This window comes from Acinetobacter sp. ANC_7682, from assembly GCF_056779795.1.
The window spans coordinates 1-57,671 of record NZ_JBWYIQ010000005.1; the positions used below are offsets into that span (position 1 = coordinate 1).

Sequence of the window (57,671 nt, forward strand, 5' to 3'; positions counted from 1 at the left end):
ACTAAAACGTTTAGCCATTTCTTGAATCTCCAAAGATTAAAGTTACGTTATCTTTAGAGGGACGTGCTGTCCATTATTTTGGCTAGGATCAGTTTGACTTCATCTAATGTTCTTCGAGCGATATCATCAATTAATTTTTCATCACGTTGATTTTCAAAAAAATCTGTTAATGATTTTAATAGCAATAAAGATACAGACAAAATTATTAAAGTTGGGATTAATGCATTTGATACATCTTTTCCTAATGAGTAAAAAGTCTTAGACCATGAAAAAGGATCAGAACTCAGAAGATATGAGAAAAATAAATAAAGACAAATTAGAACTATTGCCGAAATAAAACTAATAATCCCTAAAAATTTTTGAACTGTTTTTATAAATTCTGAATTCATACGCCTCTTTGTTAGATTAAATTTTTAGAGAGGTTATTTTATAGGCTTTAATATGTAATGCAATCGATATTAAAAATAAAGGGCTGAATAATCAGCCCTTTATACTAAAATTAAGTTAAATATTCATCTAATTAAAGCGCCGCAATCTGCTCCATATTCGCTTTAATCTTCGCTAATTGGTCAGCAAACTCAGCAAGTTTCGCTTTCTCACCGTCAACCACGGCCGCAGGTGCTTTCGCCACAAAACCTTCATTTGCAAGTTTAGTTGCGATTTGGTCATGCTGTTTTTGAACTTTGTCTAAGTCTTTTTGTAGACGACTCAATTCCGCTTTCGGGTCAATTAAGCCCTTCATTGGAACGAATACAGAGACATGACCCACTACACTTGATGAAGACAATGGTGGTTGTTCGCCATCAGCTAGGAAAGTAATGCTTTCAACTTTAGCCAATGCTTTAAACAATGGTTCAATACGTGCGATTTGTGCTTTTTCCGCCTCAGTTGTGTTTTGAAGTAGAACAGGCAATAAGCGAGCATTACCTAGACCCATCTCACCACGGATGTTACGTACAGCACCAATCAAACCTTGAAGCCATTGCATATCTGCTTCAGCTTGGTCGTTAATTAATGCTTGGTCAGCAACAGGGTACTGTGCAAGCATAATTGTTTCGCCAACAATGTTCAGTTTCGGCGCAAGTGTTTGCCAGATTTCTTCTGTAAGGTATGGCATCAATGGATGCGCTAAACGTAAAGATGCTTCCATCACAGAAAGAAGAACACGACGTACTTCAGCTTTACGCTCAACCGATACGTTTTCATCATTCAGAACAGGCTTAGTCAGCTCTACATACCAGTCACAGTATTCATTCCAAATGAACTCGTAAATCGCTTGTGCAGCCAAGTCTAAACGGTACGTTGCAAATGCTGTTTGCACTGCTTGTTCCGCTTTTTGTAGACGGCTTACGATCCATTGTTCAGGCAATTCCCAAAGGTCTTGACGAGCATCGATACCAATCACTTGCTCTTCGCAGTTCATCATCACGAAACGAGTAGCGTTCCAGATTTTGTTCGCAAAGTTACGGTAGCCTTCAACACGTTTCATGTCGAACTTGATGTCACGACCAGTGTTTGCAAGCGCACAGAATGTGAAACGAACCGCGTCTGTACCGTAAGATTGAATACCTTCAGGGAATTCTTTACGAGTTGATTTTTCAATTTTCGCCGCTTGTTTCGGGTTCATCAAACCTGTTGTACGTTTTTGTACTAAAGTTTCAAGATCTACACCGTCAATCAAATCTAATGGGTCAAGCACGTTACCCTTAGATTTAGACATTTTCTGACCTTCGCCATCACGTACCAAACCGTGTACATACACAATTTTGAACGGAACTTGCGGTGTGCCATCTTCATTTTTCATGAAGTGCATCGTAAGCATAATCATACGTGCAACCCAGAAGAAGATGATGTCAAAACCTGTCACCAACACATCAGTCGGGTGGAAAGTATTTAAGAAATAGTTTTCTTTATCTTTCTCTGCATCGCCTGTCCAACCTAAAGTTGAGAATGTCCACAGACCAGATGAGAACCATGTATCTAATACGTCTTCATCTTGATCGAGTTGAACATCAGCAGGAATGTTGTTTTTCGCACGAACTTCTTCTTCGTTACGACCTACGTAAACATTGCCTTCCGCATCGTACCAAGCAGGGATACGGTGACCCCACCACAATTGACGCGAGATACACCAGTCTTGAATGTTGTTCATCCAAGCCATGTACATGTTGCTGTACTGCTCAGGTACAAACTTGATACGACCATCTTGAACCGCTTCAATCGCAGGTTGTGCAAGTGGCGCAATTTTCACATACCATTGGTCTGTCAATAATGGCTCAACGATTACACCTGAACGGTCACCACGAGGTGGTTTAAGTGTGTAAGGTTGAATTTGGTCTAACCAGCCTTCAGCTTCTGCTTGTTCAACCAATTTTTTGCGTGCTTCAAAACGTTCTAAACCAATGTAGTCCGCAGGGGCAGGAATGGTTTTAGAAATTTGTTCACCCGCTTTCGAGATATATTCAAACTCAGCCAACACTTCAGCATTTTTGTTGAAGATGTTGATGATTGGCAATTCGCAGCGTTTACCTACTTCATAGTCATTAAAATCGTGCGCAGGGGTGATTTTTACACAGCCTGTACCGAATTCTTTGTCTACATATTCATCTTTAACGATTGGAACCGCACGACCTGTAATTGGTAGGATGATGTTTTGACCTACCAAGTGTGCATAGCGTTCATCATCAAGCGCAACCGCAACGGCTGTATCACCTAATAATGTTTCAGGACGAGTGGTTGCAACAACGATGTGATCTTTACCATCGTGGGTACGAAGTGATTTGTCTTCAAAGAAGTATTTGAAGTGCCACAATGAACCTTGTTCTTCTTTATCAGACTCAACTTCAAGGTCAGAAAGGGCAGTTTGTAATTTAGGATCCCAGTTAACAAGGCGTTTACCACGGTAGATCAAACCATCTTCGTGAAGTTTTACAAACACTTCTTTCACAGCATTTGATAAACCTTCATCCATGGTAAAGCGTTCACGTGACCAATCAACAGACGAACCTAAACGACGAATTTGACGGGTAATATTACCGCCAGATTGTTCTTTCCATTCCCATACTTTTTCGATGAATTTATCACGACCCAAGTCATGACGGCTTACGCCTTGCGCACCTAACTGACGCTCTACAACCATTTGCGTTGCGATACCCGCATGGTCAGTACCTGGTTGCCAAAGCGTGTTAAAACCTGACATACGCTTATGACGTGTCAAAGCATCCATGATGGCATTGTTAAAACCATGACCCATGTGCAAGCTACCAGTGACGTTTGGTGGCGGAATCATGATACAGAAAGACTCGCCTTTTTCAGACGGCTTAAAGTAACCGCGTTCTTCCCAAGTTTGGTACCATTTTTTCTCGATCTCGGTCGGATCGTAGGTTGTAGCAATATTTTGCGCTGAATCAGTCATAGTTCGAACAGATCAAAAGTAGATAAAAAATTGCATCTATTGTAGCAAAAAAAATGCATGGAGAGGCACGTTAAGCAAATGCATTCTCGTTTCAAATCCCACACAATCGAACAGTAATTGATTTTGAATAACACTAAAGCCAGCGTCAACTCGCGGAATCGGCCTGACAATAAAGGATAACAATCGCATGACCTATACTATTTCTTTGCGCTTACAACCTGAAACTTATCAGCAATATCAAACCATTCACCAAAAACTCAATGCAGGAGATCGTGAAGCGCAAGCTAAAATTCTTGGAGATAATCTGTCCAAAATTGCTTGTGAGATTATTGATCAAGCCTTTGGCACACTGGTCAAAGATTCTAATGCAAAGGATCAAGACTCAGCAAAAGTATTGAAACAAGTGCAAGATGCAATCTTGAAATACATGCCTTGGTCGGTATCATTTTTTGGTAATGATCGCTTAATGCCTATGGTGAATCATGTACAAAGTTTGATGTATGAACAAGATGGAAAATACTATATTTCATACCCAGTTGAAAAAGTTATTGTGAATGAGTTACTGGGCTGTGCAGAACGTATGCGTGAAGGTCAAAATCAATATGTTGCTCCTGGCTTTAAAGCCTTCACTAAAGTGGTTGATCAAGGCGTTACGAGCTTAATTCGTGAACCTAAAAAAATGCTGAAATTTAATATGGTGGTGGATAAAACCTTAAATGGTGTGATCAGTCTGACCACAGGATTAGGGTATAAGCGATTTGAAAATTTAAGCAAAATTCATGATGCACAAAGTATCGTGAAGTACTTTGACCATTTTCTGGTTTTTCTTGATAATGAAGGACAGCAAAAAGCAAAATTAAATGCTTAAACCATAAGGATAAAGGGAATGGCAAAGTTGGAACAGCTTGATCAGAAAGTGGTGTGGATTACAGGTGCATCATCGGGTCTTGGTAAAGCGTTGGCTGCTGAATGTGCCAGTTTAGGGGCACAGGTTATTTTGACGGCTCGTCGTTTTGAAGAGCTGGAAACGGTAAGGCAGTCTTTGGCACACCCAGAACGACATATTTCCATTAAAGCGGATATCACAGATGAATCACAAGTTCGTCATGCTTATGAACAAGTTCTCCAACAAAAAGGACGTATTGATTGGTTAATCAATAATGCAGGTCTATCACAACGTGCATTAATTAAAGACACGACCATGCAAACTGAACGTGCGATCATGGAAGTTGACTATTTCTCTCAAGTCTTTTTAACCAAAACGGTTTTGCCGACTTTTCAGCAACAAAAGTCAGGACGAATTGCCTTTATCTCAAGTGTCGCTGGTTTATTGGGCACACAATATCGTGCGACTTATTCGGCAGCCAAAGGTGCGATTCATATGTGGGCGAATAGCTTACGTGCTGAAGTTGCGCAAGATGGTGTGGGTGTCTCGGTAATTTTCCCAGGATTTGTGAAAACCAATGTATCCTTTAACGCTTTAAACGGTGAGGGAAAGCCCCAAGGTTATCAAGATGAGGCCATTGAAAATGGTTTAGAAGCAGAGGAATTTGCTAAACAAACCGTACAGGCATTATTGAAAGGGGATGAGTATATTGTCGTGGGTGGGGCAAAAGAAAAATTAGGCGTCTTTATTTCACGGTTATCACCAGCAATACTGTATCGAATGATCCGAAAAATGAAAGTAAAGTAATTTTTAATGATCGTGACCCGCGTATCGATGAGAAAAATTTTATCAACTATGTCTGGTTTTCTATCTCAATGATCATGCGAGCGATAAGGGGTTTGAAGACTCCTCAAGCAAAGTGTACGGCTTGAGTGACTACTACATACCTGTAAAGAAAAAGAGAGACTTTTAGTCTCTCTTTTGTATAGCAGTTCCGTAAGCGAATACTTCAACCATTCCACCTTGAAGACCTAAATCTGTGGTGCTGAGTCTTAACCCTAAGATTTCAGTTGCGCCCATTTTTTCTGCTTCAAGTTTAAGTCTAACAATAGCTTCACGTCTTGCACGTTCAACAATACTTTCATAACTGCGTAAGCGTCCACCAAAGAAATTTTGGATTTGCGCAAGTACAAACTTAAAATAATCATGCGAAATCACAACATTACTGCTGATCATTTGTCCATGGTTTTCAGAAGTTTTAAAACGCTGACTATCTAACTTGATATAAGCTAAGCGCGCTTCTTGTTCATCAAGTTGCTTAAGATGCTTTTGTTCATTATAGCGACCAAATCCAAATCCAATACAAAATAGGATGAGAAAGATGACCACCTGAAAAATGATACCATCCATAACGAATCCTTAAGAGGTGAATGGATCAGGAATTTTAGGTGCATTCGGTGTGACATACACAGCTGTGCCATAAACAAATAATTCGGAAGCACCTTGGGTAATATTGGAAGTTGAGAAACGAATTCCGACAATCGCATTCGCCCCTAAGCCACGTGCTTTATCAATCATACGATTCATTGCTTCTTGACGAGACTCTTCAAGTAATTCCGTGTATGCGGTGAGTTCTCCACCGACGATATTCTTAAGTCCTGCGAGTAAATCACGCCCGACGTGTTTACTTCTGACGGTACTGCCATATACCACGTCAAATTGTTGTTGAATTTGATGACCAGGTACAGATTCTAAATTACTTAACAGCATGTGATTGAAGTCGTTATAAAAAGGATAATTAATGACAAAATATCAGTATTTGGGACAATAAAAAAGCCCACCGAGGTGAGCTTTGTTTAAACAAAAAATTACTTCTTGTCGTATTTTAAATCTGAGCTTGAAGGCTGATAAATCACTTGATCCGTAGTATTGGTTTTTAAGCCACCACCGAGTGATTTATAGAGCTCGATTTGGTTGTTAAGGTTCGCTTGTTCAAGCAGCAATAAACCTTGCTCAGCACTATACGATGTACGTTGCGCATCTAATACAGTTAAGAAACTGTCAATACCAGCGCGGAAGCGGGCATTTGAGAGTGTGTAGGTTGTATTGGTCGCATCAACTAAACGGCGTTGTGCAGTTAAACGTTCACCGATATTTTGACGCACTGCCAAAGCATCATTCACTTCACGGAACGCAGATTGAATTGATTTTTCATAATCAGACAATGCGATCTGTTGCTGTGTTTCAGAGACTTTAATATTGGCACGACGTGTACCCCAGTCAAAGATTGGTATATCTAGACTAGGACCAACAGACCAAACAAAAGCGCCAGACTTGAATAAATCACTTAAGTCTGTTGATGCATAACCTGCTGAACCTGTGAGGCTAATGGTTGGGAATAAACGCGCTTTTGCAGCACCGATATTCGCACCAGCCGCACTTAGCTGATATTCAGCCGCTTTAACATCTGGACGGTTGTTGAGTAGATCACTTGGCAAACCAGCCGCAAAAGCAGTGGTTGATGTCACACGTGTGATTCTCTCTTTAGGCAATAAATTGTCAGGTAGTGGTTGACCTACAAGGAGGTTTAACGCATTAACCGCTTGTGCAATTTGAGTCTTGTATTCAGCAACATCGCCACGTGCCGTCTCAACAGAAACTTGAGCCTGACGAAGCGGAACTTCACTGTCGATTCCCACATCAAAACGTTTTTTGTTGAGATTGTAAGATTCAAGTTGAGCTTTCAGCGTCTGTTCAGCGAGCTTAAGATTCGCTTGCGCATATGAGTAAGCCAACCAAGCTTGAGCTGTTTGGCTAATCAAGGCTATTTGAGTGGCATCACGTGCGCTTGCAGTTGAAAGATAAGTGTCTAGGGCATTGTCTTTCAAGCTTCTAACACGACCCCAAAAATCAATTTCATAAGCCGTTAAACCTAAACCTACATTATAGGTTGTTACTGGGCTTGGCGAATTGACCGTGTCTTGTCGTAAAACACCACCACTTGCACCAATCGTAGGCAATTGATTGTTTTGGCTGATTTGAAATTGTTGACGTGCTAATTCGATATTTAGCGTCGCTTTACGAAGATCACGGTTATTTGCCAAGGCTAAATCCAAAACTTGGATTAAGCGTTGATCTACAAAAAAATCCTTATAACCTTGCTCAGCAATAGATGGACCAGAAGCATTGCCAAGATAACTTCCTGGAATATTGGCTTGAGTGACCGGTTCTGGACCACGCATGCTTTGACATGCTGTCAAAGCAAGCGCAATTGCAGATACCGCAATGCTACGACCTGTAATAGACCATACGTTTTGCATCACGAAATTTGCTCCTGTTTATTTTGTTTTGGTTTTGTTTTAAAGATACTTCGGATCCATACGTAGAACACTGGAATAAAGAAGATCCCTAAAAGTGTTGAGCTGATTACACCACCAAGTACACCATAACCCACGGAATGTTGACTTCCTGCACCTGCGCCAGAAGCGAGAGCTAGAGGAAGAACACCAAAACCGAAAGCCAATGTGGTCATAATGATTGGACGCAAACGCATTTTCGCGGCATGCAAGGTTGCTTCGAAGAGTTCTTCACCTTGATCTTGAAGCTCTTTCGCAAATTCTACAATCAAGATCGCATTCTTCGCGGACAAACCAATCACGGCAATAATCGCCACTTGGAAGTAGATGTTATTTGAAAGGTTTGGATCTTTCAAAATAATCATTCCCAAGAATGTTAAGGCAAGTGCACCAACAATACCCAATGGCACAACCATGAGTACAGAGAATGGGATAGACCAACTTTCATATAAGGCTGCCAAGCAAAGGAAGACAATCAATAACGAAAGAGCATAAAGGAATGGTGCTTGTGCGCCAGACTCACGTTCTTCGAGAGATAAACCTGTCCATTCGTAATCGAAGCCTTGTAAGCCCATTGAAGGAAGCTTCGCAATGATTTCTTCAACCGCGGCCATTGCATCACCCGAACTCACACCTGGAGCTGGAGTACCTGTGATGTTCATGGAAGAAACACCGTTATAACGCTCTAAACGTGGAGAACCATAAGTCCATTCGCCTGTTGCGAACGCTGAGAATGGAACCATCGTACCTTGGTTATTGCGTACATACCACTTGTCTACGTCTTCAGGCATCATACGAGAGCTCGCTTCACCTTGGACATACACTTTTTTCACACGACCACGATCGATGAAGTCATTGATGTATGTACCACCCCATGCCATACCCATCGTACTATTGATTTCAGCAATGCTGACTCCCATAGCACCTGCTTGAGCATGATCGACGATGACACGATATTGAGGCGTATCTTCTTGTCCGTTAGGACGAACACCTGTTAAGCGCTGATCTTGAGAAGCTAAACCCAGTACAGCATTACGTGCTGCTAATAATTGCTCGTGACTTTGACCTGCAGCTGCTTTTAACTGTAGGTTAAAGCCTGCACTCACGCCCAACTCTGGCATTGCTGGAAGTTGAAGAGGCATGATATAGCTGGCATCCTTCACAATCATATTCAGTGCCATACCACGTTGGATAATTGCACCGACCTGAGATTCAGGAGAGGTACGGTCTTTCCAGTCTTTCAACTTAATGAAGGCAAGACCCGCATTTTGACCAATACCCGTGAACGAGAAACCAGCAACACTAAATACAGATTCAACATGTTCTTTCTCGTTGTTGAGGAAGAAGCCTGTCATTTGATCAATTGTTTTACCCGTGCGTTCAAGCGTTGCATTTGGTGGTAGCTGAACGAGAGTCATCACCACACCTTGGTCTTCATCTGGTAAGAATGAAGAAGGAAGGTTGACAAATAACCAGCCCATCACAGCAATCACAACACCATAGACCAATCCTGCAAATAGCTTGGCATGTGTTAAACGGTTTACGCCGTTTTGATATTTCACCGAAATTTTGTCAAAACCATTGTTAAACCAACGGAAGAAACGGGCAAAAATGTTATTGCTTTGAGGTTTGTTGGCATCATGTTTTTTCAACATGGTCGCACACAATGCAGGGGTAAAGGTTAATGCAACAATCAATGAAAGAATCATTGCTGTAACGAGCGTGATAGAGAACTGACGATAAATTACACCTGTCGTACCCCCCATGAATGCCATAGGAACGAATACTGCAGTTAAGACAGAGGTAATACCAATCAATGCACCAGAGATCTGTCCCATCGACTTTTCAGTCGCTTCCACAGGCTCAAGATGCTCTTCTGCCATCACACGTTCAACGTTTTCTACGACGACAATCGCATCATCCACCAGAAGACCAATGGCGAGAACCATAGCGAACATGGTTAATGTGTTGATCGAGAATCCGAACATGTTGATCACGGCAAATGTACCCAATACAACCACTGGAACAGCCATTGTTGGAATAATAGTTGCACGCCAGTTTTGTAGGAACAAGAACATGACCAAGAATACGAGGATAATCGCTTCAATTAAGGTTTTCACAACACTTTTAATTGAGAGCTCAATAAATGGTGTTGTATCAAATGCAAGTTTGTCCACCATACCTGTTGGGTAGTTTGGACGTAATTCTTTTAAACGATCTTCAATCGCTTGGGCTGTATCTAATGCGTTTGCACCCGTTGCCAAACGAATCGCTACACCACCTGCAGGTTGACCATTAAATTTAGAGTCAAATGCATAGTTATCTGCACCTAATTCAATTTTTGCGACATCACCTAAACGAACTTGTGCACCATTTGGTGAGTTCTTAAGGAAAATATTTGAAAATTGTTCAGGTGTTTGTAAAAGACTTTGAGCAGTTACAGTCGCATTTAAAACTTGACCTTGTACAGAAGGTGCACCACCTAACTGACCAACCGCCACTTGCGCATTCTGAGTTCTTAATGCATTTGCAATATCACTTGGTGTAACTTGCAAGTTGGCCATTTTGGATGGGTCCATCCAAATTCGCATAGCATATGAACCACCAAATACTTGCACTTCCCCAACACCAGTCACACGGCTAAGTGGTTCAGAGATATTTGAGTTTACATAGTCTTTAATGTCATTTGCATCTAATGCATCTGACTCAGAATAAAACGCAATAACTTGTAAGAAGCTTGCGCCAGACTTGGTAACTTTTAAACCTTGACGTTGTACGTCTTCAGGCAAAAGTGCAGTCGCTGATTGAAGTTTATTTTGAACTTGTACCTGAGCAATATCAGGATCGATACCTTGTTCAAAGTTTAGTGTAATGGAAGCTTGTCCATTACCAGCACTGTTAGATGAGATGTAACGTAACCCATCCAAGCCATTCATTTGTTGTTCAATAATTTGCGTTACTGTGTTTTCAACAGTTTCAGCAGATGCACCCGGATATGTTGCAGAAATCGATACCGTTGGTGGTGCAATCGTTGGGTATTGCGCAATTGGCATCTTGGTGAGGGATAAAATACCCGCCAACATGATGACCAATGCAATCACCCAAGCGAAAATTGGGCGATGGATAAAAAAGTGAGCCATTCAGTCTACTCCTTATGCATTTGAAGTAGCTTTTTGTTCAGATTGAGCTGCTGGCTTTGCTTGTTGACCATCTTTGCCGGCTTGAGGTGCTGCAGCTTGAGGTTGGTAAGGTTTAGCTACAACTTGTTGTTCAGGTTTAACTTTCGCCACACCATCTACAATGACCTTGTCACCTGTATTTAGACCTTTGGTCACAATCCAATCTTTACCTTGAACACCTGCAGTCTCAATTGGACGTACTTCAACTGCACCTTTCGCATTCACGATCATCGCAGTCGCTTGACCTGTTGGTGTACGAGTCACAGCCGCTTGAGGCACTAAAATCGCATTAGGAATTACACCTTGCACAATTTGAGCATTAGTGAACATTCCTGGCAATAATAATTGGTTCGGATTTGAGAACACAGCACGTAGGGTAACTGTCCCTGTTTCTGGATTTACACTTGCATCAGAGAATGCAAGATTACCTTCAATAGGGTAAATGCTGCCATCTTCAAGTTTTAAACGAACTTTAGTATTGTTGCTGCGGTCGATGCTACCTTGACTCAACTGTTGACGTAAGCGAAGAAGCTCTGCACTTGATTGGTTGATATCAACATAGATTGGATCAAGCTGTTGGATTGTCACCAATGCTTCAGGTTGATTAGCCGTTACTAATGCACCTGCAGTCACACTAGAGCGGCCTGATTGCCCTGAAATGGGTGAACGAACAGTAGAATAACCTAAGTTAATCTGCGCGTTTTTCACCGCTGCTTCTGAAGCTGCAACATCTGCTTGTGCCAATTTTACTTGTGCTTGTAGATCATCAAATTCTTGCTTAGACACAGCATTGATACCGACAAGTTGGCGATAACGGTCAGCTTTAACTTGAAGAGCATTGAGATTGGCTTTTTGACGAACTAAGGCTGCTTTTGCACTGTCTAGGTTCGCACGGTTGGTATTTGCGTCAATTTCGTACAGAGGTTGTCCTTCACGCACAAAACTACCTTCAGCAAACAGACGCTTTAAAATCACACCGCTTGCTTGCGGACGTACTTCAGAAATTTGATAGGCTGAAGTTCGACCCGAAAGCTCGACAGTTTGTTCAACACTTTGTGGTTGAGCAACGATGACACCAACTTCAGTTGGCGGCATTTGCTGTTGTGCAGCGGCTTGCTCTGCATCTTTTGGATCTTTGCTACAACCCACAAGTGCAATACTTGTTGCAAGAGCACAAGCAGTGAGGGCAGGGGCCCAAAGCTTTGCCGACATCATTATTCCACCTCGTTAGATTTTTCTCTAAAAATAATTGTTTGCTTTGCTATCCGTTGTGATAGGACTAACCACAGTATAGTCAGCCATATCAACGCAATACTCCAACCTGCAACAACATCTGTCGGGTAATGAGCACCGAGATAAACCCGTGAAAAACCCATACCAACAAACCATATACAGGCAGCGACGAAAATGATTCTACTTTGATGATGGTTTCGAAAGATCATGATCATCAAACCAGCAATCACTGCTGCATAGAGACTATGTGCGCTTGGAAATGCGGCTCCATAAGTTTCAACGATTTGATAAATTGCATTTGGACGAGGTCGGTCGAAAGCATATTTGAGTAACCAGCCAAGACAGGCACCACCAACGAGACCAAGTGAGATAAATAGACAGTTAGCATATTGTTTTAATCGCCATTGCTGTAAGGTCCAAATCGCCACGCACATCAGCATGATCGGTAAACCGCCAACATGAGACAATAAAACCGCAATTCCATCTATGAGGGGATTGCGGTGTTGACTCATCCATGAAACAGCAGTGAGATCGAGCTGTTGTATCGTTGGAATATAGATTCCTATACTACTTATCGTTATTCCTAAACAACCTATTAAAATCAGTAAGTAAGGCATATAAAATAACCTGAGTTATATTATAGTCGCATACATTTATTGCATGAATGCGTCAAAGTGTACTCGCCAGTACACTTTTTTTCAAGTCAGTGTAAAAGCATAATTTATAGTAATTTCATTACAATGTGCATCTTATTTTTAGCACAAAAAATAACACAAATATCTAATGAGAAGATTTCTTTGGTGAAATTGGATCTTCGACCTCTAAAGGTTGTTTTGGGGGCCAGAAAAAGTCCATTGGTCGTGTAACAAAGTGAGTAAATACTAATTTTGCCAGAGGTTTCCATTGTTCAAAACGAACACGTCGTGCGCGTAATGCCACAATAATAGTGAGACTAAAGCTGACAAATAAGTTGGTCAAACCAATTAATAATACACCAAGGAATGAAACAATAATGAGCCCTATTTCAGGTGTGCCATTGATACTCAATAGGCCCTGTATAAAGTTTGCTGAAGCAAAGGCAATATGGCGAATATCTAAAGGCAGACCAAGAATAAAACCAATTGTCCCCATGCTGCCTAGCATGATTCCGAAAAGGAAATTCCCGGCTAGTGCGCCTAAATTACGTTCAATATAGTTTGCAAACTTTTCCAGTCTGTCAGCACCTAGCCAGTTTTTTAAGCGATGATGTGCTTTTAAGCGAGGTCCGACTTTACGATACACTGCCATGTTGTCGAAGTAACCTGCGATCAAACCAGATAAAAATAGACATACACCTGCAATAGCTGCATGTGGTACTGCGAGGGATGTAAAAGGATTTAAACTATGAAGTAAATATGTTGCTTTACTGTGATTGAGTAATTGTTCACCCAAAATCAACGGCCACATCATGGTGATCAATGCTGCAACCGGGATTGCAATGGAAATATTGCCGAGAATAGCGACAAACTGCGTACGGATAATATTGATAATCAGTGCAGCAAGTTCTGCGATTTGTGCAGTTCGAGACCCTTTCTTTTGTTGAACTGTCGCGGCTAGGGCAGCTGCAGTCATAGCAGGTTGTTTGGTTGCAACGGTAAAATGCAGTACATGGATTAACATGAAACCTAATGCATAGTTCATGCTATACGCGAAGGCTTGCATGATAGGTGCCATGGCGATGCGCGCAGTGAGAATCTTCAAGGTCGCCATGATAGCGATAATGATGCCTGCACCTGCGGCTGATTTGTACATACTGAAGAAACCAGCTTTATTGGTACTTACATAATGTTCGCCTGTTTTACTGGCATTTTCAGTGACTTGTAATGCGATTAATTCACTGTTTGTTTTTAAAAGCTCTCGAACACTTCGCTCCTCATAGTGAGCCGCAACTAAATCTTGACATAACTCAGCTAGTGCTAAGTATTGAACTTTTCCAGTTTCAGTCAATAAGTTCAATAATAGTTCAATACGATCTAAACATTGCTCAAGCAAAGACAATAAATAAGTGAGACTTAAACTTACCCCAATTCTTTTCGTAGCACGACGAATCTTCAAAACAACATCGCGACACTGCTCAATCATCACCAAAGCTTGGTTGGCGTCGGGTACGACCATAGCAGTAAGATCATCAGCTTCACTATAATGTTTTTTGTATAGCTCAATAAATTCAATGATTTCGCGATTCTGCACCAAAAAAGGTGACTCATATTCAGTCAGTTCTGGTTGTGCATTAATAAACTCAGGATAAAGTCCAATACCGCTGATACGGTAAGATAAAACTGTAATGGCTTTAATCATGTCGCGTTTGATGCCAAATTTTGCATCTAAGCTGCCATTACTTTGATTGACAATCTGAAAAAACTGAATCCATTGCTGATCTTCAATATTTTCTAGCCAATATTTATCGCTACGTAAATGAAAGACACGGAAGACTAAATCTTTTAGATCAGTTTCATCGGTCAAAAGGGGAAGAACATGCGCTCCCATTCGTTGACCCAACTGATTCCAAAAACCATCTAGAGAAAGAATCCCACTGTCCGCATAAATAGTGGTTTGTTTATAGCGATTGATCAGATGAACGATATAGGCTTGAAAAGTGGTGGCAGCAGTCGGCGTAATTAATAACGCTTGTATCAACGCCTGAAATTTTTGATTAATTTCTTCTAGGTTATAACTGTCTGATGGACGGATGCGATTAACGAGTTCAATGAGTATGTTTTCGTCTGGAGCAGCTTGATGATGGTCAAGTTGCTCCTGCATTTGTTTAAAAAGATCATTAAAGTTTATATGCATACGCAAATTTTTTTAGTTGAAGTTTATTGGATTCGATCTAATGCTAATTGCGCCAAATTATCAAGCGCTTGACGATAAATACTTTCAGGCAGTTGTAACAATGCCTCACGAGCTGCTGTAGTTTCTTCAACAGCACGTTCGCGACAGTAATCTAGTGCACCAGAGTTTTGAACAATCTGAATCACTTGATCCAAATGTTCAGTCCCACCTGTAGTGATGCTACGACGGATAATATCGTGCTCTGCACCAGAAGTTTTTTGTAGAGCAGCAATCAGTGGCAGTGTTGGCTTACCTTCCATTAAGTCATCGCCAATATTTTTACCAAGTGTTTCTGCGTCAGAGGTGTAATCGAGTATGTCATCTATGATTTGAAATGCATTCCCGAAATGACCTGCGTATTTTCTGAGTGCTTCACGATATTGATGTTGATTGGCAAGAATCGCAGCGCCTTCAGTCGCCAATTCAAACAAACGAGATGTTTTGCCGTGAATAATGTCTAAATACGTCGCTTCAGTGGTTTCAGGCTGATGTTGAGATTGCAGTTGAAGTACTTCTCCTTCAGCAATTTCACATGTTCCTGTTGAGAAGTCTTTTAATAACACCATATTGTTCAAATCTACGAGCAAATCGAACGCTCTAGAAATGAGAAAGTCTCCAACGAGGACAGCGGTTTGGTTATTCCATGTTGCATTCGCTGTAGGACGACCACGGCGTAACCCAGACTCATCTACGACATCATCATGTACCAGTGTAGCGGTATGCAGCATTTCAATAATTGCAGCTAACTTTTGGGCATGCTCTAGGTTGGTTTCACCGCAAGCGCGAGCAGCCAATAAACACATAATAGGACGCATGCGTTTACCACCTGCCTCAACCACATGTTTGCTGACTGACATCACCAAAGCAACTTTAGAGCTGATTCCTTCATTAATAAGTTGGTCCATCGCAGCAAAGTCTGTAGCAACAGGTGCGAGAATGTCTTGCTTAAAATCGATGGCCATAACAATGAAGTCCTTATACAAACAGTAGATGTTACTCAGCTAGTGTAACAATTTAAGTGAAAGTTTTGGTCGCTTTGCCACATGAATATGCATGATTTTCTTAATGTTGTTCAGTTTCTATTCATGTTTGTGATTTAATCTTCATAATACCAATAAAACTTGATACGTTATTTGATATTCGAAGTAGTTCATTTTGTGAATAAATATAGTTTAATCAATCAGCAAATTGTTATTTTCATGTAAGAAATAGATATTTCGGGATGAAAGTTAACTTTTAGACAAAAGACCTTGTTGTTTATTTCATTATCACTTAAAATCCTTGCCCTTGAATAACCCCCAGTGGCGTTCGTTTTAAGATCGATATATTCCTTTATCGGCACGACGACACGGGCCTGTTGGAGTACATTATGTACGCAGTAATCCAAAGCGGTGGTAAACAACACCGTGTTGTTGAGGGTGAAACCCTTAAAGTTGAATTATTGAAAGCTGAAACTGGTTCTACTATTACGTTTGATGACGTATTAATGTTAGTGAACGGTGATAGCATTCAAATTGGTGCTCCAGTTGTTGCTGGTGCTAAAGTAACTGCTGAAGTAGTTAGCCATGGTCGTCACGACAAAATCCGCATCATCAAAATGCGTCGTCGTAAACACTATCGTAAACAACAAGGTCACCGTCAATGGTTCACTGAGTTGAAAATTACAGCTATTTCAGGCTAATTACGAGGAGTAAATAGACATGGCAACTAAAAAAGCCGGTGGTTCGACACGTAACGGTCGTGACTCAAATCCTAAAATGTTAGGTGTTAAAATGTTCGGTGGTCAAGCTGTGACTGCTGGTAACATTATCGTTCGTCAACGTGGCACAGAGTTCCACGCTGGTGCTAACGTTGGTATGGGTCGTGACCATACTTTATTTGCTACCGCTGATGGCGTGATCAAATTCGAAGTTAAAGGTCAATTTGGCCGTCGTTATGTATCTGTTGAAACTGTATAAGTTTTATCAGGCATAACCAAAAAACCCACTCTTGAGTGGGTTTTTTTATATCTGAAAGAAAGTTTTTGAACTGAAGTGAATCTTCATCATGATGAAGCATTTTCAACAATTTAGCTAAATAACAATACAAAAGTTCTTATTTTCTCAATTATTAGCGATCAAATTTGGTTTAAGATGACTCCATATCAAATGATGATCAATAACAAAAGGTGGGATCATGACAATGCTTCGTAAAACGATTGGTGCAATTACAATGAGTGCTGCAATGATGGCACCAGTCGCAAGCACTCAAGTTTTCGCAGCGCCAGTGGCTGCTTCGGAGCAACAAGCGACCGCAAACTTGGTTCGTCAATTAAACGGAATAAAAAGTTTAACGGCAAATTTTGAACAAACAACGAAAGCAACTAAATCTAGTAAAGCACCACAAAAACAAGGTTTGAGTGCTCAACATATGAATCAGACTTTTACTGGGGTGATGAAAGTTGCTCGTCCAGGTAAGTTCTATTGGGAAACTACAGCACCAGCAAAACAAACAATTGTGACTTCTGGAAAGATGATTTGGATCTATGACCCAGATCTACAGCAGGCAATTCGTCAAAATATGGATGAGCAAGTTGCCAATACACCAGCATTATTATTGTCTGGTAATACCAACCAAATTATGCAGTCATATCGTGTAACACAGCCCAATAAAGCTAAAACTTATTACACGTTATATCCTAAGCAGAAAGATGGAGCCTTTCAGAGTCTGACCATTAGTTTCGGTGCAAATAAAGCGCCAAGTTTAATGATTTTAGAAGATTCATTAGGACAAACTACACATGTTAAATTTAGTAATGTGAAAGTGAATGCAGGTATTCCGGATTCAACATTTAACTTTACACCGCCTAAAGGCACAGACATTATTGACCAATAATATAAAAGCAGCGTTTATCGCTGCTTTTTTTAACTACAAATTTCAACTGAATTCATGTCAGCTAGAATTTATAGTCTCTGTGTTAAACACTCATTTTTATTGGAGGCTATATGCTAAAACACATGAATCGGTTTGGAAAATTGAGTGTTATTTGTGCATCAATGATCATGTTAGGCGCTTGTCAGCCTAAATCTGATGCAGAAACTAAAAAAAGCAATGAGACTACTGCGCAAGCAAAACAATCAGAATCTTGGTATATCGAATCGAAGAACGTCGAATTAAAGCCTAAACAGAAGCAAGTATGCGATGAGGCAGGGTGTACAGAATATTCATTCCAAACGGTTGAAACTAATCATCCGTGGATTAATACGTATTTTAAAAATCGAATTGAAAAAGCAGACCCTATCCCATTTCAATCGGCTACTAAGAACACAGAGACAAGAACTGTGGATCCGCTGAAGTTGAGTCAGAGTCAGACTGTGGTACGTTATTTAAGTCAACATCAGAATATAGCGAGTTTTGAATATCTGAGCTATGTATATCCTGCTGGTGCAGCACATGGGATGTACCACAAAGAATATGTTCATTTCGATTTAAAAACTAAAAAAAGAATAGCACTACAAGATTTAATTGTGAAAGGTCAAAATAAAAAGCTATTAGAAACACTTTATAGTGCTAATAGTATGTGGCTTACAGATCACAATATTGAACAAGATAAACTCGAATTAAGTGACAATTTCTATTACGGAGTTGATGGTATCGTCTTTGTTTATCCGCTGTATGAACTCGCGTCCTATGCTGAAGGAATGTCTGAACTCACTTTACCTTATGTGAGTGTGAATGGTTTGATACAGTCAGAATATCTTCCAAACCTACCCAAACTCGCTGCTGAGTAATTGACTCTATTTTAATTTGATTCAATAAGCTTCAGCTGTCAGCGCTTCGACTGTATTTTTTTCAACGAAGCGCTTACACTATAGGCAGTTTTTTTCCCTGAAAAGATTAACCATGATCGACCCGAAATTACTTAGAAATAATATAGAGGCTGTAAATTTAGCCTTAGCTAAACGTGGCGTGCAACTCAACGTAGAAGAATGGGCATCTTTAGAGGCTCGTCGTAAAGAAATTCAGTCTAAGACTGAAGCTTTACAAGCAGAACGTAATTCGGGTGCTAAACAAGTTGGTCAAATCAAAAAAGCAGGTGGTGATGCCTCTGAAATCATGGCTCGTATGAGCGCGATCGGAGATGAAATTAAAGCCGCTGAGCTTGCGTTAACAGAACTACAAGCTGAAATTGAAGCAAAATCACTTTCTATTCCAAACCTACCTCATGAGTCGGTGCCAGAGGGCAAAGATGAGAATGACAACGTTGAAATTTTAAAATGGGGTACGCCTCGTGAATTCAACTTTGAAATTAAAGATCACACTGATCTTGGTGAGTGGATGGGTGGACTCGAGTTCGAAACAGCGACTAAGTTAACAGGTACTCGTTTCAGTGTGCTCAAGGGTCCGCTTGCACGTTTACAACGTGCACTAACGCAGTTCATGTTAGATACACATACATTGAAAAATGGCTATACAGAAGCTTATGTACCGTATTTAGTGAATGCTGATTCATTACGTGGAACTGGTCAGTTGCCTAAATTTGAAGAAGATTTGTTCAAGCTTCAAGGTGACAAAGAATATTACTTGATCCCAACTGCTGAAGTGCCTGTGACCAACTTTGTGCGTGATGAGATTATTGATCCTGAGCGTCTACCATTGAAATATGCTGCTCATACACCTTGTTTCCGTAGTGAAGCTGGTTCTTATGGCCGTGATACACGTGGTTTGATTCGTCAGCACCAATTTGACAAAGTAGAAATGGTTCAAATTGTTAAACCTGAAGACTCTATGCAAGCATTGGAAGAGTTAACAGGGCATGCTGAGGGTATTTTACAGGCGCTTGGATTGCCATATCGTAAAATCATCTTATGCGGTGGTGATATGGGCTTTGGTGCAACGAAGACTTATGACTTAGAAGTTTGGGTACCAAGCCAAAATACCTATCGTGAAATTTCATCGTGTTCAAACATGGGGGATTTCCAGGCTCGTCGTATGAAAGCTCGTTACCGTGCTGATCAAAAGAAAACAGAGTTTGTTCATACTTTGAATGGTTCAGGTTTAGCAGTTGGTCGTACTTTGCTCGCGGTGATGGAAAACTATCAACGAGAAGATGGTTCGATTGAGATTCCTGAAGTCTTACGTCCTTATATGGGTGGACAAAGTTTTATCGATTAATCGATAAAACACAAAAAAGCTAACTCAATTGAGTTAGCTTTTTTTGCGTGTTTTAATGAATGAGTTGAGCACTGCCTGTTTGCCTTTCAATAATTTTTTTTAAGGTCTCACTCGGTTTTTCCCCAAATGCATCTTTATACTCAAGTGAAAAACGACCTAAATGTGTAACACCCCATTTATAAGCAATTTCAGTAATATTAATTTTATGCGTAGACTGTGAAATTTCATTATAAATACATTTAAGTCGGTAATGGCGTATATAAGCATTTGGACTGCATTTTAAATATTTTTTGAAAATTGTATTCAGCTTTTTCTTGCTTAATCCAGATGCATATTCTAAATCTGAAATTTCAATTTTTTGATGTATATTTTTTTGTATGAATTCTAACAAGCGAGTAAAGAAGTCAGGATAATCTAAAGTATTTTTATAAATTAAATCACTATAGTTATTGGGTTGAGATAATAATAATGACTTCACGATAATATATTCAAAATCTGAGCGCATTTCTTGAAAAAATGAAGTATTGGTAAAATTGTTTGTGAAATTTTTAATACTGTCTATTAAATCCCACCATGCTTTAATTTTTGGGTTGTTTTGATCCATCACATTTTGAAATACCAAAGCTTCGGTAACTGGTTGAGAGATTAAATCTGAAAGTATTTTTTCAACAAAAGTCTTTGAAAAAGAAATGAATGTTTGCACACAGTCTTTGTCAATAATTAGTTCAAATTTATCTTCAGGTGAAACAATGGATGCTTGATCATAACAGGCGTAAAAAGTTTGACCATCTTTTTTAAATAGTGGTCGCCCATTTTTAGGGCGCGTTATACAAAAGTGGTTCATATTTTCATGCGTATGCGTTTTGAAAATTACATCTTTACCATATGTTAAATCCCCAATAATCATACGACCGATTTGTGATCCATGAAAACTAAAATCCAATGGTTCATATTGATTAAAATCGACTAAATCATGTGGGCCAATGATTAAATCAAGACAATGGTTGGCATCATGAATATTCTGCGTATGTGATTGAATCGTAGAAATAGACCTATGTTGCTGGCTATACATAAATACCTCTATCCTTAGCTTGCTTATCATTACTTATGCAAAAATCAATCCATGATTTTGCTTTTTTTGTTTTATCTCAAATAAATAAATTAATCTAAAATAGCAGAATATAAAAATACTCTTTTGGTACTAAATTAGATTAATTTGATATGTTATTTAAAAGTGGTAAGCAACACGTAACATAGGGCTACTCGCGGTCGCTCCTGAACCAGCAACACCAGATGCATCATTACCATATTTATTTTTCCAGTATTGATAAGCAATCCCAGCTTTCAATTTTGGTTGATTGGCAGATTTATCTTTGAGTAAAGAATACATTAAAGACATGTCTACAAAGATTTCGCTGGCGGTAGGCTCACCAAAAGGATCTTTCCCTTTGGTACTCATCCAAACACCTATGCCTTGATAATTCCAATTCGATTGCATAATAGGAAAATCCCAAAGCACTTGAAGTGCTAAGTAAGGATCATAGGTATATTTTTTACTCAGTACATTAGCATCATTGCTCTCGTAATAGCCTAGCAAACTGAGATTAAGATAGCCTGGTGTATTTAATGTAACACTTGGACCAGCAACATACATTTGTCGATTTGAACCATAATCATCATTCTTTGTATTCCAGTCAAAACCTACTGTAAAACCATATGTCTTGAACCAACTAGAATCATTCAGTTTGTGTTGCGTGATACTTGGGATATCTAAGGTATGACGATAAATTGCATATGCCTCTTGAGCTCCTCGACCAGAAGCTTTGTTTGCATTTGGTTCAGCTGAGGATTGATGCATATTGAGTTGAAAAAAATTGGTGCCATATTTATAGCCGCTTAGGTGTACAAGACTAAAAATATATTTGTCAAAATCACCGTCTTTAAATGGTTCTGAGAAATCTTGACCATAACTGACAGCCAGTGAAGTATCACTCCAATTTGCCGCTTGAACTGCAGTGCCTAATGCAAAGCAGATTGATCCAGTGAATAACCCCTTTAAAATATAATTCACAGCTAAATTCCCTCTTAAAATAAATAAGCCGACAGTGAAACTGTCGGCTTAAGTGGTGGATTAACGAATATTATGCTTTTCCAAAATTGGTAAAACATGATCACGGAAATACGGAAATTCGCGGCTATAATCGAGGAATGAAAGAGTCGTTCCTCTAAAACCAGCTTCATGTAAATCTAAAATACCTTGCGCGACTTGTTCAGGTGTACCGACTAATGGAAAGCCACCATGGCCTACACTCATTGCATCACGAATGGATTGTTGAACCTCTTTTGGGAAACTTTGAGCATGTGCAAACATTAAGCTCATCAGATTGTCAACGGCGACAGTATCAGCATTGTTTAATTGACGATCCCATTCTGCTTTGGCTTCCTCTTGTGTAGGTCTGCAAATGACATGGGAGAAGGTCATCACATTGACTTCTCGGTTTACGTCGCGACCTGCTTGTTTAAGCTCATCAATTTCAATCTTGCTTCTGCCCAAGTCTGAAGCTGGTGTAAAAAGAAAGTCCGCATTATTAACGGCAAATTCACGTCCATTTTTTGAACCAGCAGCATTGAAGATAGGCGGATGTACAAGTGGTTTTGGTTTTCCATAAGTTCCTTTGGTTTTGAAAAACTTACTTTCAAAATCAAATTTTTCTTCACTGGTCCATACTTTTTTAATCAGGTCATACCAGTCTTGTGCATAACCATAACGAGTTTCGTGATCATCAGGTAAATGTAGACCGAGTGCTTCATATTCAGGTTTATTCCAGCCTGCAACGATGTTGAGTCCAATACGACCTTGACTAATCTCAGATAGCGTTGCAATTTGCTTGGCAACTACAACTGGATGATTGGGGACGGTCTGAATTGTCGCAAAAACTGTAATGTCTTTGGTTAAAGCCAATAATGCGGCCGCCCAGGTCATGGTCTCTAAAATTGTTCCTTGAAAGTCTGTTTCACCGCCATAGCCTGTAAAGCGAGCAATCGGTAACATGAAGTCGATACCAGCTTCATCTAGCATTTTTCCAAGTTCGAGATTCTTTTCCCAGCTCGCACTCCATCGATCTTCAAGAGTTGAAATGGTCATTCCACCTGAGCAGTTAGAAGCAAATGAGCCGAGTAGAAAGCGATTATCATTGAAAAAGTGATGTTGATTCATTTTAAAAAATCCTTAAATTTCGTGAATTCGCTATACACCAGCAAATGCTTGATGAAGATTTGCTTGTTTATATTGCCCGTTATGGAACACCAATGGATTTCCAAGCTGATTACGGCAGGCTTCAATTTGTCCCACAATAATGTAGTGATCCCCAGCTTCATGAAGCTCATACTGACGACAAACAAAAGTGGTTAAGGATTTATTTAGAATGGGGATGCCCATATACTCATCAACGTCATCTAAGCCTTCGAATTTGTCATCAGAAGATTTTGAGAAATGCTTAGACTCTTGATACTGATCTTCACTCAAGATATTGATGGCAAAATATTCTGCCTGTTTGAAATCTTCGAAATGTGTCGCAGATTTTGCGATGTTCCATAAAATTAAAGGTGGATCAAGCGATACAGAAGTAAATGAGTTCGCTGTCATTCCAATTTTTTTATGATTTGAATCTAATGCAGTTACTACTGTAATCCCAGTTGCATACTGACCTAAGAGTTGTCGTAACGAGCGTTGCTCCAACTGTATTACAGGTGTCATTTCATTTAACATGATCATAATCCTTCATCTTAATTCTGATTGTCAGAATGAGTTCCTTTATTCGCCAATCGGTTTATTTTCACTGGATGGCCAAGTTGGCATCAGTTCATTTGAGGGTAAAGTTTCATCTAAAAGTTTCTTGGCAGTTTCAACACCTGCAACAGGTAGTCCAGTTGGATCTAATACGCCAATTTGCACCAGTAAACTTGCCTGATCCCAATAGATATGCTCATGACATAGTTTCGGTCCACGGAACTTGATAATGCCGAGCATTGGAATCTCTACATATTTTCCCGTCGGTTTAATTCCAGGAATTAACCAATCAATTTCCTCATCATGAGTAAAACTCATAATGAATTCATCAACGACTTGAGTTGCGCCTACAGTTCGTGAAATAGGCGTCAGTTTCATATCTTTCGGATTGTTATGAACAAAATGGTATTGATAGAAGCGAGCTAATTGTTTGTAGCCGACGCCACCTGTCAATGTTGGAATGTGATTGACATAAGGCTCTGCCACCATTGTTGCCATCGTGTCTGGAACATTTCGAGTGTCAAATTCAAATCGAACATGCTCTTCCCATAGCGCAGCGAGGTCGTAATTTGGTCCTATTGCTTTGCGTAAAGCTGTAATGGTTCTTTCATGTGCCATGAGTGCACTAGGCTTGTGATAATGCATACTCTGTGGGCGAGCAAAGGCATGATCGACATCTGGATAAATATATGTTTCAACTTTTGAGCTGTTTTGCAGAGCAAGTAGGATTTGATCACGAGTGTTAGAATCACAGAACTGATCTTGTTCAGCAAAATGAAGTACCAGTTTGGATTGAATGTTGACTGCTTCTTCTAGGTTTTGCTCGATTCCTACACCATAGTAAGAAACAGAACAATTTAAATCTGGAATGCGGCAAGCTGCGAGATATGCCAATTTACCGCCTAGGCAGTATCCGACCAATCCAGTACCTGCATCTTGATCAACTGTTTCAAGGGATTTGAGTTTTTCAATTGTAGATTTGATATCTTCAATACCCAGATCTTGATTAAATTGAGTATATAAGTCATATGCTTTTTGAAAGTCTTCTTCGGTATAACCGAGTTCTACATTAGGTTGAATACGCCAAAATAAATCAGGAACAATAACTGTATAACCTTCTTCAGCCAAAAAGTCTGCCTTTTGACGCATAACTTCATTAACACCGAAAATTTCCTGACATAACACAAGACCAGGACCTTTACCTGCTTCAGGTACTGAAAGATATGCTTTAAACGAACCTGCTGATGAATGTACATCAATATATGAACCAGCCATCTCGATAATCTCCTTTACTGTTGAACTTATCATCGGCATCAGCAGGATTTTTGACTATCCAAATAGAGTTCAAGTTTTATCCGTTTTAGGTCCCTTCATCGATATGCATCTGTTAAAAAAGCTACCACTTGCTTACTTTTAAGCAGCTTGAGTAGTGGAGAAGGTGCTAAAATATAGTGGGCATATGAGGATCGATTCAGTGGATATTTTTCCAATTTCATTAAAATTGCAGCAGCAACCTTGCTTGATTGTCGGTGGAGGGCATATTGCATATCGCAAAGCACTGTTACTGCAAAAATCAGGAGCAAAAATTTCGGTTATTTCACCTGAGATTGAGGCGCAACTTTTAGAGATTGTCGAGAAAAGCTCTGGTCAATACATTCAAGCTCATTTTGAAGATCACGATTTAAAATTAAACGATTACCGTTTAGTGATTGCTGCCACAGATCAGCCTTTAGTGAATCAACAAGTTTTTGAAGAATGTGAAATCTTAAATGTATTGGTGAATAGTGTTGATGATCCACCACATTGCCGATTTATGGTCCCTGCAATTGTTGATCGCTCTCCACTTGTTATTTCAATTGCGAGTAATGGGACATCCCCAGTATTGTCCAGACAGATTAGAACTCAACTTGAGACTGTTATCCCGCATGGAATTGGAACATTAGCTAAAATCTCTGGTGAATGGCGACAACGTGTAAAACAAAAAATTGAAAATCCTGATGAACGCCGTATCTTTTGGGAAGAGCTGTATGCTGGACCTTTCAAAGAGCGTGTATTTAATAATAATCTGGCTGAAGCAGAAAAAATTATTCATCAGTCTTTAATAGAATGGAACAAACCCAAAGGTGAAGTTTATTTAGTTGGGGCTGGTCCAGGTGATCCCGAGCTTCTCACACTCAAAGCTTTAAGGTTGATGCAACAAGCAGATGTTGTGATTTATGACCGTTTAGTTTCTGGTGCTATTATGGAGTTATGCCGCCGGGATGCTGAAAAAATCTATGTGGGTAAAGCAAGGTCAAATCATGCTGTTCCACAAGAAGGTATTAATGCTTTACTGGTGAAATATGCGAATGAAGGCAAACGTGTCTGCCGTTTAAAAGGAGGAGATCCTTTTATTTTTGGGCGAGGCGGTGAGGAAATTCAAGAACTCTATGAGGCAGGAATTTCATTTCAGGTCGTTCCAGGAATTACCGCAGCATCAGGGTGTTCAGCCTATGCGGGTATCCCTTTAACTCATCGTGATTACGCACAAAGTGTTCGCTTCTTGACTGGACATTTGAAGGAAGGTTCTCCTGAACTTCCGTGGAATGAACTCGTGTATGAACACCAAACATTGGTACTGTACATGGGGCTTGTTGGATTAGAAAAAATCTGTGAAAAGCTTATTCAACATGGTCAACGAGCAGACATGCCTGTTGCTTTAATTTCTAAAGGTACGACACCAGAACAAAAAGTTGTTGTGGGGACTTTGGCAGATATCGCTTCGAAAGTGTTAGAAAATCAAATTCAGGCGCCAACTTTGACCATTATTGGTGAGGTGGTGAAATTAAGAGAACAGTTGAAATGGCAAGACGAACTGTAAAAGTCTGCTATAAAGTTGAGAAATTATTGTGATTCATGTTGTTTTATACGAACCAGAAATTCCTGCAAATACAGGAAACATTATCCGTTTATGTGCAAATACAGGAGCACAATTACATTTGGTCAAACCGCTAGGTTTTGAGCTAGATGATAAGAAGTTAAAGCGTGCTGGATTAGATTACCATGAATGGGCTCGCATGCAGATATGGGATAATATTGAAGCATGTCTGGAAAATCTAGCGAGTCAAGGTGTGGATCAAGATTCGATTTATCCTTTAACGACCAAAGGTACCGAAACACCACATACCTCGAATCTGAATAGACCAGTTGCTTTACTCATGGGGCCTGAAACGCGCGGACTACCTGAACATGTCCGTATGATGTTCCCAAAGCAACATTGGATTCGTTTGCCCATGGCGCCAAATTCTAGAAGCTTAAATTTATCTAATGCTACGGCAGTAATTGTTTATGAAGCATGGCGACAACAAGGGTTTAAAGATTTAACTTAAGTCAGTAAGGTCATCGAAAGGTGACCTTTTTTAATGCATAAAAGTTTAGTAAAACTTGGCTAATATAATGAAATATTCATTAAGAATAAAATTAAAATAATGATTTTAAATACGATTTGATTTTATATTTCGGGAATCCAATTTTTTTGAGTAAAAGTTTAAAAAATATACAAAACGGTCAAATTTTTTATTTGTTAATGAAATTAATATTTATATAAAACAAAGTTTTAGGTTTTATTTTTGTTGATCTTAAACTAGCTGTCATCCAAACGAGATATTAGAAATTCGACCAATTGGTATATTTGTTGCTTAGTTAAAGTGAATATATGGTTCCGATAAATTTGATAGATGAACTGTGATTTGTACTTAAACGAAATGAATTTATCATTGTACAGCCAATGTCTAAAGATGTTCGACATTGGCTCACATTACCAATGGGGTGATATGTGATGAAAGAGAATTGGTTTTCCAAATTTACTCCTTTTCAAGGAGATATTGAAAAAACTCCCGTTGCCATGAACGAGTATTTGCCTGCAGGACAAAGTATTGTACTTGGATTACAACATACATTTGCCATGTTTGGTGCAACAGTGTTGGCACCGCTGCTCATGGGGTTTGATCCTAGTCTAACGATCCTGTTATCTGGTATAGGCACGATATTATTTTTCCTTATCACAGGTGGGAGAGTGCCAAGCTATCTTGGGGGTAGTTTTGCTTTTATTGGTGCTGTGATTGCTGTGACAGGCTATACCGGTTCAGGGCTAAATCCAAATATTGGGATTGCCTTAGGTGCAATAGTGGTATGTGGCATTTTCTATGCCTTGATGGGTTTGCTTGTAATGAAAACGGGTTCTCAATGGATGGAGAATCTTTTACCACCAGTTGTTGCTGGTGCAATCATTATGATTGTTGGATTAAATTTAGCACCTGGGGCGATTAAAGCCGTATCAGGTAATGAGTTTGATACATGGATGGCTTTGTTGACCGCAATGTGTATTGGTGGTGTCGCGGTATTTACAAGAGGAATGTTGAGACGATTATTGCTATTGGTGGGTTTGATAGTTCCGTATCTTGTATATTTTGTTTTAGCCAACGTGATGGGAATGGGTAAACCAATCGATTTTAGCTCGGTTTCAAATGCGGCATGGTTTGGTTTACCAACTTTATATCAACCTGAATTTCAAATGAATGCAATTCTGCTGATTCTACCTATCGCATTTATTCTTATTGCTGAAAATCTTGCGCATTTCAAAGTTGTAAGTGAAATGACAGGCAAAAATATTACACCCTATATGGGTAGAGCATTTTTAGCAGATGGGGTATGTACCTCTATGTCTGGTGCTGTAGGAGGAACAGGATTAACTACATATGCAGAGAATATTGGGGTCATGGCGGCAACGCGTATTTACTCTACAGTGGTTTTTGTAATTGCGGGTATTGTCGCCATTATTCTGGGATTATCACCAAAATTTGGAGCACTCATTAGCACATTACCTGTCGCAATTTTGACAGGGACTTCAATGATTGTTTTCGGCTTAATTGTAATCGCTGGTGCGAAAATCTGGATCGAAAATAAAGTCGATTTTACTCAAAACGGCAACATTATTGTGGCATCAGTGACTGTGATTATGGGCGCAGGGAACTATTCGATTATGGTTGGTGGACTTGATCTCGGCGGCATTACAACGGCGACATTTGCGGGAATTATTCTAAATCTGATTTTTAATCGAGCTAAGCAAAAGCAGAATCAAATAGTAGCAGACGTTGTACCAGAAAAAACTTAAGTTTGAGACTTAGCTTTTAAGACAAATTTTAGTCAATCCTAAATTGTCGAAAGTTTCAGCAAGATAATGAAAATGTAAAAGATGTATACTTGATACAAGGGGATAAAAATGGGAATACCAGTAATTGATTTAGCAGGTGTAGATATAAACAAACCAGAAAGTGAGGCGACTAAACGTGCAGTTGCTGAACTGAGAAAAGCTGCGATGCATTCAGGTTTTTTCTATGTGAAGAATCATACAGTTCCTTTAGAAATGATGACGCGACAGTTTGCATTAGCAAAAGAGTTATTGGCGCTTCCAGAAGACGTTAAGCAAAAATATGATGTACGTAATTTTTTTGGATTCCGTGGATTTGATAAACTGAATGGTCAGCAATTAGACCCTTACGGCAAGCCAGATTATAAAGAAGGGTTTTATTGTGGTCGTAATTATCCTCAAGATCATCCTTTTGCAATCGCTAAATATCAAAACTATGGTCCAAATCAGTGGCCTGAAGAATTACCTCAATGTGAATTGATTTGTCAGGAGTACATCGATGAAATGTATAAACTGGCAAATTTTCTGATGCAACTTTTGGCACTAACTTTAAATCTGCCATCGAACTATTTTGATGCTTCAAGTAAAGATCCTATGGGAACATTACGTATGTTGCGTTATCCACCTACACCTAAAGAGGATGAAACATATGGCGTTGGCGCGCATACAGATTGGGGGTCAGTCACCATTTTGGCACAAGATCAAATAGGCGGATTAGAAGTGTGCATGCCTGACGGAGAGTGGGTTGCAGCACCACCAATTGAAGGAACATTTGTAGTTAATCTAGGTGATATGATTCCAAAATGGACCAATGGTCTATATCACTCCAATCCACATCGAGTAAAAAATAGTTTTTCAAATGGTGCTTATCGTTACTCTATTCCATTTTTTTATGAACCAGACTATCACGCTGTAATTGAGCCAGTTCCAGGAACATTGAAAGAAGGTGAATTACCTTTATATGCACCATGTACAGTAGGGGAGCATTTAGAAGAAATGTATAATCGTTCATATAAAAAAGCGGAAGAGAATGCAGTAGCTTAAATCTCGCGATACAAAAAAAGCATTATCTATATAATGCTTTTTTTTAATTATTCCAATGATTTATGAGCGATATTGGTTGATAAAGTCCTCAGAACTTAGTCCTTTTTTAGCATGATGAATTGATGATCTTTCCGCATATATTTGTCTGATATAGCGTGCTACTTCGCAGCTATCTGCAAACATATTATATTTCCAACCCAAACCATAGGACCATAAATTAATATTATCCACGGTCATGATTTCAATATTTGTATCCTCATGATCTAAATAATGGTCAATCATCTTGCGAATGACCTCTTTGGTACAGCTTAATTTATATGCATGCCACTCATCATGAGGACACGCATTTTTTGGTGGCTGCCTAAATGGGTATTGAATGCCTCTTCCAGGGCGATTAAGACCGTGACCTTCCCATGGGCTGTATTCTTGGGACCATGTATTTAATGGCCCGTTTGGAACCGCAGGACGTATTTGCCCCCAATGCACCAAATTTTGATTTAACCAATCATCTGCAAAACTATCGCAGTTGAAAGGATCAAGTTTTCTAATCGCTTCTTGGTCATGTTGAAATGAGATATAAGATTCGATTGGATTTTCGATTTTGAAAATACAGTGGCTATAGTCCATCGCCATTTTAAATGGAATACCTTGATGATTGACTAAAGCTGCAACTCTTTCTACCCGGCGATAATCTTCAGACCAATTATCTACGTGATTTTCAAAGGTAATGGTTATACCCTTATTTAGAGCATACTCATAAAAATATAAATAGGCATCAGCAACTTGTTGATCATTAAGATAGTTGAATTTACTGTCTTTTGCTGCAAGCATAATGTTGTGGTATTTGGCACCTACGGCACATGTAAGCTCGATATTTTCTTTGAATATTTTTTCATGTTCTCCCCAAATATAGCATCCGTAACCTGAATAAACTGGGATATTGTATTTTTGACTCCCTTTAATGTAATCATCAATCATTTCACGATGAGTCGGAATGTGATCGATAAAATCCCACACGCTCGATTCTGCAAGTAGGTCGAATTTTTCCATTATTGATGGTTCTTCAAGAGATACTGGATGCTCAAATGATGAGGCTTGTATGCCTAGTCCAGCACAGCCTAATGGAAACATTTTTTTCATAAATTCAATACCAAAAATATATAATTAAATCAGTGAATTGATAATGCAAAAAAAATGCCTTAATCCTTTAATATTTCAATCTATTACATTATTAAAATGGCTTTTTTAAAATATCAGTTGTCTAATACGAACATAAATTTATCGAAATAAATTAGATACGGGGATGTATGATTAAAAACATTAAAAAATACAGCTATGGAATTATAGTAATCATCTGTGCAGGAATGACGACCTCTAAAGTGATGGCACAAAATGAAAATAAAGAACAAGCGGATTTAAATAATATTAATCCATTGACTCAACAGGAAATCGATCAAGCATTAGCTCAGATGAAAGCAAAAATGTTCAAAAATTTGGAAAATTGGAGTGCGGCGTTAAAACGAAATGATTTCGAGCGGACAGGAAAAAATTTGGTGTTAAAAAGTAAGAAACAGCTTGAATTATGTCATATATATCAAGCTTCTGTAGATGAAACATATTCTTTAGCGCAAAAAAATCGCCATCGTATGTCTATAGATGAACAGAAAATTGTGGATGATCGAAATAGGTTTATTGAGTATTTAGGATTCAAAGATAATAAAATTGATACTAAATTAGGTTTTAGTTGTCGATTAATTTAAAAAAAGCACGGATGAAAAATCCGTGCTTTTTAAACTCTAGAAACGGTAACCAATTTTAAAGCTATATCCAATAGCTGTATTGTCTTTAAAATCTGCATCATAGCGATCGGTTCCGAACCAACTAGCAGATTGAGCTTTTGCATCACCTAACCAAAAATATCGTGCACCCGCTTGAATGAATGTATTTTTATTAAAGCTGTACTGACCACCTAATCCTGCACTCCAAAAACCTTCAGATGGACCTAAGGTAGAAACATATTCACCTGCACCAGAGTCCCATCCTCCGATAATGGTCAATGCGAGTTTTTCATTTAATTTTCTTGCGATACCGAATGTTGCAGATATTTGATCTTTTTCATAAGCGATTAAGTCGAAACCACGAGGTCCTTTACCTTGTCCCTCCGTAATAGAAGAAGTTAAAACTCCAAATTTGTATGGACGGATTTTGAACTCAGACCAATCTACCCAACGTAAATTGATATAAGCTAATGTATCAGCCATGATACCTGATTGGAAATCAAGGTTAACTGATTGTGGAGTTGATGCTGAGGTTTTACCTTCTGTATATTGGTAGTCGGTACCAAGTGCCCCAATTTTATCTACAATATGCCACCCAGGATGTACAATAGGTAATGTATCTGTAATCACTTCAGGCATACTTTCTTCAGCTTGAACTGAATAAGAAATTTTTGATCTGTAGGTTAATGAAGCTCTTAATGCAATTTCAGGAATTTGAAATGCAGCACCCGCTAGCCAACCAAAAGCACCTTCTTCAGGCATACTTGCTTTATAGCCTTGATAATCTTTTCTTGTATCACGTCCAAGAAGATCTCTTGAACCTGTACCTTTTTCCTTAAAAGTACTACACAGTGCTACACCACTAGTCTGTGAGTTACATAAATAACCACCTAACAGACTGTAAGCAGTTCCTTGTAAACTAAGATCACCTTTTACTGTTTGATAAACTGGGCCTGCATAAAAATTAAGGTGTTCATTAGGTTGGAAGCCTATGACTAGAGATAAACTATTTGTCGAAACTTCAGCCTCTGTACTGCCATACTCACTGTGAAATGCACCATATTTTGTCGCAGATTCAAGGTCACCTAATGGCAATCGTCCTGAGCTGTTGACTCTGGAATGTTTTTTATCAGAATTTGAATAAGAGGCTTTTGCTCCGAAAGGTTGGTCATAAATTAAACCTAATGAAATATTGTCAGTTACTTGAAATTTTAAATTAATATTTGCAAATCCGAACGTATCAGCAATATCACTTAAATTTGAGCCCGCAATTTCCCCACCTGCATTAATATCATCTGCTGTAGGCATATTCCAACCATTCGGGTCTCTTAATCCTGCAGATGCAGGGCCCGAAGGTTCTGTTCTCATTGTTCCTGAAAGATCAGCATCCAAAATTGAGTAACTAAAATCTACATAGTTTCCTGGCTGTAAAAAGCCATTCATCGATTGGCCTGAACGATCCATAGCTGCAGCATAAGCGCCCGCGGTTGGAAACATTGCGACCAAAATCGCCCCAGTAAGTGTATTCAAACGCATTATTACATTCCCTGTGTAATGAATATTATTAGAGCATTTACTCAAATATTTTGCTCTTTATACACATCGTGTAATTTTTGGTCAATGAGTATCCTGACAAATATGTAATTTTTTGCCAATCATTTTTTATTTAATTTCATGTATTTGCGTTTAAATGTGTTATTTCTCTCATTATTTTGAAATAAAGCTGCCTATTAGGATGTAGAGTTTATTTTTTAAATCAGAAATTTTGATTGATGTTTGATCATTTTGGTCAATTTGCATAATAAAAAAAGGCGCCTAAGCGCCTTTTCTAAAAAATCAATTTTTAACGATCATTAAACTCATCATGTTGAGGAGCAGGGTATTTAAAGCCTTTGGTTTTATAACCTAAATACAAAATACCACCAATTGCCCAAATCAAACCATATTTAAGCGATGCTTGATCGACCTCTAGCCACAATGCAAATACTGCAATAAAGCCGAGTAATGGTACGATAACGAAATTAATAATTTCTTTCGCTGTTTTAGTACGACCATCGCGTAACGCATACCGTGAGATAACAGATAAGTTCACAAAGCTAAATGCTGTTAATGCACCGAAGCTAATTAATGAAATGACAAAGTCTAAATCCATAAAACCAGCGGTTAATGCGACTGCACCTACAATCATGATGTTATATGATGGAGTGAAGTTTTTAGGGCTGATGTGACCAAAAACTTTCTTATTGATGACACCATCGCGTCCCATAACATACATGAGGCGTGATACACCTGCATGTGCAGAAATACCTGATGCCATAACAGTAATGATGGCAAATGCAAGTACATAAGACTGGAACAAAGATCCACCAACCAACAACAAAATTTCAGGTTGAGTTTCTGCAATATTCTGGAAGTATGATCCCGGATTATTAGGGAAATAGATCTGCATGAAATAAGTGCTGACGATAAAGATAATCCCTGCAATTAACGCAGTTAAGAAAATCGCTTTTGGTAGCGTTTTCTCAGTATCTTTAGTTTCTTCAGCGAGAGAACTGAGTGAGTCAAATCCTGTGAATGAGAAGCAGAGTAATGTCGCACCTGTGATCAAGGCACCCACTGAAGTTAACTCATTCCAAAATGGTTCTAAACTCCAAAGTTGGTAGCGTTGTTCAGCAGAGATTGGACCATCCGCGTTATATCCCATTTGGAGCTTGGTATAGACCATCCATGTAAATACAGCGATCACAATTAATTGCACGAATACGATTAAGCTGTTGAAATTTGCAACAAATCGTGCACCACGAAGGTTAATACCTGTCATAAATGCTGTTAACACTATGACCCAGACCCAATGATTGACATCAGGGAATAAAGCCTCAAGATAAATCACCGCAAGGATGATGTTGACCATGGGTGAGAGCAGGTAATCTAACCATGATGACCAGCCAACCATAAAACCAACGTTAGGGTGGATAGATTTTTGAGCATAGGTATACGCTGAACCTGAAGATGGATATCTACGGATCATATGACCATAACTCAATGAAGTCAGTAGGATTGCAACAAGTGCAAAAATATATGATGTAGGAACGTGGAAATTACTTTCTTCTGATACCAAACCGAAAGTATCAAACAACGTCATTGGCTGAATATAAGCTAAACCGATAATAATGATGTGCCAGAGTCCTAGCGTTTTTTGCAGTTTAGCTGCCGATTGAGTCCCAGTTATATTAGTCAACGGCTTTATCCTCTTAATCGTTGATCAAGGATCAGTCAAATCAATTAAGGATCGTTTGAGACGAACGATCCCCCCTAATGTTTTTTCAAAAGTGCGCCAATCTAAACCATATTGGTGCAGTTTGTCAGTAGTTTGTGTGAGTTTTTTAGCAGGATTTATGCCAAAAGTATTGAACTCATGAGTTAAAACAACTAACAAATGAAAAGCCTGATGTCTAAAAAAACATCAGGCTAGTTTTAAGCGTATCTTTACTTATTTTGAGAAATTTACCAAGCTTTTTCTAAGATAGATTTCAAATCTTTTAATGTTGCTTCTTTAGGGTTGAAAATGATTGATCCGTCATTTAACGCTTTTTCGGCAACTTCATCTAATTGAGATTGCGTAACTTTGCCTGTCTCACGTAATGTACGTGGCAGTTTAGTTAAATCATAAATGCGATCGCGCATTGTGTTGATAATCGCAATAGCTTTATCTGCACGTTGATTTGCTGGTGTCTGTGCATAGATATCAGTACCTGCAAGCGGTAATAACAGATCAGCAATCTTATCGCCATTAACATCCTTATTGTAATCAAGCACATAAGGGAGGAATAAGTTCATGCACAAACCATGTGGTAAGTGAGCAACGGCACCTAAAGCATGTCCAAGGGAGTGAACAATACCGACCATTGCGTTTGAGAATGCAATACCAGCCATGGTCGATGCTTGAGCAAGTTCTAAACGGGCATCAGCATCTTTTGGATTTTCCAAAACTTTAAACAAGTTTTCACTAATTTTTTTAATTGCAGCAGTAGCGTAAGCATCACTGATAGGATTCGCTGCCAAACACGTATAGGCCTCAACTGCATGTGTCATTGCATCTATTCCTGTCATTGCTGTCAGGTGTGGAGGTAGTGTTAAAGTCATACGTGGATCTAAAATTGCAGCACTAGGCATTAAATATTTTGAAGCAAATGCCATTTTTTGATTATTCGCTGTATCTGAAACCACAGCAACCATCGTGACTTCAGAGCCTGTACCTGATGTTGTTGGGATAACAAAAAAAGGCTTTAATGGGCGAGGCAGGTTGTGAGCACCTGAATATTTCAGCAGATCATCGCCTCCTTCCGAGACGAGAATATTGGCAGCTTTTGCTGTGTCGATGACTGAACCACCACCAATTGCAATAATTGCATCGCATTGATTGTTGCGATACATCTCAGTCACGGCTTTTACTGTTTCTAAACTTGAGTCCGGCGGAACTTCATCAAAAATTGAGCCAATTTTTACTTCTGTCGCTGCAAAAGCAGCTTCCACTGGTTCAAGTAGACCATTGGCACGTACGCCTTTGTCTGTGATGATGAGTGGTTTTTTTGAACCCATTGAATCTAGCTCAAATGGAATGTGTTCAAGCGCAGCATTACCAGCAATCACTTTAACTGGACAGAAAAATTCATAATATGGTTTAGCCATGCTTAAGCACTCCCTTTAATATATGACTGAGCAACTTTGAGATAAATATTTGCTGCACCTGTCAATTTTTCTTTTAATGACAGATTGACCGGATATTCTTTGACTGCAAGTTCAGCGACTAATTTTGGAAGAATAAGGGCTTCCATTTTATTTAGACAACGCACTAAACGTATTGCATGACCTAAATCGCCATCAGCAATCATACGGTCATTTGCAAATGCTTGTGCAGTACTTTCTTGGAAAGAAAATACCAAAAAAGCATGATGCATATGTTTAAAGGTAATCGTTAAATCTGGTTTTTTTGATGCATGGTCGACTAAGACAAGTTGATGTTGTGGATTCACTTGTGCAATAAAAGCCGCATCACTGTTGAAAACGTCCATTGAAATCGTGAAGCCGACAGGAAATTTAGCAATTTCCTGTTTTATTTCTTCATCGACTTGACTTGCCATCGCTAAGCCTCTGCCAATCACGTCAAGCATGAGTTTGACATAAGCTTGTTCTAGCGCGGGCTTTACAGAGTTAATAGAAATCACTCACTTGTCCCTTATCACATAGTTTTATAATTTAGAGTAAATACTCTAAAATTATCTAATGACAAAGTAAAGGAGTTTTAATGATCTTTCACGATAATTTGACTGAACAGGTCACTTTTTTTTAGATAGGCAATGAGGTCTTGAACTAGCGTATCAAAACTTGGGTAGGGATTTATCAAATCAGAGATTCTGACCATTTCAAGACCTGCATAACCACATGGATTAATGGTTTGGAAGCCTTCCAGATCACAATCTATATTAAGTGAGAGTCCATGATAGCTGCGACCTTTTCGGATTTTAAAGCCCAGAGATCCAATTTTTCTACCATCAACATAAACACCAGGTGCATCTGGTTTAGCATAGGCTTCGATACCGTATTTTTTTAATAAATCGATCATGACATTTTCTGCATAGCTGACCAAAGTACGGACATTCCAGCCTAATCGATTTAAATCAAACATAAAATATGCAACTAATTGACCTGGACCATGCCAAGTGACTTGTCCACCACGATCAGTTTGAACTACCGGAATATGACTAGGCACTAATATATGTTCAGGTTTGCCAGCTTGTCCTTGGGTAAGCACAGAATCGTGCTGCAAAATCCAAAATTCATCTGCTGTTTGATCGTCACGCTGTTCTGTCACCAGCTTCATTTCTTGGAAGCGATCTTCATAAGAAGTGGTTTGGTTATAGTGACGAATAATCAATTGAGGTTTGGTTTTGACATCCACGGAGGTTAAGGCTCACATTCAAAAATGAGTTTTATTATAGACAATATTGTTGAATTAAGTGTGACCTAGGCACATACTTGATGAATAATTAACAAACATAAAAAAACACGCATGAAGCGTGTTTTTTTATTAAAGTGCAGTTTTAATTAAAGGGCAAGCAGCCAAGTCTGCATATACTTGATGTACTTGCTCAAGCTCTTCAAAACGAAGTTGCGCAGTAATTGAATGATACTTGCCTGTACGCGATGGTGTCACTGTCATTGCATTCCCATCAAAATCAGGGAAATGTTTAACAAAAATGTCATTCACGGCTTTGCGTAAATCCTCACCTGCAAGACCAATCAATTTAATTGGATAATCCATCGGAAACACCCAAAGATGTTCTTGTAGTTCGCGTGATGGAGTGCGATCGATCATGTCAGTCATAGGACACCTCATTAGTAAAAATACCTGCTAGGCGCAGGTATTTAGAATTATTTGCTACATGCTTTATATTATGGGGGAGTGTCCCCCATATTCAAGCCTGTATTATCCTATGGATAGATTAGTCATTCTCAAGGAACGAGCGTAAATGTTCAGAACGCGATGGATGACGTAATTTACGTAACGCTTTTGCTTCGATCTGACGAATACGTTCGCGTGTTACATCAAACTGTTTACCAACTTCTTCCAAAGTGTGGTCCGTCGGCATATCAATACCAAAACGCATCTTCAAGACTTTAGCTTCACGTTCAGTGAGGTTTTCAAGTACCTCACGTGTTGCTTCTTTCAAGCCTTCTGAAGTTGCAGCATCAACTGGTGAAGTGATGTTACCATCTTCAATGAAGTCACCAAGATGTGAGTCTTCATCATCACCGATCGGTGTTTCCATCGAAATTGGTTCTTTAGCGATCTTAAGCACTTTACGAACTTTGACTTCGTCCATTTCGAGGCGTTCACCTAACTCTTCAGGTGTAGGTTCACGTCCCATTTCTTGAAGTAATTGACGAGATACGCGGTTGATCTTGTTAATGGTTTCAATCATATGCACAGGAATACGAATTGTGCGTGCTTGGTCAGCAATTGAACGTGTAATCGCCTGACGAATCCACCAAGTTGCATAAGTCGAGAACTTATAACCACGACGGTATTCAAACTTATCTACGGCTTTCATCAAGCCAATGTTACCTTCCTGAATCAGATCGAGGAACTGTAAACCACGGTTGGTATATTTTTTCGCGATGGAGATGACCAAACGTAAGTTCGCCTCAACCATTTCTTTTTTAGCACGACGTGCTTTTGCTTCACCAATCGCCATACGTTTAGAAATATCTTTAATTTCACGTACAGTAAGGTCGAGATCTTTTTCGATATCAGCGATTTTTTGTTGGAAAGCAAGAACGTCAGGGCGTACTTTCTCTAAGTATGGTTTTTGGTCAGCAGTGGCTTTAGCAATTTGCTCATCTAACCAAGCTGGGTTTGATTCTTGACCAGGGAACGTTGTACGGAATTGAGTACGGTCCATACGACCACGACGAACTGCGTAGCGCATTACTTCACGTTCTGCTGTACGAATTTGTTCATGCGTGCCACGAATCATTTCATAAATGATGTCAAACAAACGTGGTGTGAACTTAAACATCATAAAGACGGTTGCGAGCGACTCAAGAGCTGCTTTACCTTCTTTACTGTTACGACCGTGTTTTGCGATCGCATCTTTAGTCGCATTCCACGCAGCTTCTAACTCTGCAAAACGCACTTTTGCGATTTCAGGGTCTGGACCTGAATCACCTTCAGAATCATCATCACTTTCAGACTCTTCTTCATCATCGTCATCAAGTTTTACATCTTTAGTTGGTTTAGTCTCTGTTTCTTCTTCAAGATCAGCATCAACTTCTTCTAAAACTTCTGGAATTTCTTCATCAGACTCTGGATCTAAATAGCCTGAAAGGATATCGGCTAAACGACGCTCGCCAGTTTCGTAATCTTTATATTCTTGTAATACAACTTCAACCGCATTTGGCCAATAAGCAATTGAGTTTAAAACGTCACGAATACCTTCTTCGATACGTTTTGCAATCTGAATTTCGCCTTCACGAGTCAACAGTTCAACTGTTCCCATTTCTCGCATATACATACGAACAGGGTCAGTTGTACGACCAGGCTCATTTTCTACAGATGCTAAAACTGCAGCTGCTTCTTCTTCAGCAACTTCGTCAGTCGTTTCTGCGCTACTACCATCAAACATTGCATCGTCAGATTCTGGCGCACGTTCGTGTACAGGAATACCGACGTCTTGAAGCATCTGGATGATATCTTCAATCTGTTCGCTTTCAGTGATCGAGTCTGGGAGATGATCGTTAACCTCAGCGTAGGTTAAGTAACCTTGTTCTTTGCCTCGGCTAATCAGAGCCGCTACTTGTGAAGTAGGGGAATGCATATCGCTCATCTTTGCTCTCTTCTCGTTGAATCTGTGGCGGGGAAAAACCGTGCATTCTAGCACAATTAACTTATCTTTAGTATCGTATTAACTCAGTATAATTGGTTTTGAAAACCAATGAATTAAGCTATTTAAGTCAATATTGGGTCAAAATTGTTCATTTCAAGCACATCATGCTTTTTATTTTAAACCAACAATAAGGCTCTGATCCTTGATTAAATAATGACATATTTTTTTGTCCAAAAAAAACTAAAATTTGTATAAATATCAGCGAAAAATAAAATAAAACTTGACAAGTATTCTGAACAAAGATAAATAGCGCCTAGCCCCATTCATTTTTTCACACATGAGGTAGTTTTAGTGTCTTCTACAGATTTTGAACTAGATGATAACTACGGTGATGATGATGTTAGTTTTGATGAAACTACGAGCAAAATTAGCGCCAAAGAATCATTAGAAAAGCGTCGCTTGATTGATGACTTACTTGCACAGCGTCGTTTAGATCGTGAATTGAAAGATCTTGAATATGATTTTGACGATGATGATTTCGACGATGATGAAGACTAAATTAGATTGGGTATCCTGATCTAAAGTGTTATTCTACGAAATTAAGATACAACCTTTGGAAATATAATGAGTGCATTAGATTTAGACTTGTTAAGTGACTACTTAGATGGCGACCAAAATGAGCATGGTCTAGATTTTGCTGCAACTCATGGTTTTTTGTGTGCGACAGCTGTAGGTCCTCAATTTGATCGTTGGTTGGATGAGTTATTTGACAATAATCAAAAGAAAGTGCCTGCAGAGATCGTAGCTCAAATTAAACTTTGGTTAGAAGATTTACGTCAAAAACTTGCCAATGAAGAAGGTATTGAATTTCCTTTTGAAATTGAAGAAGCAGATGTAGAGTCAAGCCTTGGGGATTGGAGTGTAGGCTTTGTCGATGCAATGTTCTTAAATGAAGATGCATGGTTCACACCTGAGTTTGAAGAGCAATTAGTTGATCTCACTCTGCCAATTATGGTGTTCAGTGGTGTTGACGAAGAGGATCCTCAAATGGAATCTTTCCGCCGTAACGGTCAATTGATGGATGAGCTTGCAGAAGAAATTCCAGATAACTTGAATGAATTGTATTTGATGTATCATACGCCGAACTAATTAAAAAGCACCGTAAGGTGCTTTTTTTATTTTGAGTGCTTTCTTTTTTGTCTGCGGTACACAATCCAAATGATTATACCGATGACAATAGCGAGAATGAGATAGCTTACTTGGCTAAATATTCTATGCATCATTTCAGTATTATTTCCAAAATAATAACCGACATATGCTAAAAAGGTGGTCCATATAACCGTGCCTAAACCACTATAAAACATAAACTTTGCAAAAGGCATTTTGCTCATGCCTGCAGGTATGCTAATCAGGGATCGTACTGCTGGAACCATACGTGCAAAAAAAACGATTCGATGTCCATATCTTTCAAACCATTCTAATGATTTATCAACATCAGCTACTTTAATAAATAAATACTTGCCATATTTCTCAACGAACGCATAGAGCTTTTGATCAGAGATCTTACGTCCTAACCAATACAGCGTAGCGGCAGCTAAGAGCGAACCTATACTTCCTGAAATAATGACACCAATCAAAAGTAATTGACCCTGAGAAGCGGTATAGCCAGCTGAAGGCATAATAATCTCTGAGGGTATAGGTGGAAAAACATTATCGAGAAACATCAATAGAGCAATGCCGAAATAGCCCAATTGCTCCATCACTGAAATGATCCAATCTTTCATAAGTGATTTGTATTCTAAAGTTAAACCTATGCTAGAGGTTTTTAAGAAAAAATACAGTGAAATTAAGTTAATGCATTAATTCAGGGTGTTGAATTTGTATAAGTGTATGAACATAGACTTCTCGTAGGATATAGCTGACGAGAAGGGGAGCTATGCTGATGATGAAGATAAGACTCATTGAATTTCTCATCTGAAAACCGATTGCTAAAGCAATAATTGCGCCGATACAAGCACCTAACGTTACGATAAAATAATGGGATTGGTTACGTATATGCAATTTAACATCAGAATTATGTGAATCGATATATATAAATTTTAAATGTGTCGGTACAGCTGATACACGATCTAAATGATTATGGTGAGCAAAATTCCGTTGAACAGGAAGATATTTGAATGGCACTCGATTCATGACTTTCATCCTTGAGCTAAATTTATTTCCTTCATATTAAATTTATCTGAATGACTTCATGTGTTTTGTGTTGTTCTCAAATAACTTTGTAATGGTGATATATCAGAATTGAAATTTTGTTTGTTCAATGTAAAAAGCGTCATCTACACTGTAATGTAGACAACGCTTTTGTAAGTTAAATAAAATATTTTTTGTTTAGAGGCGTTTACGTTTTGCAGCAATAATCTGAGACTGGCGCATACGGAAACCTTCTTTCTGCTTTTCTGTTGTTTTATCGATACAATAAACACATGATACGCCATGTTCGTAACTTGGTAATGCTACTTCTTCAGGGGTTAATGGCCAACCACAAGCATGGCACTTCACATTTTGACCTTCTTCCACTCCGTGTGTAACCGCAGTACGACCATCAAAAACAAAGCATTCACCTTCCCATAAACTTTCTTCAGGAGGGGTTTCTTCTAAATATTTAAGAATACCACCTTTGAGGTGATATACCTCTTTAAAGCCTTCTTGAAGAAGTAGTGAAGTTGATTTTTCACAACGAATTCCACCTGTACAAAACATGGCAATCTTTTTATCTTTATGCTGTTCAAGATTGTTTTTTACATATTCAGGGAATTCGCGGAACGTTTCAGTTTTCGGATCAATTGCCCCTTTGAATGTGCCTGCTTTGTATTCGTAATCATTTCTTGTATCGACTAAGATCACGTCATCACGTGCAATGAGTTCGTTCCATTCTTTAGGGTCTAGATAGTGACCAACTAAGTCGCGTGGCTTCACTGGAACACCTAAAGTCACGATTTCTTTTTTATGTTTGATTTTCATTTTACGGAATGGTTTTTCGTCACTGTGTGACTCTTTATATTCCATGTCATTAAATCCTTCATTTAAAAGGAATTGATGAATGACATCAATTGCATGGCGGTCACCTGCAACTGTTCCGTTAATCCCTTCATGGGCAACAATAAGAGTACCGCATAGGTTGATGGTTTTTACCAACTCAAGTAATTTTTGTTGAAGTGCTAGAGAATCTACAACTTCTTTAAATTGATAAAGTGCCGCAACAACCCAACCAGTGGTCGCTTGCTGTTCTACAGGTGCAAGCTGTTCTACAGTAGCGTTCATGGAGTACTCCAAATGTATTAATATAGGGATAAAATCAGGCGCGTATTCTAACGCGATTTTTGAAAATATGCGAGAAAGCCATAGAAAATTTATGGTTTTATATGAGGAAAATGTTTTGAATACAGCGCGTCGAATCCCTTCATTAACACCATGTGCGGGACGTTGTTCAACAGTGTTTGGTGATGCGGTATGTCGTGGTTGTCGACGTTTTAATCATGAAGTGATTCAATGGAATACTTATAATGAGGAACAACGACTGAGTATTTGGAAACGTTTAGATCAACAACTGGATCAAATTTTGGTTCCAATGCTTCCTCATGCTCAACTTTCTGAGGTGGAAAAATTCATTGAATCAAAAAGAATCCGAGTATTGGAGAATGCTTCAAAAGGCCGAAAATTATATCATGCGCTTAAAATTTGTGAAAAAAACAAGCATTTAGCAGAGCAGAGTGGTTTAGGTATTTCAGCTCCACATGTTAAACCGATCTGGACTGAGTTTGAACGTCGGGTTCTAGCTTTGGCGAATGCCAGTTATGAATTAGCTTGGTTAAGAGCAGATGGGATTAGCCAGAGCTTGCAGTTGGTGGATGAAGAGTAATTCTATGATAATTTGTTATAAAAAAACTCGCTCAAGTAAGCGAGTTTTAGTCAATCATTAAGCAACTTGGACAGGAATACAATTTGCTGTGTGATTCACAGTGTTATCTGGATTTGCATAAACCAAACGTGGTTTATGTGCATCAGCTTCTGCAACAGTAAAATCACCGAAAGTCGCGATAATAATAATGTCACCTAGATCTGCTTGGTGAGCAGCACCACCATTTACAGAAATAATGCCTGAGTTTTCTTCACCACGGATTGCGTAAGTTGTAAAACGCTTGCCATTAGTTACATTCCAAATATGAATTTCTTCATATTCACGAATACCAGCTAAATCTAGTAATACACCATCAATTGCACATGAACCTTCATAATGAAGTTCAGCTTGTGTTACAACTGCACGGTGGATTTTAGCTTTTAATAAACGAGATAGCATGGGAAGCGTCTCCTGAGTTGTTCTAAGATTGTTTTATTATCTAGAAACAACAGTTTTTTAATTTGGGTGAAGCATTTGAAAGCGCATTTTGCCCTCAAATTTTCATCGTGGCAAGAAAAATTGTTGAACAAAAATTAAATTTATCAACTACGGTTTGTAGGCATTTATTTGATTCATTGCCTGCTGAATTTCACCATTCACTAATAATTTTGTACGACTTAGTGCATGATGAATTGCATCATCAATGAGCGTTTGTTCACTTGAGGGTGCTTTACCTAGAACATGACCTGATACACGGTCTTTTGATCCAGGGTGTCCAATTCCAATACGTAAACGATGGAAGTTGGGACCTGTATGAGGAACAATGTCACGTAAACCGTTATGACCACCATGACCACCACCCGTTTTAAGGCGAATAATGCCTGGGTCCATATCAAGTTCATCGTGAGCAATAAGCATTGCTTCTGGAGAGATTTGGTAGAATTTTGCGAAGGGTACAACACTTTGACCAGAACGGTTCATAAAGGTTGAAGGTAATAAAAGTCGAACGTCTTGTCCTTCCACATTACCACGACCACTTAATCCATTAAATTTAGGGTCATTTTTAAGTGTTATGCCATATTGTTCTGCAAGACGTTCTACATACCAGAAGCCTGCATTATGGCGGGTTTGAGCATACTCTTTACCAGGGTTGCCCAAACCAACAATCAGTGAAATATGAGACACTAATTTACACCATCAACACTTATGCGCGTTTGAAGTCAGCGTGCATTGGAGTGTTTTTAGCTGGGTGACGTTGTAAAGCTTGGATTTTAACGCTTTCAACTTTACCATCAACATCAATTTCGATTACTTCTTCAAAGAAAGCGTTGTCTTCTAAGAATTTAACAAGCTGACGAAGCTCAAGTGTAATTGCTACAGGTGCAGCATCACCACCATAGATGATAGCAGGAACTTTAGATTGAAGACGAAGGCGGCGGCTCGCACCTTTCCCTTGTACTGCTTCTTCACGTGCTACTGCATTTAATACGAAGTTTGCCATGAGAGACATCCTATTTAAGTTAAGTGAACTAGATCTGCGACCGATCTAGTGATAGAAAGCCCTACCAAAAGGCAGGGCTTTAAAATTTTAGCGCTCTATTATAGATAAGAATCAAACATTGCGCTAATAGATTCTTCGTTGTTAATACGACGAATTGTTTCAGCAACCATACTCGCAACTGAAACTTGGCGAATCTTACCAAGAGCTAAAGCTTCTTCTGAAAGCGGAATTGTATCTGTCACAACAAGTTCATCGATAACAGAGTTTTTCAAATTCTCGATCGCTTTACCAGATAAAACAGGGTGAGTAGCATATGCTACGACACGACGCGCACCAAAAGTCTTCAATGCATCAGCGGCTTTACATAAAGTACCAGCTGTATCAACCATGTCATCAACGATCACGCAGTCGCGATCTTTAACATCACCAATCAAATGCATCACTTGTGATTCATTTGCTTTTTGACGACGTTTGTCGATGATAGCTAAATCGATATCGCCCATTTGTTTCGCAACAGCACGAGCACGAACAACACCACCAACGTCTGGCGAAACAACCATAAGGTTGTCATGAGACTGTTGACGTAAGTCAGCTAAAAGCGCTGGCGTACCGTAAATGTTGTCTACAGGGATGTCGAAGAAACCTTGAATTTGGTCAGCATGAAGATCGATCATCACAACACGGTCAATACCTACAGTTGTTAGCATATCTGCTACTACTTTTGCAGTGATTGGAACACGTGAAGAACGAGGACGACGGTCTTGGCGAGCATAACCGAAATAAGGAATCACAGCAGTGATACGACCAGCACTTGCACGACGCAATGCATCTGCCATCACTAAGATTTCCATAAGGTTATCATTAGTTGGAGCACAAGTAGGCTGAACGATGAATACGTCTTTACCACGGACATTCTCAGTGATTTCGACAGCGATTTCACCATCAGAGAATTGACCTACAGATGCAGCACCTAGAGGGATATGCAAGTGGCTAACGACTTTTTGGGCGAATTGTGGATGCGCAGTTCCACTAAAAACGACAAGATTGGGCATGAAGCACCCTTGGCGGTTGAAATGTATAGAATGAGATGGCAGGGGCGGCTGGATTCGAACCAACGGATGGCGAGATCAAAACCCGCTGCCTTACCACTTGGCGACGCCCCTAATGCGGCAGAACTTTAATGGTTTTATATGGGTTTGTCAAGGTTGTTTGACTCAACTCATGATACCAATGTTCTGTCTTTTTGAACTAAATTGGCAGGGGCGGCTGGATTCGAACCAACGGATGGCGAGATCAAAACCCGCTGCCTTACCACTTGGCGACGCCCCTATCATTTAAACGATGATTTGATTCAGTGGTGATTGTTCTAAACTATTCACTAAGTAAGCTTTACAAGGTGAATGAGCAAGAATGTCATCAATGTTCATTTCAGTCGTTACTTCAGTAAAAACACAAGCACCTGTACCTGTAAGTTTTGCAACACCGAACTGATCTAAATATTGCATTGCTTCATCGACTTCAGCATATAGACTTCTTGCCAGAGGTTCAAAGTTATTTCTGAAATCAGATGGCTTTATCTGATAGGCGCAAAATTTAGAGGTCTTCGTGTCTCTTGTCAACGATTTTTGTGAAAAAAGCAGTTGAGTGCTGATAAAACAGTCAGGTTTTAACACAATGTATTGTTTTTGATCTAAGTCTATGAATGTTAAGTGTTCACCAATACCTTCTGCCCATGCATTGCGACCATGGATGAAGATGGGAACATCAGCACCCAGTTGTACACCAATTTCTGCTAATTGATCACGATTTAAGCCACATTGCCAAAGTTGATTCATGATTAATAACGCGGTAGCCGCATTTGAAGAGCCACCACCGAGTCCTGCACCCATCGGTATATTTTTTTCGATGTTGACATGAATGCCTAAAGTTTCATTTTTGGCGTAGGGTTTCAGCATCATCATTGCACGATAAATCAAATTTTGTTCAAGACTTACTTCTGATAGGCCTACAATGGAGATAGATTGATTAGAAATTGGTGTGAATTCCATCCAATCACAAAGATCTATCAACTGAAAAATGGTTTGCAATTCATGGTAACCATTTTCACGGCGACCCGTAATGTGTAAAAACAAATTCAGTTTTGCAGGAGAAGGTACACGAATCATAAACGATCAAACTTAACGATTTTGAATTACCATTGTAATACGATTTTCAGTTCCATCTTCAAGTTGTTGCTTCAAAATCAAACGGTTTGGTTGTATAGATTGACCATTGTAAGATAATTGAATATGCCAACCTTGTTCTGTAATTTCACTGATTCGCATCGATTCGTCTTTTTGAATTTCAGCTTCTTCAGTCGCTTGCTTAGCTTGTACCCAATCGACTAAATAAGTAATTGGTGCTTCCCAACCTGTTGCACGAAACAATAACTCTTCAGGTGAGTTGGCTGTAATTTCACCAGTTTTGGCACTATTCAGTGTTACTTGACCAGGTTGACCTGAGATTTGAGTTTTACCGACTCCAAGAATTCCGCTTAACTCGATATCAAACTGTTCATCTTGCTGTTGCCAAGTAAAAAAAGCACTGCCTGATTGCTTAGGGGTTTTAACGCCAATTTTACCCTGAAGATTAAATTGATTTGATTGTTCAAGGTTTTGCGTTGTTGGCAGTGATGGTTGAGTTTGAATTGATTGACAGCCAGCTAACCCAAGAAGCGCACTACTTGTGGTAATCAGCAATAAGGATTTTAAATTTAAGATCATACAGTATTAACTCTTTTTGATATTTTGTGGCAACAATAAACTATCGAGTTGATCCAATTGAGGATGATTTGGGTGATTTTGATGGAGTTGATGTAACACTTGGCTAAATTCTTCCAGTGAACCTAGCATGTAAAGCGATTTAGCATATCGAATGCCGATATTTGGACTTTGGCTGATTTGATATGCTTTCGCAAGTACACGGGTGGAAGTGTCAAAATCGTTTTGAAGAAAGCAGATATAGCCTAAGGTATCTAAGATAGATGCTTGCTCAGGGGCATTGTCTAAAGCTTGTTCGGCATATTGTCTCGCCTCATCTAAACGACGATTTTGCAACGCCAGAGTATATGCATACGCATTTAGATATGTTGGACTATTGGGTTCAATCGTGAGTAATTTTTTAAGTAATTCATCTAATTGATCGCGATCCGTAAATGGATCAAGTAATAAGACTTGAGAGTATAAAATTTCAGGGTCATCAGTTAAGTTTTTAGCAGCTTCTTTGAGTAAGCCTAAAGCAGCTTTGTTATTGCCCATTTTTTTGAGTATTTCAGCTTGTGCTTGGTATAAGAAACTTGCATGTTGAGGGTAATTCACTCGCTCCTGAGTCAGGAAGCGCAGCGCATCACTTAAGCGATTTTGTTTGTCATAGATTGAAATTAGATTTCGTCTAGAAACCATATATAAATTACCATCTACGAGTCGATAATAAGCTTTAGCTGTTTCAAAATGTTGTTTTCGTTCAGCATTCAATGCCAAATAAAAATAAGCATCATTTTGATATTGTCCAGATGCACGTAGTTCGACCAAATACTGTTCAGCAAGCTCATATTCTTTGAGATCAATTGAGGTTAGACCTGCGATAAAAAGTGCTTCTTCCGAATCAGGCCATTTTTTTATGATGCGTTTTAATTTGCTTAAAGCTTGTTCATTTTTATTCAGTTTAATTAAGTAGCGGATTTCAGCCAGACTGAGCTCTAAATTATTACGATTTTTACGTGCACTTTTTTCAAACCATTTTAGCGTCTCTTCTTCGTTACCTAAAGCCATGAGTAAGTTGGCTTTAAGTAAGATAAATCCTGTTGATTTTGGGCGTTTTTTTAATGCTTTATTTAAAGTAATTAAGGCATTTTCGATTTCATTATTTTGTGCTTGTAAACTCGCAATCAAAACGAGAATTGAAGGATTGTTACGCGTTTTACTATTATGTAAAGTGTTTAATAAATATGCTCGATCCTCAGGGGATTCCGGAGAAATGCCTTCAAGAATTTGTTCTAAATCTGATTCAGGATCTAAATTTAAAATATCATCAAGCACATCCGCAGCAAGTTCATATTCGTGTGACTTTAATGCGATATGCGCAAGATAGAATTTTGCTGGTACATCTTTAGGTTCTTGCACGACCCAATGGGTTGCAATATCTAAAGCGGCTTGTAAATCGTTTTGTTCGAGTGCGACGTTAAGTGCACGTTGTTTTAAAGCCGTTGAACTGGTTTGGATCGCAAGTACGGTATAGTTGTGTAAGGCGGTCTGTGTGTCATGTGCCGCTAAAGCAAATTCTGCAACCATCGCCTGTTGTAAAACTTTATGATTTAAATTGGCGTGGTAAAATTCTCCAGATGCTCTAATATGAGCACTGTAAGTCATGCTACTCACCAACAAGAGTGTGGTAGAATACTGTCGAATTGTCATGCCGGTTGTGCGGCTCATTGTTTGACGCAATTTTTTTATCCAAGTACTGCTTTTTATGACACCGTTATTGCACAATAGCATAAATTTAGCGAATTGATGATCTGATATGTCTTTCTTTGCATTGGGTGTCAACCATCAAACAGCCTCAGTTGAATTACGAGAGCAAGTTGCTTTTAACCCTGAAAAGTTAAAACTGTTGTTGACTGAACAACGTCACCATGACCAACTTAACGATATGGTTGTGGTGTCAACCTGTAATCGTACTGAAGTCTACGCCATCGCCGAAAATGCGGACATGGTATTAGATTGGCTCGCTCAAAAAAATGGCATTGATGTAAAACAATTACAAAATCATATTTACCGTTATGAAAATACAGATGCTGTGACACATTTGATGCGTGTGGCATCAGGATTAGATTCACTTATGCTTGGTGAGCCTCAGATTATGGGGCAAGTTAAGTCTGCACTTAATCTAGCAAAAGAGTCTGAAGTTGTTTCACAAAATTTAAATCGTATTTTCGAATATGCATTTTATGCTGCTAAGAAAGTGCGTTCAGAAACAGCGGTCGGTAGTCATGCTGTATCCATGGGTTATGCGGTAGCACAGTTAGCACTACAAGTTTTTAGTAAGCCTGAACAATTAACCGTCATGGTGGTTGCAGCAGGTGAAATGAATAGCTTGGTTGCAAAGCACTTGGCTGAAATGGGCGTTGCTAAAATTTTAATTTGTAACCGTGGTCAGGAACGGGCGGAAATTTTGGCGCAAGAAATATCACATCGTGTTGCAGTAGAAATTATTCCTTTTGTTGATTTAGCTCAAAATTTACATCGCGCTGATGTGATTTCAAGTTGTACAGGAAGTTTACATCAGGTCATTTCCTATCAAGATGTTAAGTCAGCACTCAAAAAACGTCGTTACCGTCAAATGTTGATGGTCGATTTGGCTGTTCCTCGCGATATTGAGTCTAAGGTTGAAAGTTTGGATGGTGTTTACCTTTATGGGGTGGACGATCTTCAAGGTGTCATTGACGAAAACTTAGCGCAGCGACGCCAAGCCGCTGTTGAAGCTGAAGTGATGGTCAACCAATTAGCAACACAATTGGTGACTCAGCAGAAAGTTTCACAAGCTGGAGCGACTATTAGTGAGTATCGGGCTCATGGAGAAGAAGTTAAAGCATTTGAATTAAACCATGCATTAGATCGTTTAGCCTCTGGCGATGATGCAGCCATTGTCATGCAGGAAATGGCGCATCGTTTGACGCAAAAGCTATTACATCCTACATCCATCTTACTCAGAGAAGTCGCTAAAGATGAAAATCCTGATGTCTATGAAACGATTAAAGAACATTTAGAAGATATTTTTAGTGCTCAGCGAAAACTAAAAAAATAAAAGCGGTCACTGACCGCTTTTATTTATTCATGTAGTAAGCGTAGTCCAATTTTTTTGGTTAGCTCATTCAGTTGTTGTCTTAAGTTTTTAGACTCGTTTAATGATTTTGCTGCTTTAAATTTGATTCTCAGATATTTTTCTTGAAGTGAAAGCGAGTATTCTGAGGCAAGTTTATCAGCCATTTCAGGGGCTTCAGTGAGTGTTTGAATATTGGTACGTTTTAAAATCTCAGAGAGTTCATGATGAAATGGGCTACAAGCACCCAAAATATAATAACTCGCTAGCTCTTGGTCGTCTGGCAGGTCATCAAAAATGATATTAAAAATTTTTAATACTTTTGCAAGCAATTCATCTTCAGGAATCACTGCACGTAATACTTCAAAATGAATATAAAGAAATGGATGGTACATTAACATTGCGACTGCGAAATCTTCATCTCGTGTGCGAATATTAAATGATAATGAAGCGTCAAGACTCACTTGAGGTTGCCACTTTTTATTGAATCCTAATTTTTCTTTGAAATATTGACGAATCAAATAGCGATACGAACCTTGCTTAGGCATCAGATTGGTGAGTTGATTTAGCTCAGCCATGACCTGACTTTTACCTTCAGGTGTATTGATTTGATATTGTTGACTGAGCAGTGAAAAAGCAAACTCAGATAAGAGTGGTGATTGTTGCCAAAGTCGATTGAAAGTTTCAACACCTTCCTTACGAACTAATGAGTCAGGATCATGCTCCGCAGGTAGAATAAAAAATTTCAGTTCACGACCATCATTTAAGAGGGGAAGTGCAATTTCTAAAGTGCGTCGAGCTGCTTTTTGACCAGCCGAATCACCATCAAAAGCAATAGTTAACTGATTGTTTTGTTTAAATAATAGATTCAAATGATCAGCATTGCTCGCCGTCCCCAAGGTGGCAACTGCGCCAGGAATGCCAGCTTGCTGTAATGCGATGACATCCATGTAACCTTCAACCATTAACCAATGATTGGCTTTGAGCTTACGACCTTCATATAAGCCATAGAGTAGTTGGTTTTTATGGAAAACTTCAGAGTCTGGCGAGTTGATATATTTGGGTTTGATCTCGTCATTCAATGCTCGTCCACCAAATCCGACAACGCGACCTTTTGCATCACGTATAGGAAAAATGACACGTTCTCGTAGTAGATCAAAATCACGACCAGAATCACTGGTTCTGATCAAACCGAGTAGTTTTAATCCTTCAATATCTTGCGGAAATGCTTTTTCAAGATGTTGCCAATCTTCTGGGGCATAACCTAATCGCCAATACTTAATCGTGGTATCACTTAGTCCGCGTCGCTGAAAATACTGTTGCGCAATTTGGCTATTTGGAAGTTGTTTTTCATAAAATAAAGCAACATTTTCAAGAAGATCGTATAAATTACCTTCAGGTGCGACCTCAACTGAATTCAAGTCATCTGTATTAAATTGATACTCATCGAATTCATAGTTTTGAAATGCTTCAAAAGGATCTACATCAAAAGCTGAAGTAGGCGGAGAAATGATTTCTGCTGCATCTGCTTCAATGGGTGCCTGCGGTTGCTTTTCTTGGTTAGGTTTAATAGGTTCTCTCTTGTATGAGAGTTTTTTATTGTCTTGATTGTCTTTAGGTAATTCGATACCGGTTTGGCTTGCCAGGTCTTTAATCACCTCGATGAAATTGCGATTATCAATATCCATCATAAAGCGAATTGCATTTCCATTGGCTTGGCAACCGAAACAGTGGAAATATTGCTTATCACGGTAGACGTGAAAAGAAGGTGTTTTCTCTTGATGAAAAGGACAACAGCCTGAATAGGTACGACCTGACTTTTTTAATTTCACACGTTGGCCAATAAGATCGACGATGTCAGTTCGATCTAAAATTTGATCAATCGTATGTTGTGGAATTGCCATAATTAAAAAGCCAAAAGAATGAGGAATAAAGTGATTGAATTAAGTCTATCCTAAACACTTAAGACGATAAATAAAGCCATGCAATAAAAAAGGTGGGTAATCCCACCTTTTTTGATTCGTAAGAATGTATTATTGACGCTGTGGGTCGTACATACTTTCATTTGCTGGCGCACTTTCCACATTGTGATCTTTATTACCAAGCAAGCCAAAGCTTAAGCGATTCAATAAACCGGGTTGTGTATTGGTGTTGTCAGATTGCTCTGCTGATACTTCTGCCGTTGTTTGGCTGCGTGCTTCACGACCTAAAATACCCAAGGTTGCACGATTTAACCAACTTCCATCTTTACGTGCTGCGCGTAAATCGACCTCACCATTAGACTTCACAAGATGAGGGTAGTTTAGCTTTAGCACTTCAACGTATTGTTGAGATGTTGCCTTGTCACCGAGTTTATCGTATCCGTAAGCAATCGTTGCAAGCGCTTCTGGTACTTGAGGTGTTTGAGGGAAATGTTCCATAACCCATTGTCCACGCTCAACTGCTGCAAGCCAAGCTTTACGCTTTAAGTTAAAGCGAGCCGCATTCATTTCACTTTCAGCAAGTTCTTGACCAATAAATTTCATGCGCTGAGCAGCATCTACAGCATACTGACTACTTGGGAAACGACGAATGAAATCAACAAAATTTTGATATGCAACTTTTAAATAGCTGACATCACGATGAGCCTGTTGGAGTGATGTATAGCGGATGAGACCATCATAGTTTTGCTCCATATTCGCCACACCACGAACATAGTAAGCATAATCAACATTAGGATGTTGAGGATTTAAACGAATAAAACGGTCTGCTAGCGCAATAACAGCTTCATAGTCTTTTTGTTGAAAACGAGCATATAAAAGATCGAGTTGAGCTTGTTGAGTATATTGACCTGTAGGGTAATAAGTTTCAATTGCTTCTAATGATTGTGCTGCATCGCTATATTGACCACGATCTAATGCTTTTTGTGCTTTATCGAAATAAGATTGTTCGGTTGATTTAGGTCCAGTATCTACAACATCCTTCTTGGGATTACTACTACAGCCCACAAATGTTGCTGCTAAGCCTAGCGATAAAGCAAGCATCGTAACTTTATAACGTGGTAGCGACATAAAAATTCCTCTGTTTATACGGGCAATAGGCTACAATTGCACTATTAAACCACTTTTGTCCGAATGAGCAAATGACTTCAGCACAAACTTCTAATTCTAATTTCCCAGAAATCGACATCAATTTACTTGAAGATTCTGAGGATGCAGATAACCATACTTCAGCCCCAACTGCAACACGTTTATCGTTGCAATTTCAAGTGGATGAGAGTTCTCTTGGTCAGCGAATAGACCAAGTTGCTGCGCTCGCTTGGAACGAATTTTCGCGTGAAAAATTGAAACAATGGTTGAAGGATGGTCATTTGTTGGTAAATGGTCAAGTTGTGAAACCAAAATATAAAAGTGAAGGGAATGAGCTACTCACGCTTGATGTAGAGCTTGAAGCCCAAGTCACCAGTCAACCTGAAAATATCCCTTTAGATATTATTTATGAAGATGATGACATCTTAGTCATTAACAAGCCAGTGGGGATGGTTGTACATCCTGGCGCAGGAAACCCGAATGGTACTTTGGTTAATGCACTGTTGTATCATTTTCCTAAATCAGCAGAATTATCTCGAGCTGGTCTAGTACACCGTATCGATAAAGATACTAGTGGTCTCTTGGTTGTAGCTAAAAATTTAGAAGCTCAATTTTCCTTAAGTAAACAGTTAGCGAAAAAATCAGTTTATCGAATTTATGATTTAATTTGTTATGGCAATATTATTGCAGGCGGTAAAATTGATGAGCCGATTAAACGTCATCCTGTAGATCGTGTAAAAATGGCGATCTTACCAGGTGGTCGTGATGCCGTGACTCACTATAATGTGAAAGAAAGATTCCAAAATTTCACACGTGTTCAAGCACAATTAGAAACTGGACGTACTCATCAGATTCGTGTTCATTTCACTTATATTGGTTTTCCTTTGGTCGGTGATCCAGTGTATGTCAGTCGTGTCAAAGTACCTGCGGGTGCTTCGGAAAAACTTGCTACTCATTTACGAGAGTTTAGACGTCAAGCACTTCATGCATCAAAATTGGGGTTAGTACATCCACGGACAGGTGAAGAAATGATGTTTGAAGCACCATGGCCTGAAGATTTCACAGCATTACTTGAGACTCTTCGTACGGAAAATAAGGCTTACTAAATTAAAGGAAAGTTTACATGCAAATTGTGCAAGGTTTGCCCAAAGGTGTCGTGGTAGGACAAACAGAATTGAGTCACCCTCACGCACTGAAAACACCACAGACTGATTTAGAAGGTTTTAACTTGGCGTTGCATGTAAATGATCAACCAGAACGTGTTCATCGGCATAGAATGAGCTTGTTAAATGACTTTTCAGTCTATGGGGTGAATCGATTAACTTGGATGAACCAAACGCACAGTACAATCTGTCACGTTGTAAATGATGACATGAGCTTACACGCCCTAAATGGCGATGGTTTAGTGACACAGCAAAAACAACATGCATTAATGATGATGACGGCAGATTGTTTACCGGTGGTTCTCGGTAACAAAGATGGTACTGAAGTCGCTAATTTGCATGCAGGTTGGCGAGGATTGGCAAATGGCATTATTGAAAATACAGTCAATGCCATGAGCACTCAACCCTCTTGGGCGTGGTTAGGTGCGGCAATTAGTCAGCCATGCTTTGAAGTGGGTGAAGAAGTAATGCACACATTCTGCGATAGGATTCCAGAATTAAGTTCAGCATTTCAAAAGGGAGATCTAGAGGGTAAGTATTACGCAGATCTGTATGCGATTGCTCGCCATATATTGAAAAGTTTAGGGGTGGAACAGGTTCTTGGAGGTGAGCGGTGCAGTTACACGGAGGATCAAACATATTATTCTCATCGCCGTAATTCCAAAACTGGTCGCATGGCAACATTCGTATTTATGCACAGTAATCAATAAACTCATTTGATTTTTCAAAGTTTCATACCATGACCAAATTTCGTAAAAGCATCGCTATCGTTTATCACAGCCCATTTGGTCACACTCAGAAAGTCGCCGAACATATCGCCATTGGTGCACAAAAACTCAATATTGAGGTATTGCTCATCAATGTTACAGACGTGAACTGGGAGTTGCTTGATCAAGCTGAATCTATTGTATTTGGCTGTCCTACTTATATGGGAAGTCTAACCTCAGCGTTGAAATTATTTATGGAGCAATCTTCAAAGCGTTGGCTAGCGAGAACATAGCAGGGCAAATTGGCAGCTGGTTTCACAAATGGTGGAGGATTAAGTGGATATAAGTTGGCTGTGCTTCAGCATATCAATCTTTTTGCAATGCAACATGGCATGATTTGGTCTGTACTACCGCTAATGTCTACAGGTAGATCGCATCAAGATCTCAATCGTATGTCTAGTTTTTTGGGGACTCATGACGCAGTCTGATAATGCGCCTGTGGAGGTAACACCTCCGAGTGGGGATATTGAAACGGCCACATGGTTTGGTGAACATTTAGCGAATACCGTATTCAGGTTAAATTGCATGGATTAAAAAATCATTTTCATCTAATTTAATTATTTATTGCTCGCTTGAAATGTAATGATGAAATGAAGTGAAGTTAACTAGGTTGTTGAAATTAAATTTATAATTGTTTATTCAGACAAAGAGCTGATCAATTAATTACAAAATAGTGTTAAATATTTCACATTAAATTTTAAAAATAATTATAATTAATCATCGAATAAAAAACGTGCGCCATTGGACTTGGTTGCCTAAAAATTACAAGGTTTGGAGTCATTCATGACCTACACTTCAAAAAATATTGGGTTCAATTCAGCTGTTTTAATGTTTGTTCTCATGTTATCACCACTGGTGCACGCTCAAACAACCATGGAAAAATTGGACGATCGGGAGTTGTCTGACATTTCTGGTCAAGCTTTATTAAGTATGAGTTATATCGATCCCAATGATGGGGCAAACAATATGCGAGGTAAAGGCGTTGGCTTTTATAAACTCGGAATGGAAGCAGATATAGAGCTCAATGCAAATATTAAGCATTTACAACTTGGCTGTGGTGGTATTAATGGAGCAGGTGGATGTGACATTGATATTGAAAATCTGAGTTTGAGTGGTGTGTCAGACACCAGAGAAGGT

General features: G+C 39.1%; 54 protein-coding genes, 2 tRNA genes and 1 pseudogene (1 of these 57 running past the window's edge). 20 read left to right on the forward strand and 37 right to left on the reverse strand.

The window, feature by feature from the left end; all coding sequences use genetic code 11:
• Nucleotides 1–53: 53 nt before the first annotated feature.
• Both AC1M9D_RS03080 and AC1M9D_RS03085 read right to left on the reverse strand, forming a co-directional pair.
• Nucleotides 54–389 (reverse strand): hypothetical protein, encoded by a 336-nt coding sequence (locus AC1M9D_RS03080; RefSeq protein ID WP_481611479.1) that lies wholly within the window; start codon nt 387–389, stop codon nt 54–56.
• Nucleotides 390–520: 131 nt separating this feature from the next.
• Nucleotides 521–3,415 (reverse strand): valine--tRNA ligase, encoded by a 2,895-nt coding sequence (locus AC1M9D_RS03085; protein ID WP_481611480.1) that lies wholly within the window; start codon nt 3,413–3,415, stop codon nt 521–523.
• Nucleotides 3,416–3,602: 187 nt separating this feature from the next.
• Here AC1M9D_RS03085 and AC1M9D_RS03090 point away from each other — a divergent pair, with 187 nt between their 5' ends.
• Nucleotides 3,603–4,283 (forward strand): hypothetical protein, encoded by a 681-nt coding sequence (locus tag AC1M9D_RS03090; protein WP_481611481.1) that lies wholly within the window; start codon nt 3,603–3,605, stop codon nt 4,281–4,283.
• Nucleotides 4,284–4,301: 18 nt separating this feature from the next.
• Entirely contained in the window at nt 4,302–5,108 is an 807-nt protein-coding gene (locus AC1M9D_RS03095; RefSeq protein WP_035266703.1) for an SDR family NAD(P)-dependent oxidoreductase, read from the forward strand.
• Between the two features lie 162 nt (nt 5,109–5,270).
• On the opposite strand, the gene AC1M9D_RS03100 is transcribed toward AC1M9D_RS03095, so the two are convergent.
• The 8 genes from AC1M9D_RS03100 to sdsA all read right to left on the reverse strand — a co-directional run bounded on the left by AC1M9D_RS03100 (nt 5,271) and on the right by sdsA (nt 15,902).
• Nucleotides 5,271–5,711, reverse strand: coding sequence for a YbjQ family protein (locus AC1M9D_RS03100; protein ID WP_092766865.1), 441 nt, complete (start codon nt 5,709–5,711; stop codon nt 5,271–5,273).
• A gap of 9 nt (nt 5,712–5,720) precedes the next feature.
• On the reverse strand, nt 5,721–6,071 hold the full coding sequence (locus tag AC1M9D_RS03105; RefSeq protein ID WP_092766864.1) for a YbjQ family protein: 351 nt from the start codon (nt 6,069–6,071) through the stop codon (nt 5,721–5,723).
• A 98-nt stretch (nt 6,072–6,169) separates the two neighbouring features.
• On the reverse strand, nt 6,170–7,621 hold the full coding sequence (adeK, locus tag AC1M9D_RS03110; RefSeq protein WP_481611540.1) for a multidrug efflux RND transporter AdeIJK outer membrane channel subunit AdeK: 1,452 nt from the start codon (nt 7,619–7,621) through the stop codon (nt 6,170–6,172).
• Nucleotides 7,621–10,797 carry an efflux RND transporter permease subunit gene (locus AC1M9D_RS03115; protein ID WP_481611482.1) on the reverse strand — a complete coding sequence of 1,059 codons (3,177 nt, stop codon included), beginning with the start codon at nt 10,795–10,797 and terminating at the stop codon, nt 7,621–7,623. Before AC1M9D_RS03115 ends, adeK begins: the two co-directional genes overlap by 1 nt.
• 12 nt (nt 10,798–10,809) lie before the next feature.
• On the reverse strand, nt 10,810–12,051 hold the full coding sequence (locus AC1M9D_RS03120; RefSeq protein WP_035267853.1) for an efflux RND transporter periplasmic adaptor subunit: 1,242 nt from the start codon (nt 12,049–12,051) through the stop codon (nt 10,810–10,812).
• On the reverse strand, nt 12,051–12,686 hold the full coding sequence (locus tag AC1M9D_RS03125) for a phosphatase PAP2 family protein (protein WP_035267854.1): 636 nt from the start codon (nt 12,684–12,686) through the stop codon (nt 12,051–12,053). Before AC1M9D_RS03125 ends, AC1M9D_RS03120 begins: the two co-directional genes overlap by 1 nt.
• 163 nt (nt 12,687–12,849) lie before the next feature.
• The gene (locus tag AC1M9D_RS03130) at nt 12,850–14,901 is read right to left on the reverse strand and encodes a site-specific recombinase (RefSeq protein WP_481611483.1); all 2,052 of its coding nucleotides are present in this window, start codon (nt 14,899–14,901) and stop codon (nt 12,850–12,852) included.
• 23 nt (nt 14,902–14,924) lie between these two features.
• Nucleotides 14,925–15,902, reverse strand: coding sequence for an All-trans-nonaprenyl-diphosphate synthase (gene sdsA, locus AC1M9D_RS03135; RefSeq protein ID WP_035267858.1), 978 nt, complete (start codon nt 15,900–15,902; stop codon nt 14,925–14,927).
• Nucleotides 15,903–16,309: 407 nt separating this feature from the next.
• On the opposite strand from sdsA, the gene rplU reads away from it, so the two are divergent.
• From rplU to serS, 5 genes are all read left to right on the forward strand, one after another.
• Nucleotides 16,310–16,621, forward strand: a complete 312-nt coding sequence (gene rplU, locus AC1M9D_RS03140; RefSeq protein ID WP_035267860.1) for a 50S ribosomal protein L21 — start codon at nt 16,310–16,312, stop codon at nt 16,619–16,621.
• Between the two features lie 19 nt (nt 16,622–16,640).
• Nucleotides 16,641–16,898 (forward strand): 50S ribosomal protein L27, encoded by a 258-nt coding sequence (rpmA, locus tag AC1M9D_RS03145; RefSeq protein WP_035267862.1) that lies wholly within the window; start codon nt 16,641–16,643, stop codon nt 16,896–16,898.
• Between the two features lie 217 nt (nt 16,899–17,115).
• Entirely contained in the window at nt 17,116–17,814 is a 699-nt protein-coding gene (gene lolA / locus AC1M9D_RS03150) for an outer membrane lipoprotein periplasmic chaperone LolA (protein ID WP_035267863.1), read from the forward strand.
• 110 nt (nt 17,815–17,924) lie between these two features.
• Nucleotides 17,925–18,710 carry an RsiV family protein gene (locus tag AC1M9D_RS03155; protein WP_481611484.1) on the forward strand — a complete coding sequence of 262 codons (786 nt, stop codon included), beginning with the start codon at nt 17,925–17,927 and terminating at the stop codon, nt 18,708–18,710.
• Nucleotides 18,711–18,822: 112 nt separating this feature from the next.
• Nucleotides 18,823–20,094: a serine--tRNA ligase gene (serS, locus tag AC1M9D_RS03160; protein ID WP_179997729.1), complete on the forward strand. Its 1,272-nt coding sequence runs from the start codon at nt 18,823–18,825 to the stop codon at nt 20,092–20,094.
• A gap of 52 nt (nt 20,095–20,146) precedes the next feature.
• On the opposite strand, the gene AC1M9D_RS03165 is transcribed toward serS, so the two are convergent.
• The 5 genes from AC1M9D_RS03165 to AC1M9D_RS03185 form a co-directional block, all read right to left on the reverse strand.
• Nucleotides 20,147–21,166: an AraC family transcriptional regulator gene (locus AC1M9D_RS03165; RefSeq protein ID WP_481611485.1), complete on the reverse strand. Its 1,020-nt coding sequence runs from the start codon at nt 21,164–21,166 to the stop codon at nt 20,147–20,149.
• 156 nt (nt 21,167–21,322) lie between these two features.
• Nucleotides 21,323–22,165, reverse strand: coding sequence for a hypothetical protein (locus tag AC1M9D_RS03170; RefSeq protein WP_257219853.1), 843 nt, complete (start codon nt 22,163–22,165; stop codon nt 21,323–21,325).
• A gap of 60 nt (nt 22,166–22,225) precedes the next feature.
• A complete protein-coding gene (locus tag AC1M9D_RS03175; protein ID WP_179997731.1) occupies nt 22,226–23,311 on the reverse strand; it encodes an LLM class flavin-dependent oxidoreductase in 1,086 nt (361 codons plus the stop codon).
• 30 nt (nt 23,312–23,341) lie between these two features.
• Complete coding sequence (locus tag AC1M9D_RS03180; RefSeq protein ID WP_179997732.1) at nt 23,342–23,863, reverse strand: flavin reductase family protein; 522 nt, start codon at nt 23,861–23,863, stop codon at nt 23,342–23,344.
• Nucleotides 23,864–23,908: 45 nt separating this feature from the next.
• A complete protein-coding gene (locus tag AC1M9D_RS03185; RefSeq protein ID WP_481611486.1) occupies nt 23,909–25,159 on the reverse strand; it encodes a dienelactone hydrolase family protein in 1,251 nt (416 codons plus the stop codon).
• Between the two features lie 199 nt (nt 25,160–25,358).
• Between AC1M9D_RS03185 and cysG the strand changes: the two genes are divergently transcribed.
• The 4 genes from cysG to AC1M9D_RS03205 all read left to right on the forward strand — a co-directional run bounded on the left by cysG (nt 25,359) and on the right by AC1M9D_RS03205 (nt 30,116).
• Nucleotides 25,359–26,744: a siroheme synthase CysG gene (gene cysG / locus AC1M9D_RS03190; protein ID WP_481611487.1), complete on the forward strand. Its 1,386-nt coding sequence runs from the start codon at nt 25,359–25,361 to the stop codon at nt 26,742–26,744.
• Between the two features lie 28 nt (nt 26,745–26,772).
• Nucleotides 26,773–27,252, forward strand: a complete 480-nt coding sequence (locus AC1M9D_RS03195) for a tRNA (cytidine(34)-2'-O)-methyltransferase (protein WP_035267879.1) — start codon at nt 26,773–26,775, stop codon at nt 27,250–27,252.
• 449 nt (nt 27,253–27,701) lie between these two features.
• The gene (locus tag AC1M9D_RS03200) at nt 27,702–29,036 is read left to right on the forward strand and encodes a solute carrier family 23 protein (protein ID WP_481611488.1); all 1,335 of its coding nucleotides are present in this window, start codon (nt 27,702–27,704) and stop codon (nt 29,034–29,036) included.
• A gap of 108 nt (nt 29,037–29,144) precedes the next feature.
• Nucleotides 29,145–30,116, forward strand: a complete 972-nt coding sequence (locus tag AC1M9D_RS03205; protein WP_481611489.1) for an isopenicillin N synthase family dioxygenase — start codon at nt 29,145–29,147, stop codon at nt 30,114–30,116.
• A gap of 60 nt (nt 30,117–30,176) precedes the next feature.
• On the opposite strand, the gene AC1M9D_RS03210 is transcribed toward AC1M9D_RS03205, so the two are convergent.
• The gene (locus tag AC1M9D_RS03210) at nt 30,177–31,256 is read right to left on the reverse strand and encodes a hypothetical protein (RefSeq protein ID WP_481611490.1); all 1,080 of its coding nucleotides are present in this window, start codon (nt 31,254–31,256) and stop codon (nt 30,177–30,179) included.
• Nucleotides 31,257–31,423: 167 nt separating this feature from the next.
• Here AC1M9D_RS03210 and AC1M9D_RS03215 point away from each other — a divergent pair, with 167 nt between their 5' ends.
• Nucleotides 31,424–31,876 (forward strand): hypothetical protein, encoded by a 453-nt coding sequence (locus AC1M9D_RS03215; RefSeq protein WP_481611491.1) that lies wholly within the window; start codon nt 31,424–31,426, stop codon nt 31,874–31,876.
• 36 nt (nt 31,877–31,912) lie between these two features.
• Here AC1M9D_RS03215 and AC1M9D_RS03220 read toward each other — a convergent pair whose 3' ends face one another.
• The 7 genes from AC1M9D_RS03220 to rpoD all read right to left on the reverse strand — a co-directional run bounded on the left by AC1M9D_RS03220 (nt 31,913) and on the right by rpoD (nt 40,335).
• Complete coding sequence (locus AC1M9D_RS03220; RefSeq protein WP_481611492.1) at nt 31,913–33,430, reverse strand: outer membrane protein transport protein; 1,518 nt, start codon at nt 33,428–33,430, stop codon at nt 31,913–31,915.
• A gap of 307 nt (nt 33,431–33,737) precedes the next feature.
• Nucleotides 33,738–35,132: an APC family permease gene (locus tag AC1M9D_RS03225; protein ID WP_481611493.1), complete on the reverse strand. Its 1,395-nt coding sequence runs from the start codon at nt 35,130–35,132 to the stop codon at nt 33,738–33,740.
• A gap of 266 nt (nt 35,133–35,398) precedes the next feature.
• The gene (locus tag AC1M9D_RS03230; RefSeq protein ID WP_481611494.1) at nt 35,399–36,583 is read right to left on the reverse strand and encodes an iron-containing alcohol dehydrogenase; all 1,185 of its coding nucleotides are present in this window, start codon (nt 36,581–36,583) and stop codon (nt 35,399–35,401) included.
• A 2-nt stretch (nt 36,584–36,585) separates the two neighbouring features.
• Nucleotides 36,586–37,119: a hypothetical protein gene (locus AC1M9D_RS03235; protein ID WP_179997739.1), complete on the reverse strand. Its 534-nt coding sequence runs from the start codon at nt 37,117–37,119 to the stop codon at nt 36,586–36,588.
• Nucleotides 37,120–37,196: 77 nt separating this feature from the next.
• Nucleotides 37,197–37,853, reverse strand: a complete 657-nt coding sequence (lipB, locus tag AC1M9D_RS03240; protein WP_481611495.1) for a lipoyl(octanoyl) transferase LipB — start codon at nt 37,851–37,853, stop codon at nt 37,197–37,199.
• 129 nt (nt 37,854–37,982) lie between these two features.
• Nucleotides 37,983–38,270: a YbeD family protein gene (locus tag AC1M9D_RS03245; protein WP_035270687.1), complete on the reverse strand. Its 288-nt coding sequence runs from the start codon at nt 38,268–38,270 to the stop codon at nt 37,983–37,985.
• 127 nt (nt 38,271–38,397) lie between these two features.
• Nucleotides 38,398–40,335, reverse strand: coding sequence for an RNA polymerase sigma factor RpoD (rpoD, locus tag AC1M9D_RS03250; RefSeq protein WP_481611496.1), 1,938 nt, complete (start codon nt 40,333–40,335; stop codon nt 38,398–38,400).
• 297 nt (nt 40,336–40,632) lie between these two features.
• Between rpoD and AC1M9D_RS03255 the strand changes: the two genes are divergently transcribed.
• A complete protein-coding gene (locus tag AC1M9D_RS03255) occupies nt 40,633–40,839 on the forward strand; it encodes a PA3496 family putative envelope integrity protein (RefSeq protein WP_092766845.1) in 207 nt (68 codons plus the stop codon).
• Between the two features lie 66 nt (nt 40,840–40,905).
• The gene (locus AC1M9D_RS03260) at nt 40,906–41,430 is read left to right on the forward strand and encodes a YecA/YgfB family protein (RefSeq protein WP_179997742.1); all 525 of its coding nucleotides are present in this window, start codon (nt 40,906–40,908) and stop codon (nt 41,428–41,430) included.
• Nucleotides 41,431–41,456: 26 nt separating this feature from the next.
• On the opposite strand, the gene AC1M9D_RS03265 is transcribed toward AC1M9D_RS03260, so the two are convergent.
• From AC1M9D_RS03265 to trhO, 3 genes are all read right to left on the reverse strand, one after another.
• Entirely contained in the window at nt 41,457–42,065 is a 609-nt protein-coding gene (locus tag AC1M9D_RS03265) for a DedA family protein (protein ID WP_481611497.1), read from the reverse strand.
• A 67-nt stretch (nt 42,066–42,132) separates the two neighbouring features.
• On the reverse strand, nt 42,133–42,474 hold the full coding sequence (locus AC1M9D_RS03270) for a hypothetical protein (RefSeq protein WP_481594385.1): 342 nt from the start codon (nt 42,472–42,474) through the stop codon (nt 42,133–42,135).
• Nucleotides 42,475–42,669: 195 nt separating this feature from the next.
• Entirely contained in the window at nt 42,670–43,602 is a 933-nt protein-coding gene (gene trhO / locus AC1M9D_RS03275; RefSeq protein ID WP_481594384.1) for an oxygen-dependent tRNA uridine(34) hydroxylase TrhO, read from the reverse strand.
• Between the two features lie 91 nt (nt 43,603–43,693).
• Here trhO and AC1M9D_RS03280 point away from each other — a divergent pair, with 91 nt between their 5' ends.
• On the forward strand, nt 43,694–44,200 hold the full coding sequence (locus tag AC1M9D_RS03280) for a DUF1289 domain-containing protein (protein WP_180027954.1): 507 nt from the start codon (nt 43,694–43,696) through the stop codon (nt 44,198–44,200).
• 57 nt (nt 44,201–44,257) lie between these two features.
• Here the strand turns inward: AC1M9D_RS03280 and panD are convergent, their stop codons facing one another.
• The 9 genes from panD to AC1M9D_RS03325 all read right to left on the reverse strand — a co-directional run bounded on the left by panD (nt 44,258) and on the right by AC1M9D_RS03325 (nt 50,161).
• Nucleotides 44,258–44,638: an aspartate 1-decarboxylase gene (panD, locus tag AC1M9D_RS03285; RefSeq protein WP_035269276.1), complete on the reverse strand. Its 381-nt coding sequence runs from the start codon at nt 44,636–44,638 to the stop codon at nt 44,258–44,260.
• Between the two features lie 147 nt (nt 44,639–44,785).
• The gene (pth, locus tag AC1M9D_RS03290; RefSeq protein WP_035269278.1) at nt 44,786–45,364 is read right to left on the reverse strand and encodes an aminoacyl-tRNA hydrolase; all 579 of its coding nucleotides are present in this window, start codon (nt 45,362–45,364) and stop codon (nt 44,786–44,788) included.
• 19 nt (nt 45,365–45,383) lie between these two features.
• Nucleotides 45,384–45,680 carry a 50S ribosomal protein L25 gene (gene rplY / locus AC1M9D_RS03295; RefSeq protein WP_179997745.1) on the reverse strand — a complete coding sequence of 99 codons (297 nt, stop codon included), beginning with the start codon at nt 45,678–45,680 and terminating at the stop codon, nt 45,384–45,386.
• Between the two features lie 98 nt (nt 45,681–45,778).
• Nucleotides 45,779–46,732 carry a ribose-phosphate pyrophosphokinase gene (locus tag AC1M9D_RS03300; RefSeq protein ID WP_035269283.1) on the reverse strand — a complete coding sequence of 318 codons (954 nt, stop codon included), beginning with the start codon at nt 46,730–46,732 and terminating at the stop codon, nt 45,779–45,781.
• A 36-nt stretch (nt 46,733–46,768) separates the two neighbouring features.
• A tRNA-Gln gene (locus AC1M9D_RS03305) sits at nt 46,769–46,843 on the reverse strand.
• Between the two features lie 91 nt (nt 46,844–46,934).
• A tRNA-Gln gene (locus AC1M9D_RS03310) sits at nt 46,935–47,009 on the reverse strand.
• A gap of 5 nt (nt 47,010–47,014) precedes the next feature.
• Entirely contained in the window at nt 47,015–47,845 is an 831-nt protein-coding gene (gene ispE / locus AC1M9D_RS03315) for a 4-(cytidine 5'-diphospho)-2-C-methyl-D-erythritol kinase (RefSeq protein ID WP_481611498.1), read from the reverse strand.
• 12 nt (nt 47,846–47,857) lie between these two features.
• The gene (gene lolB / locus AC1M9D_RS03320) at nt 47,858–48,442 is read right to left on the reverse strand and encodes a lipoprotein insertase outer membrane protein LolB (RefSeq protein ID WP_481611499.1); all 585 of its coding nucleotides are present in this window, start codon (nt 48,440–48,442) and stop codon (nt 47,858–47,860) included.
• A 6-nt stretch (nt 48,443–48,448) separates the two neighbouring features.
• Nucleotides 48,449–50,161 carry a tetratricopeptide repeat protein gene (locus AC1M9D_RS03325; protein WP_481611500.1) on the reverse strand — a complete coding sequence of 571 codons (1,713 nt, stop codon included), beginning with the start codon at nt 50,159–50,161 and terminating at the stop codon, nt 48,449–48,451.
• 76 nt (nt 50,162–50,237) lie between these two features.
• On the opposite strand from AC1M9D_RS03325, the gene hemA reads away from it, so the two are divergent.
• Nucleotides 50,238–51,521: a glutamyl-tRNA reductase gene (gene hemA / locus AC1M9D_RS03330; protein ID WP_481611501.1), complete on the forward strand. Its 1,284-nt coding sequence runs from the start codon at nt 50,238–50,240 to the stop codon at nt 51,519–51,521.
• Between the two features lie 23 nt (nt 51,522–51,544).
• Here the strand turns inward: hemA and AC1M9D_RS03335 are convergent, their stop codons facing one another.
• Complete coding sequence (locus AC1M9D_RS03335; protein WP_481611502.1) at nt 51,545–53,440, reverse strand: DNA primase; 1,896 nt, start codon at nt 53,438–53,440, stop codon at nt 51,545–51,547.
• 129 nt (nt 53,441–53,569) lie between these two features.
• Nucleotides 53,570–54,586, reverse strand: coding sequence for an outer membrane protein assembly factor BamD (locus AC1M9D_RS03340; RefSeq protein WP_035269296.1), 1,017 nt, complete (start codon nt 54,584–54,586; stop codon nt 53,570–53,572).
• Between the two features lie 71 nt (nt 54,587–54,657).
• Here AC1M9D_RS03340 and rluD point away from each other — a divergent pair, with 71 nt between their 5' ends.
• From rluD to AC1M9D_RS03360, 4 genes and pseudogenes are all read left to right on the forward strand, one after another.
• Nucleotides 54,658–55,710, forward strand: a complete 1,053-nt coding sequence (gene rluD, locus AC1M9D_RS03345; RefSeq protein ID WP_035269298.1) for a 23S rRNA pseudouridine(1911/1915/1917) synthase RluD — start codon at nt 54,658–54,660, stop codon at nt 55,708–55,710.
• Between the two features lie 17 nt (nt 55,711–55,727).
• Nucleotides 55,728–56,477 (forward strand): peptidoglycan editing factor PgeF, encoded by a 750-nt coding sequence (gene pgeF / locus AC1M9D_RS03350; protein WP_035269301.1) that lies wholly within the window; start codon nt 55,728–55,730, stop codon nt 56,475–56,477.
• Between the two features lie 29 nt (nt 56,478–56,506).
• Nucleotides 56,507–57,068: pseudogene (locus AC1M9D_RS03355) on the forward strand (flavodoxin family protein).
• Nucleotides 57,069–57,362: 294 nt separating this feature from the next.
• Nucleotides 57,363–57,671: the beginning of a hypothetical protein gene (locus tag AC1M9D_RS03360; protein WP_228133287.1), read on the forward strand. 954 nt of this gene lie beyond the right edge of the window; 309 of the gene's 1,263 nt are visible here — the first part of the coding sequence; its start codon is at nt 57,363–57,365; the stop codon falls past the right edge of the window.

What these genes read in the sequence shown, in the direction of transcription:
- AC1M9D_RS03080 (WP_481611479.1), bottom strand. Translation starts at nt 389, where the DNA reads ATGAATTCAGAATTTATAAAAACAGTTCAAAAATTTTTAGGGATTATT.
- AC1M9D_RS03085 (WP_481611480.1), bottom strand. Translation starts at nt 3,415, where the DNA reads ATGACTGATTCAGCGCAAAATATTGCTACAACCTACGATCCGACCGAG.
- AC1M9D_RS03090 (WP_481611481.1), top strand. Translation starts at nt 3,603, where the DNA reads ATGACCTATACTATTTCTTTGCGCTTACAACCTGAAACTTATCAGCAA.
- AC1M9D_RS03095 (WP_035266703.1), top strand. Translation starts at nt 4,302, where the DNA reads ATGGCAAAGTTGGAACAGCTTGATCAGAAAGTGGTGTGGATTACAGGT.
- AC1M9D_RS03100 (WP_092766865.1), bottom strand. Translation starts at nt 5,711, where the DNA reads ATGGATGGTATCATTTTTCAGGTGGTCATCTTTCTCATCCTATTTTGT.
- AC1M9D_RS03105 (WP_092766864.1), bottom strand. Translation starts at nt 6,071, where the DNA reads ATGCTGTTAAGTAATTTAGAATCTGTACCTGGTCATCAAATTCAACAA.
- adeK (WP_481611540.1), bottom strand. Translation starts at nt 7,621, where the DNA reads ATGCAAAACGTATGGTCTATTACAGGTCGTAGCATTGCGGTATCTGCA.
- AC1M9D_RS03115 (WP_481611482.1), bottom strand. Translation starts at nt 10,797, where the DNA reads ATGGCTCACTTTTTTATCCATCGCCCAATTTTCGCTTGGGTGATTGCA.
- AC1M9D_RS03120 (WP_035267853.1), bottom strand. Translation starts at nt 12,051, where the DNA reads ATGATGTCGGCAAAGCTTTGGGCCCCTGCCCTCACTGCTTGTGCTCTT.
- AC1M9D_RS03125 (WP_035267854.1), bottom strand. Translation starts at nt 12,686, where the DNA reads ATGCCTTACTTACTGATTTTAATAGGTTGTTTAGGAATAACGATAAGT.
- AC1M9D_RS03130 (WP_481611483.1), bottom strand. Translation starts at nt 14,901, where the DNA reads ATGCATATAAACTTTAATGATCTTTTTAAACAAATGCAGGAGCAACTT.
- sdsA (WP_035267858.1), bottom strand. Translation starts at nt 15,902, where the DNA reads ATGGCCATCGATTTTAAGCAAGACATTCTCGCACCTGTTGCTACAGAC.
- rplU (WP_035267860.1), top strand. Translation starts at nt 16,310, where the DNA reads ATGTACGCAGTAATCCAAAGCGGTGGTAAACAACACCGTGTTGTTGAG.
- rpmA (WP_035267862.1), top strand. Translation starts at nt 16,641, where the DNA reads ATGGCAACTAAAAAAGCCGGTGGTTCGACACGTAACGGTCGTGACTCA.
- lolA (WP_035267863.1), top strand. Translation starts at nt 17,116, where the DNA reads ATGACAATGCTTCGTAAAACGATTGGTGCAATTACAATGAGTGCTGCA.
- AC1M9D_RS03155 (WP_481611484.1), top strand. Translation starts at nt 17,925, where the DNA reads ATGCTAAAACACATGAATCGGTTTGGAAAATTGAGTGTTATTTGTGCA.
- serS (WP_179997729.1), top strand. Translation starts at nt 18,823, where the DNA reads ATGATCGACCCGAAATTACTTAGAAATAATATAGAGGCTGTAAATTTA.
- AC1M9D_RS03165 (WP_481611485.1), bottom strand. Translation starts at nt 21,166, where the DNA reads ATGTATAGCCAGCAACATAGGTCTATTTCTACGATTCAATCACATACG.
- AC1M9D_RS03175 (WP_179997731.1), bottom strand. Translation starts at nt 23,311, where the DNA reads ATGAATCAACATCACTTTTTCAATGATAATCGCTTTCTACTCGGCTCA.
- AC1M9D_RS03180 (WP_179997732.1), bottom strand. Translation starts at nt 23,863, where the DNA reads ATGTTAAATGAAATGACACCTGTAATACAGTTGGAGCAACGCTCGTTA.
- AC1M9D_RS03185 (WP_481611486.1), bottom strand. Translation starts at nt 25,159, where the DNA reads ATGGCTGGTTCATATATTGATGTACATTCATCAGCAGGTTCGTTTAAA.
- AC1M9D_RS03200 (WP_481611488.1), top strand. Translation starts at nt 27,702, where the DNA reads ATGAAAGAGAATTGGTTTTCCAAATTTACTCCTTTTCAAGGAGATATT.
- AC1M9D_RS03205 (WP_481611489.1), top strand. Translation starts at nt 29,145, where the DNA reads ATGGGAATACCAGTAATTGATTTAGCAGGTGTAGATATAAACAAACCA.
- AC1M9D_RS03210 (WP_481611490.1), bottom strand. Translation starts at nt 31,256, where the DNA reads ATGAAAAAAATGTTTCCATTAGGCTGTGCTGGACTAGGCATACAAGCC.
- AC1M9D_RS03215 (WP_481611491.1), top strand. Translation starts at nt 31,424, where the DNA reads ATGATTAAAAACATTAAAAAATACAGCTATGGAATTATAGTAATCATC.
- AC1M9D_RS03220 (WP_481611492.1), bottom strand. Translation starts at nt 33,430, where the DNA reads ATGCGTTTGAATACACTTACTGGGGCGATTTTGGTCGCAATGTTTCCA.
- AC1M9D_RS03230 (WP_481611494.1), bottom strand. Translation starts at nt 36,583, where the DNA reads ATGGCTAAACCATATTATGAATTTTTCTGTCCAGTTAAAGTGATTGCT.
- AC1M9D_RS03245 (WP_035270687.1), bottom strand. Translation starts at nt 38,270, where the DNA reads ATGATCGATCGCACTCCATCACGCGAACTACAAGAACATCTTTGGGTG.
- AC1M9D_RS03260 (WP_179997742.1), top strand. Translation starts at nt 40,906, where the DNA reads ATGAGTGCATTAGATTTAGACTTGTTAAGTGACTACTTAGATGGCGAC.
- AC1M9D_RS03265 (WP_481611497.1), bottom strand. Translation starts at nt 42,065, where the DNA reads ATGAAAGATTGGATCATTTCAGTGATGGAGCAATTGGGCTATTTCGGC.
- AC1M9D_RS03270 (WP_481594385.1), bottom strand. Translation starts at nt 42,474, where the DNA reads ATGAATCGAGTGCCATTCAAATATCTTCCTGTTCAACGGAATTTTGCT.
- trhO (WP_481594384.1), bottom strand. Translation starts at nt 43,602, where the DNA reads ATGAACGCTACTGTAGAACAGCTTGCACCTGTAGAACAGCAAGCGACC.
- AC1M9D_RS03280 (WP_180027954.1), top strand. Translation starts at nt 43,694, where the DNA reads ATGGTTTTATATGAGGAAAATGTTTTGAATACAGCGCGTCGAATCCCT.
- panD (WP_035269276.1), bottom strand. Translation starts at nt 44,638, where the DNA reads ATGCTATCTCGTTTATTAAAAGCTAAAATCCACCGTGCAGTTGTAACA.
- rplY (WP_179997745.1), bottom strand. Translation starts at nt 45,680, where the DNA reads ATGGCAAACTTCGTATTAAATGCAGTAGCACGTGAAGAAGCAGTACAA.
- AC1M9D_RS03300 (WP_035269283.1), bottom strand. Translation starts at nt 46,732, where the DNA reads ATGCCCAATCTTGTCGTTTTTAGTGGAACTGCGCATCCACAATTCGCC.
- ispE (WP_481611498.1), bottom strand. Translation starts at nt 47,845, where the DNA reads ATGATTCGTGTACCTTCTCCTGCAAAACTGAATTTGTTTTTACACATT.
- lolB (WP_481611499.1), bottom strand. Translation starts at nt 48,442, where the DNA reads ATGATCTTAAATTTAAAATCCTTATTGCTGATTACCACAAGTAGTGCG.
- hemA (WP_481611501.1), top strand. Translation starts at nt 50,238, where the DNA reads ATGTCTTTCTTTGCATTGGGTGTCAACCATCAAACAGCCTCAGTTGAA.
- AC1M9D_RS03335 (WP_481611502.1), bottom strand. Translation starts at nt 53,440, where the DNA reads ATGGCAATTCCACAACATACGATTGATCAAATTTTAGATCGAACTGAC.
- AC1M9D_RS03340 (WP_035269296.1), bottom strand. Translation starts at nt 54,586, where the DNA reads ATGTCGCTACCACGTTATAAAGTTACGATGCTTGCTTTATCGCTAGGC.
- rluD (WP_035269298.1), top strand. Translation starts at nt 54,658, where the DNA reads ATGACTTCAGCACAAACTTCTAATTCTAATTTCCCAGAAATCGACATC.
- pgeF (WP_035269301.1), top strand. Translation starts at nt 55,728, where the DNA reads ATGCAAATTGTGCAAGGTTTGCCCAAAGGTGTCGTGGTAGGACAAACA.